At 66.5% G+C, this 56,146-nt stretch carries 50 protein-coding genes and 4 pseudogenes (1 of these 54 cut by a window edge); 32 read left to right on the plus strand and 22 right to left on the minus strand.

Annotation, left to right across the window (positions count from 1 at the left end):
* Positions 1–45: 45 nt before the first annotated feature.
* From AC5Y5Z_RS22375 to AC5Y5Z_RS22385, 3 genes are read right to left on the minus strand one after another with little or no spacing between them, the layout of a single operon-like run.
* Entirely contained in the window at positions 46–489 is a 444-nt protein-coding gene (locus AC5Y5Z_RS22375) for a DUF6262 family protein (RefSeq protein WP_499927606.1), read from the minus strand.
* A complete protein-coding gene (locus AC5Y5Z_RS22380; protein ID WP_499927608.1) occupies positions 486–2,660 on the minus strand; it encodes a tyrosine-type recombinase/integrase in 2,175 nt (724 codons plus the stop codon). Before AC5Y5Z_RS22380 ends, AC5Y5Z_RS22375 begins: the two co-directional genes overlap by 4 nt.
* Positions 2,657–3,838 carry a tyrosine-type recombinase/integrase gene (locus AC5Y5Z_RS22385; RefSeq protein ID WP_499927610.1) on the minus strand — a complete coding sequence of 394 codons (1,182 nt, stop codon included), beginning with the start codon at positions 3,836–3,838 and terminating at the stop codon, positions 2,657–2,659. The genes AC5Y5Z_RS22380 and AC5Y5Z_RS22385 overlap by 4 nt, the downstream gene beginning before the upstream one ends.
* 109 nt (positions 3,839–3,947) lie before the next feature.
* Here AC5Y5Z_RS22385 and AC5Y5Z_RS22390 point away from each other — a divergent pair.
* Positions 3,948–4,253: pseudogene (locus AC5Y5Z_RS22390) on the plus strand (ATP-binding protein); the annotation flags it as partial.
* 58 nt (positions 4,254–4,311) lie between these two features.
* On the opposite strand, the gene AC5Y5Z_RS22395 reads toward AC5Y5Z_RS22390, so the two are convergent.
* The 3 genes from AC5Y5Z_RS22395 to AC5Y5Z_RS22405 all read right to left on the minus strand — a co-directional run bounded on the left by AC5Y5Z_RS22395 (position 4,312) and on the right by AC5Y5Z_RS22405 (position 7,361).
* On the minus strand, positions 4,312–5,493 hold the full coding sequence (locus AC5Y5Z_RS22395) for a tyrosine-type recombinase/integrase (protein WP_499927612.1): 1,182 nt from the start codon (positions 5,491–5,493) through the stop codon (positions 4,312–4,314).
* Positions 5,494–5,982: 489 nt separating this feature from the next.
* Positions 5,983–6,297: a helix-turn-helix domain-containing protein gene (locus AC5Y5Z_RS22400; protein WP_499927614.1), complete on the minus strand. Its 315-nt coding sequence runs from the start codon at positions 6,295–6,297 to the stop codon at positions 5,983–5,985.
* Positions 6,294–7,361: a tyrosine-type recombinase/integrase gene (locus tag AC5Y5Z_RS22405; RefSeq protein WP_499927616.1), complete on the minus strand. Its 1,068-nt coding sequence runs from the start codon at positions 7,359–7,361 to the stop codon at positions 6,294–6,296. The genes AC5Y5Z_RS22400 and AC5Y5Z_RS22405 overlap by 4 nt, the downstream gene beginning before the upstream one ends.
* A 139-nt stretch (positions 7,362–7,500) precedes the next feature.
* Here AC5Y5Z_RS22405 and AC5Y5Z_RS22410 point away from each other — a divergent pair.
* Positions 7,501–7,662 (plus strand): annotated as a pseudogene (locus tag AC5Y5Z_RS22410) (ATP-binding protein); the annotation flags it as partial.
* A 337-nt stretch (positions 7,663–7,999) separates the two neighbouring features.
* Here AC5Y5Z_RS22410 and AC5Y5Z_RS22415 read toward each other — a convergent pair.
* The 3 genes from AC5Y5Z_RS22415 to AC5Y5Z_RS22425 form a co-directional block, all read right to left on the minus strand.
* Positions 8,000–9,451 carry an MFS transporter gene (locus AC5Y5Z_RS22415; protein WP_499927618.1) on the minus strand — a complete coding sequence of 484 codons (1,452 nt, stop codon included), beginning with the start codon at positions 9,449–9,451 and terminating at the stop codon, positions 8,000–8,002.
* A gap of 71 nt (positions 9,452–9,522) precedes the next feature.
* On the minus strand, positions 9,523–10,770 hold the full coding sequence (locus AC5Y5Z_RS22420) for a cytochrome P450 (RefSeq protein WP_499927620.1): 1,248 nt from the start codon (positions 10,768–10,770) through the stop codon (positions 9,523–9,525).
* Between the two features lie 16 nt (positions 10,771–10,786).
* Entirely contained in the window at positions 10,787–11,734 is a 948-nt protein-coding gene (locus AC5Y5Z_RS22425; protein ID WP_499927622.1) for a sterol desaturase family protein, read from the minus strand.
* Positions 11,735–11,912: 178 nt separating this feature from the next.
* Here AC5Y5Z_RS22425 and AC5Y5Z_RS22430 point away from each other — a divergent pair, with 178 nt between their 5' ends.
* On the plus strand, positions 11,913–12,518 hold the full coding sequence (locus AC5Y5Z_RS22430) for a TetR/AcrR family transcriptional regulator (protein ID WP_499927624.1): 606 nt from the start codon (positions 11,913–11,915) through the stop codon (positions 12,516–12,518).
* Positions 12,519–12,669: 151 nt separating this feature from the next.
* On the opposite strand, the gene AC5Y5Z_RS22435 is transcribed toward AC5Y5Z_RS22430, so the two are convergent.
* On the minus strand, positions 12,670–13,899 hold the full coding sequence (locus AC5Y5Z_RS22435; protein WP_499927678.1) for a PPE family protein: 1,230 nt from the start codon (positions 13,897–13,899) through the stop codon (positions 12,670–12,672).
* A gap of 113 nt (positions 13,900–14,012) precedes the next feature.
* Here AC5Y5Z_RS22435 and AC5Y5Z_RS22440 point away from each other — a divergent pair, with 113 nt between their 5' ends.
* The 3 genes from AC5Y5Z_RS22440 (at position 14,013) to AC5Y5Z_RS22450 (ending at position 16,950) form a co-directional block, all read left to right on the plus strand.
* A complete protein-coding gene (locus AC5Y5Z_RS22440) occupies positions 14,013–14,687 on the plus strand; it encodes a response regulator (RefSeq protein ID WP_499927626.1) in 675 nt (224 codons plus the stop codon).
* Positions 14,684–15,796 (plus strand): sensor histidine kinase, encoded by a 1,113-nt coding sequence (locus tag AC5Y5Z_RS22445; RefSeq protein ID WP_499927627.1) that lies wholly within the window; start codon positions 14,684–14,686, stop codon positions 15,794–15,796. Before AC5Y5Z_RS22440 ends, AC5Y5Z_RS22445 begins: the two co-directional genes overlap by 4 nt.
* 644 nt (positions 15,797–16,440) lie before the next feature.
* On the plus strand, positions 16,441–16,950 hold the full coding sequence (locus AC5Y5Z_RS22450) for a hypothetical protein (RefSeq protein WP_499927629.1): 510 nt from the start codon (positions 16,441–16,443) through the stop codon (positions 16,948–16,950).
* Between the two features lie 156 nt (positions 16,951–17,106).
* On the opposite strand, the gene AC5Y5Z_RS22455 is transcribed toward AC5Y5Z_RS22450, so the two are convergent.
* The gene (locus tag AC5Y5Z_RS22455; RefSeq protein WP_463828777.1) at positions 17,107–17,340 is read right to left on the minus strand and encodes a hypothetical protein; all 234 of its coding nucleotides are present in this window, start codon (positions 17,338–17,340) and stop codon (positions 17,107–17,109) included.
* 367 nt (positions 17,341–17,707) lie between these two features.
* On the opposite strand from AC5Y5Z_RS22455, the gene AC5Y5Z_RS22460 reads away from it, so the two are divergent.
* From AC5Y5Z_RS22460 to AC5Y5Z_RS22480, 5 genes are all read left to right on the plus strand, one after another.
* Positions 17,708–18,961: a cytochrome P450 gene (locus AC5Y5Z_RS22460; RefSeq protein WP_499927631.1), complete on the plus strand. Its 1,254-nt coding sequence runs from the start codon at positions 17,708–17,710 to the stop codon at positions 18,959–18,961.
* On the plus strand, positions 18,954–19,610 hold the full coding sequence (locus tag AC5Y5Z_RS22465) for a TetR/AcrR family transcriptional regulator (RefSeq protein ID WP_499927633.1): 657 nt from the start codon (positions 18,954–18,956) through the stop codon (positions 19,608–19,610). The genes AC5Y5Z_RS22460 and AC5Y5Z_RS22465 overlap by 8 nt, the downstream gene beginning before the upstream one ends.
* Positions 19,611–19,675: 65 nt before the next feature.
* Positions 19,676–20,464: an SDR family NAD(P)-dependent oxidoreductase gene (locus AC5Y5Z_RS22470; protein WP_499927635.1), complete on the plus strand. Its 789-nt coding sequence runs from the start codon at positions 19,676–19,678 to the stop codon at positions 20,462–20,464.
* 15 nt (positions 20,465–20,479) lie between these two features.
* Positions 20,480–20,962 carry an SRPBCC family protein gene (locus tag AC5Y5Z_RS22475; RefSeq protein WP_463828781.1) on the plus strand — a complete coding sequence of 161 codons (483 nt, stop codon included), beginning with the start codon at positions 20,480–20,482 and terminating at the stop codon, positions 20,960–20,962.
* Entirely contained in the window at positions 20,959–22,545 is a 1,587-nt protein-coding gene (locus AC5Y5Z_RS22480; RefSeq protein ID WP_499927637.1) for a phytoene desaturase family protein, read from the plus strand. The genes AC5Y5Z_RS22475 and AC5Y5Z_RS22480 overlap by 4 nt, the downstream gene beginning before the upstream one ends.
* 18 nt (positions 22,546–22,563) lie before the next feature.
* On the opposite strand, the gene AC5Y5Z_RS22485 is transcribed toward AC5Y5Z_RS22480, so the two are convergent.
* Positions 22,564–23,871 carry a PQQ-dependent sugar dehydrogenase gene (locus tag AC5Y5Z_RS22485; protein ID WP_499927680.1) on the minus strand — a complete coding sequence of 436 codons (1,308 nt, stop codon included), beginning with the start codon at positions 23,869–23,871 and terminating at the stop codon, positions 22,564–22,566.
* Positions 23,872–23,973: 102 nt separating this feature from the next.
* Between AC5Y5Z_RS22485 and AC5Y5Z_RS22490 the strand changes: the two genes are divergently transcribed.
* Genes AC5Y5Z_RS22490 through AC5Y5Z_RS22515 form a run of 6 tightly spaced genes read left to right on the plus strand, consistent with a single transcriptional unit; the run spans position 23,974 to position 28,890 of the window.
* On the plus strand, positions 23,974–24,975 hold the full coding sequence (locus AC5Y5Z_RS22490) for an AAA family ATPase (protein WP_463828783.1): 1,002 nt from the start codon (positions 23,974–23,976) through the stop codon (positions 24,973–24,975).
* A 17-nt stretch (positions 24,976–24,992) separates the two neighbouring features.
* Positions 24,993–25,859 carry a DUF58 domain-containing protein gene (locus AC5Y5Z_RS22495; protein ID WP_463828784.1) on the plus strand — a complete coding sequence of 289 codons (867 nt, stop codon included), beginning with the start codon at positions 24,993–24,995 and terminating at the stop codon, positions 25,857–25,859.
* Entirely contained in the window at positions 25,849–26,322 is a 474-nt protein-coding gene (locus tag AC5Y5Z_RS22500) for a hypothetical protein (RefSeq protein ID WP_499927640.1), read from the plus strand. The genes AC5Y5Z_RS22495 and AC5Y5Z_RS22500 overlap by 11 nt, the downstream gene beginning before the upstream one ends.
* A gap of 11 nt (positions 26,323–26,333) precedes the next feature.
* Positions 26,334–27,287 carry a hypothetical protein gene (locus tag AC5Y5Z_RS22505; RefSeq protein ID WP_499927642.1) on the plus strand — a complete coding sequence of 318 codons (954 nt, stop codon included), beginning with the start codon at positions 26,334–26,336 and terminating at the stop codon, positions 27,285–27,287.
* Positions 27,284–28,171 (plus strand): vWA domain-containing protein, encoded by an 888-nt coding sequence (locus AC5Y5Z_RS22510; protein WP_499927644.1) that lies wholly within the window; start codon positions 27,284–27,286, stop codon positions 28,169–28,171. Before AC5Y5Z_RS22505 ends, AC5Y5Z_RS22510 begins: the two co-directional genes overlap by 4 nt.
* Complete coding sequence (locus AC5Y5Z_RS22515) at positions 28,165–28,890, plus strand: hypothetical protein (protein ID WP_499927646.1); 726 nt, start codon at positions 28,165–28,167, stop codon at positions 28,888–28,890. Before AC5Y5Z_RS22510 ends, AC5Y5Z_RS22515 begins: the two co-directional genes overlap by 7 nt.
* Before the next feature lie 25 nt (positions 28,891–28,915).
* Here AC5Y5Z_RS22515 and AC5Y5Z_RS22520 read toward each other — a convergent pair whose 3' ends face one another.
* Entirely contained in the window at positions 28,916–31,465 is a 2,550-nt protein-coding gene (locus AC5Y5Z_RS22520; RefSeq protein WP_499927648.1) for an acyltransferase family protein, read from the minus strand.
* Positions 31,466–31,592: 127 nt separating this feature from the next.
* Positions 31,593–33,251: an acyl-CoA synthetase gene (locus AC5Y5Z_RS22525; RefSeq protein WP_463828790.1), complete on the minus strand. Its 1,659-nt coding sequence runs from the start codon at positions 33,249–33,251 to the stop codon at positions 31,593–31,595.
* Between the two features lie 106 nt (positions 33,252–33,357).
* Between AC5Y5Z_RS22525 and AC5Y5Z_RS22530 the strand changes: the two genes are divergently transcribed.
* The 7 genes from AC5Y5Z_RS22530 (at position 33,358) to AC5Y5Z_RS22560 (ending at position 41,376) form a co-directional block, all read left to right on the plus strand.
* Positions 33,358–34,140: a hypothetical protein gene (locus tag AC5Y5Z_RS22530; RefSeq protein WP_499927650.1), complete on the plus strand. Its 783-nt coding sequence runs from the start codon at positions 33,358–33,360 to the stop codon at positions 34,138–34,140.
* 53 nt (positions 34,141–34,193) lie between these two features.
* A complete protein-coding gene (locus AC5Y5Z_RS22535) occupies positions 34,194–35,777 on the plus strand; it encodes an esterase-like activity of phytase family protein (protein ID WP_463828792.1) in 1,584 nt (527 codons plus the stop codon).
* Positions 35,778–36,265: 488 nt separating this feature from the next.
* Positions 36,266–37,375, plus strand: a complete 1,110-nt coding sequence (locus AC5Y5Z_RS22540; protein ID WP_463828817.1) for a YncE family protein — start codon at positions 36,266–36,268, stop codon at positions 37,373–37,375.
* 96 nt (positions 37,376–37,471) lie between these two features.
* Positions 37,472–39,103 carry a long-chain fatty acid--CoA ligase gene (locus AC5Y5Z_RS22545; RefSeq protein WP_463828793.1) on the plus strand — a complete coding sequence of 544 codons (1,632 nt, stop codon included), beginning with the start codon at positions 37,472–37,474 and terminating at the stop codon, positions 39,101–39,103.
* 36 nt (positions 39,104–39,139) lie between these two features.
* Entirely contained in the window at positions 39,140–39,613 is a 474-nt protein-coding gene (locus tag AC5Y5Z_RS22550; RefSeq protein ID WP_499927651.1) for an SRPBCC family protein, read from the plus strand.
* 8 nt (positions 39,614–39,621) lie between these two features.
* Positions 39,622–40,503 (plus strand): class II glutamine amidotransferase, encoded by an 882-nt coding sequence (locus tag AC5Y5Z_RS22555; protein ID WP_499927652.1) that lies wholly within the window; start codon positions 39,622–39,624, stop codon positions 40,501–40,503.
* A 24-nt stretch (positions 40,504–40,527) separates the two neighbouring features.
* Positions 40,528–41,376, plus strand: coding sequence for a patatin-like phospholipase family protein (locus tag AC5Y5Z_RS22560; protein ID WP_499927654.1), 849 nt, complete (start codon positions 40,528–40,530; stop codon positions 41,374–41,376).
* Positions 41,377–41,385: 9 nt separating this feature from the next.
* Here AC5Y5Z_RS22560 and AC5Y5Z_RS22565 read toward each other — a convergent pair whose 3' ends face one another.
* Positions 41,386–42,411, minus strand: coding sequence for a patatin family protein (locus tag AC5Y5Z_RS22565; RefSeq protein WP_499927656.1), 1,026 nt, complete (start codon positions 42,409–42,411; stop codon positions 41,386–41,388).
* A 39-nt stretch (positions 42,412–42,450) separates the two neighbouring features.
* Positions 42,451–42,843 (minus strand): lipoprotein LpqV, encoded by a 393-nt coding sequence (locus tag AC5Y5Z_RS22570; RefSeq protein ID WP_499927658.1) that lies wholly within the window; start codon positions 42,841–42,843, stop codon positions 42,451–42,453.
* Between the two features lie 165 nt (positions 42,844–43,008).
* Between AC5Y5Z_RS22570 and AC5Y5Z_RS22575 the strand changes: the two genes are divergently transcribed.
* Together AC5Y5Z_RS22575 and AC5Y5Z_RS22580 are read left to right on the plus strand one after the other, a co-directional pair.
* Entirely contained in the window at positions 43,009–43,596 is a 588-nt protein-coding gene (locus AC5Y5Z_RS22575) for a cysteine dioxygenase (RefSeq protein WP_463828799.1), read from the plus strand.
* Positions 43,593–43,985: a rhodanese-like domain-containing protein gene (locus AC5Y5Z_RS22580; protein ID WP_499927660.1), complete on the plus strand. Its 393-nt coding sequence runs from the start codon at positions 43,593–43,595 to the stop codon at positions 43,983–43,985. The genes AC5Y5Z_RS22575 and AC5Y5Z_RS22580 overlap by 4 nt, the downstream gene beginning before the upstream one ends.
* Here the strand turns inward: AC5Y5Z_RS22580 and AC5Y5Z_RS22585 are convergent.
* Genes AC5Y5Z_RS22585 through AC5Y5Z_RS22595 form a run of 3 tightly spaced genes read right to left on the minus strand, consistent with a single transcriptional unit; the run spans position 43,982 to position 47,562 of the window.
* Positions 43,982–45,742, minus strand: coding sequence for an alpha/beta hydrolase (locus AC5Y5Z_RS22585; RefSeq protein WP_499927662.1), 1,761 nt, complete (start codon positions 45,740–45,742; stop codon positions 43,982–43,984). The genes AC5Y5Z_RS22580 and AC5Y5Z_RS22585 overlap by 4 nt on opposite strands.
* Positions 45,739–46,512 (minus strand): enoyl-CoA hydratase, encoded by a 774-nt coding sequence (locus AC5Y5Z_RS22590; protein WP_499927664.1) that lies wholly within the window; start codon positions 46,510–46,512, stop codon positions 45,739–45,741. Before AC5Y5Z_RS22590 ends, AC5Y5Z_RS22585 begins: the two co-directional genes overlap by 4 nt.
* A gap of 12 nt (positions 46,513–46,524) precedes the next feature.
* Positions 46,525–47,562, minus strand: a complete 1,038-nt coding sequence (locus tag AC5Y5Z_RS22595; RefSeq protein ID WP_463828818.1) for an enoyl-CoA hydratase/isomerase family protein — start codon at positions 47,560–47,562, stop codon at positions 46,525–46,527.
* 244 nt (positions 47,563–47,806) lie between these two features.
* Between AC5Y5Z_RS22595 and AC5Y5Z_RS22600 the strand changes: the two genes are divergently transcribed.
* Both AC5Y5Z_RS22600 and AC5Y5Z_RS22605 read left to right on the plus strand, forming a co-directional pair.
* The gene (locus AC5Y5Z_RS22600; protein WP_463828803.1) at positions 47,807–48,649 is read left to right on the plus strand and encodes a Bax inhibitor-1/YccA family protein; all 843 of its coding nucleotides are present in this window, start codon (positions 47,807–47,809) and stop codon (positions 48,647–48,649) included.
* A gap of 239 nt (positions 48,650–48,888) precedes the next feature.
* Positions 48,889–49,086, plus strand: a pseudogene (locus AC5Y5Z_RS22605) (hypothetical protein); the annotation flags it as partial.
* Positions 49,087–49,205: 119 nt separating this feature from the next.
* Here AC5Y5Z_RS22605 and AC5Y5Z_RS22610 read toward each other — a convergent pair.
* Positions 49,206–50,423 (minus strand): acetyl-CoA C-acetyltransferase, encoded by a 1,218-nt coding sequence (locus AC5Y5Z_RS22610; protein ID WP_463828804.1) that lies wholly within the window; start codon positions 50,421–50,423, stop codon positions 49,206–49,208.
* A gap of 75 nt (positions 50,424–50,498) precedes the next feature.
* Positions 50,499–51,458, minus strand: coding sequence for an SGNH/GDSL hydrolase family protein (locus AC5Y5Z_RS22615; protein WP_499927682.1), 960 nt, complete (start codon positions 51,456–51,458; stop codon positions 50,499–50,501).
* A 221-nt stretch (positions 51,459–51,679) separates the two neighbouring features.
* Between AC5Y5Z_RS22615 and AC5Y5Z_RS22620 the strand changes: the two genes are divergently transcribed.
* The 4 genes and pseudogenes from AC5Y5Z_RS22620 to AC5Y5Z_RS22635 all read left to right on the plus strand — a co-directional run bounded on the left by AC5Y5Z_RS22620 (position 51,680) and on the right by AC5Y5Z_RS22635 (position 56,010).
* Complete coding sequence (locus AC5Y5Z_RS22620) at positions 51,680–52,747, plus strand: alpha/beta hydrolase (protein ID WP_463828805.1); 1,068 nt, start codon at positions 51,680–51,682, stop codon at positions 52,745–52,747.
* A 43-nt stretch (positions 52,748–52,790) separates the two neighbouring features.
* Positions 52,791–54,185, plus strand: a complete 1,395-nt coding sequence (locus AC5Y5Z_RS22625; RefSeq protein WP_499927666.1) for a cystathionine beta-synthase — start codon at positions 52,791–52,793, stop codon at positions 54,183–54,185.
* Between the two features lie 113 nt (positions 54,186–54,298).
* Positions 54,299–54,814 (plus strand): annotated as a pseudogene (locus AC5Y5Z_RS22630) (RDD family protein); the annotation flags it as partial.
* A gap of 41 nt (positions 54,815–54,855) precedes the next feature.
* A complete protein-coding gene (locus AC5Y5Z_RS22635) occupies positions 54,856–56,010 on the plus strand; it encodes a cystathionine gamma-synthase (protein ID WP_463828807.1) in 1,155 nt (384 codons plus the stop codon).
* 79 nt (positions 56,011–56,089) lie between these two features.
* Here the strand turns inward: AC5Y5Z_RS22635 and greA are convergent, their stop codons facing one another.
* On the minus strand, positions 56,090–56,146 hold the 3' portion of the coding sequence (gene greA, locus AC5Y5Z_RS22640; RefSeq protein ID WP_463828808.1) for a transcription elongation factor GreA. The gene runs 438 nt beyond the window's last position; only the last 57 of its 495 coding nucleotides appear in the window; its start codon lies beyond the right edge, outside the window — the gene reads right to left on this strand; it ends in the stop codon at positions 56,090–56,092.

Below are 56,146 nucleotides of genomic sequence, written 5' to 3' on the forward strand. Positions count from 1 at the left end.
CCCGTTATCGCGGGTTCGAAATCCGGTTGGCCGCATTCTGCCTGTTCAAGACGTTGTTGCGATTGATGCGACGTTGGTTGAGGGGTGGTTGCCGCGGCGGGCAAGTTCACGTCGTAGGTCGAGGTTCTCGCCGTGCGCTCGTTCGAGGGCGTCACGGAGTGCTTGCAGTTGCTGGCGGTGCTGTTTCTTCAGTTCAGCGATCTGGCGAGTCAGCGTGAGGACGAGTGTGCTGTCGGTGTCGGCGGGCTGTTCGGCGGGGGCCTTGCGGCGGGTGCCACGCAGGTGCTCGATTCGTTTGCGAAGGTCGGGATGGTTGTAGAGGAAGGCGTGGGAGACGCCCGCTTCGCGTTGCACGGCTTGAAAGGTGATCGGGTCGCCGCGTTTGATCAGTCGGCGGATGGCCTGTTCGGCGTCTCGGGTTTTGTTCTGAGACTTGACTTTCGCTGCTTCGGCGAGGGCGGTGATTCGGCGTTCTCTAGAGTCGGTCATCGGGTGCTCCTGCGGTGGCGAGTGAGATCGAGAGTCAGCGGAACTGGCGCAGCACTAGGTTGATGACAGGCGGTACTCTTGCCGTGGGCCGCGGCGTCGGGCGCGTGGTTGAGGGTGGCCAGGAGCAGGCTCAGGGCGTGGTGTTCAGCCCGGCGTCGAATGAGCCATACGTTGTCCTCGGGCATGGGATGGCCGTGGCGTTGCTCGAATTCCGTTGTGGCCCGGTCGATCAGGTCGGTTGTTTCGCGGAGTTGACGTTGGAGCACGTCTCGGTGGGTGTGGTCGGTGACGAACACTGAGCAGGTCAGGCAGGCGTTGCCTTTGTCGCAGGACTGCAGCGGTGGCAGCATGCACCACCCGTTGGGCAGGAACCGGTCTGCGCGGCGGAATAGATGCAGACTGTCGTGGTCGTCACTGCAGAGTTGGATGCGGGTGCCGTCGGATCGGAGCTTGACGGTGGCCAGGAATGCCTGCTCGGCGTGCTCGTCGCGGGCGGCGATGTAATGCATGGTCATCGTCGGGGTGGCGTGCCCGGCGTAGCGCTGCAGCACGTGGACCGGCAGACCGAGTTCAGCCAGCCGGGTCAACCGGGTGTGACGGAAACGGTGCGTGTGGCTCAACCGCACGACCTGACCCTTGGCGTCGGTGATTCGAACCAGGTCGCTAAGGGTGCGCAGCACCCAGTTGTAGGTTCCTGCCGGATAGGGTTTGTCGCCGCGGCGGTTGCCCAGACGCCGAGCGAACAGGAAGCGTCTGCTGCTGTCGGGGTGCTGGGTTTTTATCCAACGATGTTGTTCGGCAATGACTTCAGTGACTTCACGGTCAACGAGGATGGTGTCTGGTGCGACGTCGATCTTGCTTTGTGCGTAGCGGAACCTGCTCAGCGTTCGATCCTCATCGTCGCCGGTTGCGGTGGTTCTCGGGGCGGCGGAGAGGCAATCGAAGTCGCAGGTGCGGATCTCGCTTGCCCGACGGCCGGTGAGGATCTGCAGCAGAATCATCCGCATCGCTTGCGGGTCATCAAGCCCACTGGCGGTGATGGTGGTGCCATCGCCGCGGGTGATGGTCATCTGCTCGGTGCGTGGCAATCCGATCAACGGCAGCGCCGCGGTGATCTGGGCGAGCGCGTGATCGTCGATGTAGTTCGCGTCGTTGAAACCGCGTTGATGCGGTACCCGAGTGACTCGGCCGAACCAGCTAGAGGCATGTGCGGCGGTCACTCGTTGCCAAGGCCCGGGCCCAAGAACGGCACGCGATTCGCCAGGGTTGCCGGCGACGAAATCCAGTAATCCTGCCACGGCTCTCAGGTCGTCATTGATACCCCGGATCGGCACCGGTCTTCCGAGGTGGCGGGTGTCGGATTCGCGGGTGACGCGGTTGGCGGCCACCGCAGTCCACCGCGCGAATGCAGCCGCCTGCTCGACCGCTGTCGTAGGGTCAGCCAGGATGTCGGTCGGGTCGTCGAGGCTGATGGTCAGCCAATTGTCGAAGCGGCGGAAGCTTCGCATCCGTTCCTGGCTGACCGTGGTCCAACGCAGCACCCCGGATTCCAGCGACGTGCCCAGGTGCCACTTCATCGCGGCCCGCAGCCAGGGCAATTGGATGTGTCCGGGTGAGCAGCCGTAGTTGGCGACCGGCTCACGGTCGGTCAGTGGGATCCGCGGATCGCAACGTGGGTGCCAGAAGTCCAGTTGCCACCACGGCCCGACGTGACAGGCGGCGATCAGCGCGTGTCGTGCGAAGCCGAACAGACCGTGAACTCGGCCGCGGCCTCGGGGTGAGGGCAGTCGTTTGCCCCGGCTGGCATAGAACCAGCTTTGCAACGCCGCGGCGGCGTTGTAATCCATCTCCCGGATCGACGCGGGGAAAGCACGGCCCTGGGCGACGGCCCGCCGAATGATGTTGGCCAGCTGCGCCATCGCCAGCACCGACACGCGGGTGCCGTCACCGGCCTGCCAGTACGCCATCCACGCCAGCTCTGCGGCAAAGGGGTCGGGTAATCCGCTCAGATCCAGTCGGGGCCAGTCATTCTCGGTAATCGATGGCCAGTTCTCGATGCCAGGCCCGAGGATCGGGCCCCGCCACTGCGCCGGCAGCCCATCCCAGAGTCGCCAGATCGGGTCGAGGTGTTCGGTTCCTCGCAGGTAAAGATGCCCACGCTCGTCGATCATTCGGCCACTCGCCAGCTGCTGGCATAGGAAGCCCAGTTGGCCGCCGCTTGCAGTGCCTCGTCATCGCGGACCCACCCGTAGAGGTCAAGAGTGGTCTGCACGTGGGCGTGACCGAGGCGCCGGGATACCACCCACTCCGGGGTCCCCGCCAGCAACAGGGCAGTCGCATGAGTGTGGCGAAACCAGTGCGGCGTCCACCCGGGTGGCCCGATGCCGCGCCGACGCAGCGCCGCGACTTTCTCCCGTACCGTCGTCTCACGCAGAGCGGCCAACAATGGTGGCCGCGCAACGTTCACCAGCAGCGGACGCGTGTCCGTCAGACCGATACCGGATTCGGCTGCCCGGCAAACAATATCGGTGAGATAGTCAGCGAACAGCCGCTCCAAATCAGCACTGACATAGACCCGCCGCGGTCGCATCATCTTCACCCGCGCCCCGTTCGGGTTATCCGAGCGCGGCACGATCTCAACATATGCAGTGCCGCCGCGGCCGAGCACGAACTCGCCGATCCGCAGGCCCAACGCCTCCCCGAGACGCATCCCGGTCTCGGCCAGCAGAGCGAACACGAACCGGTCTCGCAGGTTTCCTTGCCACGATCCGAACTCGGTATCGAAGACCGCGCAGCCATCCAAGATCGCCTGGATCTGTTCGGGTAGCAGCAAGGGAGGTCTGTCTCTGCGTCGGTCGCGTCGCACGCGCACCAATGACGATGCCGCCAGCGCCGAGCGCGCATCAAGATGGGCGAGCAAGCCTCGGGCGGGTCGGTGGCGCGGTGTTCCTCGCAGTAGCCGTCCCGCCACCGACACACCGAACACTGCCTGATGCCAGCGGTAGAACGAAATTAATGCTGCCAGGCGAACTTCCAGTGTTGCAGCGCTCGGAGCCGGGTCCGATTCAGCCAGTCGATGTTTAACCGTGCGGCCATTGCGCTGCCAGGACAGGAACGCTGTGAATGCTGGGACACCGACATCGCGCCAATCGTCGGCTTGCCCGCGTTGCTCAAGAAAGCTCCACCACTGCGCCAACGAGGTCGCATAGCCACGCACCGTGTTCGGCGACCACAGGTGCCGATGAGCTTCTATCCACTCCTCAACGGGAGCAACCGTTGCGTAGTCCTCACCCAGCACAGTCCAGGTCCGCTGCCCATCCGCAGGAGACACTGCCACCGGGTACGCCATCGTTGCCGTTCCTTCACGTCGAAGAACACCCGCCGATTAACCGGCAACAACGATGACTTGCCCAGCATCAACCCCTTTGTCGCATACATAGATTCGAGCGTGTTGCTACCTGTTGATAACGCCCGGAACCGGCAAAACCCACCTCGCCATCGGATTAGCGGTCAAGGCCGCCCAAACCGGACATCGCATCGCGTTCGCCACCGCGGTGGACTGGGTGGCCCGCCTCAAGGCTGCACACAACGCCGGGCGGCTGCCGGCCGAGCTGGTCAAACTGCGGCGCATCGGACTGCTCGTCATCGACGAGGTCGGATACATCCCCTTCGAGCAGGACGCCGCCAACCTGTTCTTTCAACTGGTCTCCAGCCGATACGAACACGCCTCGCTGATCCTGACCTCCAACCTGCCCTTCGCCAAAGCGCACTTGTTCGTGCGAACCTGTGCGGAAGTGGCGTCGAAACGTGACACGTTCGCACTTATCGGGGTTCGGCGAGCCGGTCGGGCAGTCGGCCATCGTCGAGGTGATCGGCGAGGTAGATCATCGCTCCCTCGGGTCTCATCCCGAACGCTGCCGCGACGAGTTTCGGGTCGATCGTATTGACCAGATCGGCCAGCCGGGTCGTGCGCAGCATCTTGGGTGGCAGGCCACACGGATCGAGCAGATGAGCCATATACGCCTCGGACGCCGGTCGCCGGTCGGCCTTGGTACCGCGGGTGACGATCACATGCGGGTTGTTGGTGCGCAGGGTGTCGCGGTGATCGAGACTGCGTTGCACAGCGGTCCAGCTGACCGGGTCCAGCGGCACCGGGTGTGGGCGCTTGCCGAGGCGGATCGTGCGATCACTCGCGTCGATGTGGTCGACCTCCAGCAAGCGCAGCTCACGGCTGGAGACACCGTGCAATATGGCAAGGAGCCCGAAGAGGGCCTCGTGCGGATGCGACGCGGGGCCGGCGCTCCAGCGGCGAAACAGTGTTCGTTGTTGCGTGACGGTGAGGGTGCGGCCACGAAATCCCCTGTACCGCTTGGCCGAAATTCCTCGCGTCGGGTCGACGAGCACCAGGCGGCGATTGCGGGCGAACCGGAAGAACTGGCCCAACACAGTCAGACGTCGCGCTCGGGTGTTCGGCAACTCGGCGAGGAACGCCTCAATATCGGCGACGTCCACCAGTGCCCAATCTTGCTTGCCGCGTTGGGTATCGAGGAAGCAGGCGAGGTCGCGCACAATGGCCAACGCTGACTCGATGGTTCGGTCGGCACGGGGCCGGGTGCCCGCACGCCGAGCCCGATCACGAGAGCGCAGCATGGACTCGGCGAAGACCGCGACAGCGGCGCGCATCCCGGCTGGTGCGCCGTCGATCCGCTTCTTGCGCCGTCCGGCGGCGAGCCGCTGGTCCTGGTCGGTGGCCATCGCCAGGCCGCGCTGGGTGAAGAACGTCTCGAGGGCACGTGCCAGTGACCCCATCGACCGGCCGGGTCGGCGGGCCCGCTCGAGCACGCTGTGCGGGTGGTTGGGGTGTTCGTCTTCGAGCAGCCGAGACAGCGTGGTGATCAGCACGCAGGCGCGACCGGGGCAGTGGTGGGCGGCCAGATGCGCGACGAAGTCGTCGAGCCAGTCCGGTGGTTCGGTGAGCCGGGCGGCCAGTGTCTCGCCGCGCACGAATGGCCGGTTTGGGTGGCGCTGCCAGCATCGCCCGCACATGCCGCGCCCGGCGTGGCGGCGCAACTCGCCGCAGCTCGCACAGATGCGGGGCGGATCCTTTGCCGGGCCGGGCCGGGAGCACGAGCCACACCACCCGGTCGCAGCCCGCAGATAGCCGGGCTTTCCGCAACGCGGGCACGGCGACTTCGCGTCGGCGAGCGCGGCCCGCTTCTGGCATGGGCGGCACATTGTCTTACCGCGGAATCGAATCTGCCCGCCGCATTCGCGGCAGCGGCGTGAGCACAGCACGCACCGGTCCGTCTCCGGCAGCAGCATCCGGTCTCGACCGCAGCCCGGGCATCGCGCCTTGGCCGCCTGCGCCCGTAACCGGCGGGTGCATCGGCAGCAGTGCTCGCGGCCGATGTATCCCACCGGCGCTCCGCAGTCGAGGCAGTCCCGTTGCCGTTTCCCCATCAGCCGCAACCCATTCCGAGATCTCCGTGGGGTTTACATCGGCGGCATCGACCGGCCCCGCGCGGTGGCGGTCCTCGGCTCCGAGGCGACCGGGCGCGGAGGGGCCGCGGGCTGTTCGACTGGGGTGGTGTCGACCTCGAACAGGTCGTCTGGGGTGCAGTCCAGCGCGGTACACAACGCGATCAGCGTTGAGAGCTTGATCTGGCTGGGCTCCTTGGTCAACAGCGCCGACACCGACGCCGCCGACAACTCCAGACCCGCCCGCTCAGCCAGTAGCCGCCGCAGCTCGGTGCCAGTCCACACCTCGCGCTGGGCCGCAGCCATCCGCAACCGCCATCGAATCTTCATCCCGTCCCGTCCTCTCCGCTCAACTCGGCCAGCGTCGAGGTGACCGCGCGTCGGTAGGCGTCCTCGATGAACGTCGCCGACGGCCGCACATACCGCATGGTCGAACTCACCGTCCAATGCCCCAAAAGCTGTTGAATCGCAACCAGATCCACACCACGCTCGTAGTTGTGGGTCGCGCAGGCACGGCGCAACGCATGCGGGCTGAAACGCTCCGCGACCGGTCGGCCCTCAAGCTCCATCAAATACCGCAACCGGTTGCGGATCGTGCCACGATGCAATGGGCCGCCGGACTCGTCGGCGAACAGCACCGGCGAGTCCGGGAACTTGCGGCGCACATCGGCCAGGAACCAGCGCAACAGAACATCCAGCCCGTCCAGCATCGGCACCCACCGCGGCCGGGGACCGGACATGTGGGCGGCCTTGCCGAACCGCACGTGCAACTTGCCGAACGGTCCACGTCCGAAATGCACGTCCGGAATCTCCAACAGCGCAGACTCTTCCGACCGCAGGCCAGCGTGATACAAGGTCCGGAACATCGCGTAGTCCCGCGCGGCCGGCGCGTACTTGCGCGCCGTGGCAATCCTCGACTTCAGGAACTCGAAGAACTCGCTCACCCGCTCCGGGGTCGGCGGCGCCGCAACCGCCGGCGAGTCGTCGCCCACATGCCGAGAGGCGTTGAACTCGTCCACCGGGCACACCAGCCGCGCCCCGAACGCGGCCTCGATCTCGGCCGCCTTCCGGGTCTGCAGGAACCGATGGAACCCCTTGAAGATCTGCACATACTCCCGCCGCGTGGATGCCGCCCGCCCCGCCACCGCCAGCTCACCGACCACCCGATCGATGTCCTCACTGGTGACATCCCACGCCGGCCGCCCCAGCGCCGCCAACGTCCGCTCCAACAGCCCAACATCGTTGTCGATCGTCACCAGGCTGAATCCTCGGGCATGCCACGACGCCACGAACGCATCAACGCATTCACGTTGAAACACAACAGGATCCGCGACAACAGGCTCGACCGGTACGGCACCACCGGGAATCAGCCGCAGACCCTCCACTAGCCGCACACCTTCTTCCCGCCTAACTAGTTAAGGCAGCACCTAACATATCGCGACGATGACTTGAATATCTGCAAGACACACAGACCACTCGAAAGCCCAGCTAGCAGCAGAAAACAGCCACAACGAACATGTGCCAGCTCCAGTTCGTTGGGGCGACGTGTTCGGCGATCAAGTGGTGGCCGCCGCGATGATCGACCGCATCGTGCACCACGCCGACGTCTTGACCCTCAAAGGCAGCAGCTACCGGCTCAAGGACACCGGAATCGACACTCTGCCCTCCGCCAGAGCCGACAACACGGCACAATAACCACGACCACGTGGCCTACTTTTCACCGCCGCGTCTGGCCTGGTTTTCGACCGTCGTCAACACCGGTCATGGCTCGCTACCCCTCGAGCACACTTCAGAGCGCCGCACGCGGCTCCGAAACATTCTGTTAGCCAATCTATTGCGACACTGAAAGACCGACCGTGACCGCTGACCGTTGATACCCCGGATGCCTACTTCCTCTACGCCGAGGATGACGATCACGTATTCCCCGCACACCGACAGGCTCTGAAACCTCGTTCGCCGCATCTTCTGACCGCCGATCCGATATCGACCGCGAATAGGGCGGCGTTGCATATATCGCCGTGTGGGATGTCACTCAATCGCGTTCTCTGTCGGGTCCTGGTGTGGACGGGATTACTTTATAAGCCACTGCGGCGGCGACGGTGAGTAGTGCTGCGGCGATCAGGGAGACGGTTTGGACGCCGAAGGTGAACGCGTGTTGGGCTTCTGCGCGTAAATCGGATGAGCTCGGCAACTGATGGATGGCGGTGGCCAGTGAGTCGTGGAGGGCCTCGCGGTCGTGGATGTCGAGATGTTCGGGGATGTGTAGAACTGCGCGGTAGACCATGGTGTGCAGGGTCCCTAGTACGGCGATGCCGAGGGCGACGCCCAGTTCGTAGGCGGTTTCAGAGATCGACGCGGCTGCTCCGGCGCGTTCGGTGGGCGCGGCGCTGACGACGGCGTCGGTCGAGAGGGTCATGGCGGCCCCGACTCCGAGGCCGATAATGCCCAGGGAGACACCGATACCCCAGTAGGTCGACCATCCCTGGGAGATGGCTAGGGCAGTGAGGCCGAGGGCCGAGACTGCGAGGCCGGTGGCGATGATGCGGCCTCGCCCGAAGCGGGTCAGTAGGTAGGCGACGATTCCAACGACGATGACGGTGGCGATGGCCGCGGGCAGTTCAGCCAAGCCGGCCTGGAAGGGGGTCATGCCCATGACGAGTTGGAGGTGTTGGGAGAAGAAGAACATGACGCCGATGAAGGCGAAGATGGCGATGGTGTCGGCGGCGACGGCGCCGCAGAACGCGGGCAGCCGGAACAAGCTGATATCGACCAGTGGGTGCGGCAGGGCGCGTTGGCGACGCAGGAACGCCCTTCCCGTGCCGACGCCGAGAACGACACCGACGCACACGGTCCAATCTAGGCCCGTGCCTACGACGTGTTTGATGGCGAAGACGAGCGACACGAGCGTGATGATCGACAGTGCCGCGGAGTAGAGGTCCAGGTGGGTGCCGGCGGGGTTCTTCGATTCGGGAATGAGCACGATGCCGGCGATGACCGCGATCATCATCAGCGGCACGTTGATGAGAAACACTGAACCCCACCAATAATGCTCGAGCATGAACCCGCCGACGAGGGGTCCGAGCGCGGCGCCGCCGGTGGCTCCGGAGGTCCATGCGGCGATGGCGGTAGTGCGCTGTGCGGGGTCGTCGAACAGGTTGCGCGCGATCGAGAGGGTCGAGGGCACGATGCTGGCGCCGGCGACGCCGAGTAGCAGGCGTGCGGCGACCAGTTCTTCGGGGGAGTTCGAGAATGCGGCGAGGGCGGAGGCGAGACCGAATCCGATGCTGCCGATGAGCAGGAGCCGTTTGCGGCCGATGCGGTCGGCGAGGTTGCCCATGGTGATCAGGAGCCCGGCCAGGCCGAATGAGTACACGTCCCCGATCCAAAGCATCTGGGTGGCCGTCGGGGCGATGTCGGCGGTCAGTGCCGGCACGGCAAGATAGAGCACGGTGCCGTCGATGGCCAGCAGCACGGTGGCCAGCATGAGGACAGCGAGTGCGGACCATTCGCGCAGCCCAGCTCTTACGGGTATGGCGTCCACACCAGGTGGGGCCATCACGGTTTCTTGCGCGTTCCGATGAAGGTGGCAGGTAGATGTGACATGCCGCGCAGGCTGACGTTGGGCCGGTAGGTCGGCTCGCCTGCGAGTTGAGTGTTCGGGAATCGGGCGGTGAGTGCGGTGAGTGCGGTGACTGCTTCGAGTCGGGCCAGGGGCGCGCCGAGGCAGAAATGGGCTCCGTGACCGAAGGCGAGATGGCGGAACGAGGGCCGGTCGGGGTCAAACACGTCGGGGCGGTCATATTCGGCGGGGTCGCGGTGAGCGGAGGCCAACAGCAGGACCGCGGAGTCGCCGGCGGGTACCACAGTGTCGCCGATGATCATGTCACGCGCGGCGATGCGGTCGGTGAGCTGCACTGGGGGGTCCCAGCGCAGAGTTTCCTCGATGACGGCGGGCAGTCGGCCGGGGTTCTCAGCGGCGGCGCTCCACTGGCCGGGGTGGGTGAGCATGGCCAGTGCCGCGTTGGCGATCAGGTTGACGGTGGTCTCATGGCCGGCGACGAAGAGGAGCTCGCAAGTGGCCACGATCTCGTCTTCGCTGAGGTGCTGTCCGGCTTCTTCGGCGGCGACCAGGGCTGACATCAGGTCGTCGCGGGGTGCGCTGCGTCGCTCGCGGATCAGCTCGCGCAGGTATTCATACATCCATGTGGCGGCGTCGATGCGTTGCTGGCGGCCGGCTTCGAGTTCGCCGGTGACCGGGAGGACGTCGTCGAGGCCCTGGGCGATGAGTTTGGAAGCGTGTCCGAACTGCGGTTCATCCTCGACGGGTACGCCCAGAAGGCGGCAGATCACAATGACCGGCAGCGGGTAGGCGATATCGGTGACGACATCACCGCTGTCGGCGACATTGGTGAGTAGGTCGTCGACGATCGTGGCGATCTCTGGTTGGAGGTCGCGAATCCTGCGCGGGGAGAACGCTTTTTGCACCAGTTTGCGTAAGCGGGTGTGGTCGGGCGGGTCGAGGACAAGGAAGCTGTGGGTGTCGAAGTCGGCCGGATCGGCACCGTCGGCGATGGCGTTGCGGACCAGGGTTGATTTGCGGCGGTCGTTGGCTCCGTCGGGGTGACGCAGGACCTGGTCGCAGTCGGCGTAGCTGCCGAAGACGACCATGTGGAGTTCGGGGAGCGCGAACGGCGTGGCGTGACGCGCGGCGCGGTAGGCCGGGTACGGGTTAGCGCGGATCGCGGGATCGAAGAGGGCTTCGAACCGTGACTGGGGACCTGCTGGAACTGTTGAGGACATCATGGAGTGAGCTCGCTTTCTAAATTGTCAGTACCGTGCTGGGGCTAGCAGGAATTCGGTGCCGCGACGCCGCGGCGGCCGCGACCTCGTTGCGTGTTGTTGCGGCTGAGGTGGTTTCACTCCACCCCGGCGGTTTGAGGAGATAGTTGCCGCGGCTGCGCCAGGTTCTGGCGTTCCACACATCGCGGGCGGCGCGACCTAGTTCCCAGAAGTTGACCTTGATCGGGTTGTTGGTGTCGATCTGCTTGGTTAGCCCGTAGGCGACCTGCTCCGTCTCCTCGGCGTAGGTGCCGAATACGCGGTCCCAGGTGATGAGGATGCCGCCGTAGTTCTTGTCCAAGTAGGGGTTGTTGACACCGTGGTGCACCCGGTGGTGGGACGGGGTGTTGAACACGAACTCGATCCAGCGGGGCAGCAGCCCAATGCGTTCGGTGTGGATGGGGAATTGATAAGTCAAGATGGCGGCCTGCAGCAGAAACAGCAGCCACAGCGGCAACCCGAGCAGCAGCAGCGGGACGTAGAACAGGAACGACGACAAGATGTCGGTCGGCATCAGCCAAGCCAGCCGTAACGCGGTGGTCTGATTGAAGTGCTGGCTGGAGTGGTGCACGCTGTGCCCGATCCAGAACATTCGGATTCGGTGGTGCGCACGGTGTTCCCAGTAGTAGACGAAGTCGACCAGGATCAGCGCCGGCAGCCACCAGGCGGCGGACCACTGAAACGGGGCCAGCGCGCTGGCGAGCAGCAGCACGCGCAGCTGCACTGTCTTGTTCACGACAGCGGTGAAGGCGCCGATGCCCGACATCGACAGGCTGGTCGCCGCGTCTTTGGCGCTCACGCCAACCATCGGTCGTCGCGGTGGGTGTTCGCGGTGCTTCTCCACGAAGTAGGCGAAGAACTCCACACCGATCAGCACAGCGAACGCCGGGAGCGACCACACCGAGATGTTGTCGATCAGTTCTGACACAACGTCCTTCTTTCTGACTGGCACGAGTGCTGCGGGCAGCGGTGGCGATGCCTCCATCATCGCTAGGTCAATTGCCTCGGTCAAGTGACCTAAAGTGTGATGTAGATCCCTCGCGGACTCGAGTCACCAGCGACTTCGGAGCTGCGTCGTCGCACGAAAGGTCTGGCAGACTGACGCCATGGCTGATCCGGCGGAACGCAACACGGAGCGCCGTGACACCGGCAAACGCGACGCGTTCGTTGCGGCTGCCGTGCGTGTGTTGGCGCGAGAAGGCGTGGCGGCGTTGACGACTCGACGTATCGCGCAGGAAGCCAAGTTGCCCCAAGGTATCTTCCACTACTGGTTCGCTAGTAAGGCAGATCTCCTCGAAGCGGTGCTGCATGCGGTGATGGTCGATGCAGCCACCGCGGTAGCGCCACCGGATGCAGATCCTTCCGACCCTGCACGCAACTGGAAAGCAGCCTTCCAGTCGATCCGCAAGGACGACGCCGGCCGCCAACTCGGCGCCTACGAATTGACCGCCGTGGCTATCCGCAACCCCGAACTTCGGCCGATGGCCCAGCAGCTTTACCAGACCTACCATGAGATGGCTCGCACCGACCTCATGCCTCTCGTCGAAAAGCTCAACGCCAGCGGTGCCGACCTCGACGTCGAGCTGGCCGCGTGCCTGATTGCCGCGCTCTTCGATGGCCTGACATTCTCCTGGCTCGCCAACCCCGACGGACCACCTCCCGAGGACGTGCTCGACCTCGCCTTTCGCCTGCTGCGCAACACGTCTCACTGAGTGGCGCTGTGTACGCGGCAATCCTGCAGGCGTTGTCATATCCGCATGTCGTTACCCTGGCGAACAATGCCTGATGCCGCCCTCGGTGGTGCCGACCGGCGCTCCGTTCCCTTCCGCCGTGCTGCTGGGCGAAGTATGGCTGGCAAGGGATCTATCCTGCTGCCGGCGTTCGAGGTATTGAGTACGGCCGCGGTGCGACCTGCAGGACGCCGCTTACTCCGTTGCGGTCTGCGGCGGTCGCCATACCTAGCAGTGGAGTTCCGCTTGAAAATTGCGGTGTGCCTGTATCCGGGACGAGTGGGCTACTTACCGGTGCAGGAATGGCGGAAGGGATGACCGGCTGACTGGCCTGAGCCCAGGTAGGAGGGACCGACAAGTATCCGACCGAGTCCGATCCGGCGAGATTGGCGCTTACAGATTTGCTGGAAAGCGTTGTAGCGGTTGATTTTTCGTCTGTTGGAGCGTTCTTGAGGCTTTCGTTCATGATCTCCGACGATGACTCAGGATCGCCGGATCCTTGTCCGCCTTGACCGGCTAACGTGGGGATCACTGCGCTAGCGATCATCGCGGTATCGGAGACGCGCAGGCTGGCCGTGCTTATCCATTCGTTCATCGACGGCAGTTGTAGGGGCAGTTCGGCTGCGGCCTGCGTGGGTGCGGCGCCCTGCCCGAGTGGCCCAGAAATCTTCGAGATCGATTGATGTATGGCAGCGGCGTCAGCGGCTCGCGAGACGGCCGTCCCCTGTCGTGCCAGCCCGTGTTCGTCGACGATCCCCGGCGCCGGTTCGAGTTTCGGCAGGCCCGCCGTCGCTTGGGCGCAGGTGCTGGCGTAGCCGTACATGGCGGCGGCGTCCTGGGCCCACATCTCGCAGTAGGCGGCCTCCGTAGCTGCGATCTGGGCGGTGTTTTGACCAAGGATGTTGGTCGCGATCAACATCGCGAGTTGGGCTCGGTTCTCGGCGATGACTGGCGGCGGCACGATCATTGCATGTGCCGTCTCGTAGGCTGCCACGGCTGTCCGGGCGTGTTGGGCAGTGGACGCTACGTGCTCTGCGGTGAGATCGAGCCAGGCCGCGTAGGGGAAAGCCGCGGTAGCCATTGCGGCGACTGACGAACCGAGCCACGGCCCGGCCGTCAGCCCCAAGATCACTGCCCGAAACGATTGTGCCGCGTAGTCCAGTTCTTCGGAGAGGCTGCGCCAGGTGCCGGCTGCTGTCTGCATCGAAGTGGCCCCTGGGCCGCTATACATCCTTGCGGAGTTGATCTCTGGCGGTAGCGAACCAAAATCCATATCTTTAAGACTCGTCGGATCCAGGTTGCCCCGATATCCGCCATCCGGGCAATTCGCCCATCCACCCGGCCAGAAACCTCGATCCGCCATCTGGCTGGTTCGATCATCCACCTGTCCGAATCCTGGCCAGTCCGTTTCGCGGCACCAGCGGGGAGCGCTACGGTCGGCACACGTACCTCACTGTCCATCCAATACAAGCAACGGTGTCGATCCAGGGAGAACATGTGCCGCGCGTGGTCATCGTCGATGACGAAGCCCTGATTCGGTCTGGCTTCGAGCTCATCTTGTCCGCTGCGCCCGACGTCGAGGTTGTGGCTACTGCTGACGGCGTGCAGGCTGTGGAGGTCGTCAAAATGCTTGCGCCCGATGTGGTGCTGTTGGACATCCGGATGCCGGGCAAAGATGGCCTGGCCGTACTTGCAGAGTTGCAACAGCTGTCCACTCCACCAGTAGTGGCAATGCTGACCACTTTCAACGCCGACGAATACATCGCTTCGGCACTTCGATCCGGAGCCGCGGGGTTCTTGCTCAAAGACACTGATCCCAAACAACTTCCACACATCATTCGCACGCTGGCCGACGGCGGGCTCGTGCTTTCTCCCAAAGTTAGCCCCAAGGTTGTCTCCCGCTTTTTGGATGACCGCGTTGACCACGCCGCCAAAACCGTCATGGCATCCCTCAGCGATCGAGAAACTCAAGTGCTTCGGCTCCTATCGCAGGGGCATTCCAATGCTGAGATCGCGGCTACCGTGTATTCCAGTGTGGGAACGGTCAAGGATCAGGTCAGTTCGATTCTGGCGAAATTGTCGGTCAGGACACGCGTAGAAGCCGCCATCATCGCCCAACGTGCCGGGATCCTTGATACCGGGCCGACATGATCGGTCCTGCTCTGCGCGGCATCCGTACCGGCCTCGTTGATCTGACGGTCATTATCGTGGCGGGTGCCGACGCCGCGCTACTCATCGCCGACCAAGTCCGCCTACGACCGTTTGCCGTCATCTCGGCAGTGGTAGCGGTGGGAGCGCTGCGCCTACGCCGGCGCACACCCTATCTGGTATTCATCGCTACTCTGCCTGCGCTGGCGCTTTCTGTGGCAGGGCTGGCGGTCTTGGTGGCGCTTTACACGATTGCCGAGCGCAGGACCTCCCGCATGGCGCTATTAGTCTGTGCCAGCATCGTTTTCGCCTGTAATTTTGTTCTTTGGGATGTCAAACCGACAAGTGCCAGCATTCTGCTGAGCATCTTGTACTCGCTGTTATTCGCCGGGGCGCCAGTAGTTTTGGGCCTGCTGGTGCGGGCGCGCGCTGAACTGTCAACCCAGCTAACGCAAATTGAACGCGCCCGCCGGACTGAGCAACAGCTACTGGTCGATAAGGCCCTGGCTCGTGAACGCGCCGATCTGGCCCGCGAAATGCATGACGTGGTATCGCACCAGGTCAGTCTCATCGCCGTTCAGGCGGGCGCGTGGGAAGTCACTGCTGAAGACGAGACCAGCAGGCAGACAGCCTGCACCATCAGAAATTTGAGCGTGAAGACATTGGACGAACTACGGGAAATGGTGGGGGTGTTGCGCGCATCAGGCAGCACCGCCGGCACCCTCGCACCGCAACCCGGAATCGATGACGTGCCAGCCCTGATCGCAGCATCGGGGATAACAGTCACCTCCGTCACCGACCGAGTCGAGACAGCCAACCCGAGTGCAGCAGTGCAACGCGCCATCTACCGAACCGTCCAAGAAGGTCTGACTAACATCGCCAAGCACGCCCCCGGCGCTGCTGCCACTCTCGAGTTGGCCATCGACAACCGACACGTCCAGCTGACGTTGACCAACACCAGGCCAACCCGATCCCCAGAGGCTTTACCGAGTGACCGTAACGGGCTCCGCGGCCTGCAAGAACGCGCCGAACTGCTCGGCGGATCGGTAGTAACGTCACACCTGGACAACGGTGGCTATCGACTTTCTATCCGGTTGCCGCTCAACGGATAGCAGATAGGGCGCTCGGCTGATAGCCGATCGATTGCGGCTTGTAGTGCATCGAATTCATCGCTACCAGCCGACCCGCCCCGCGGGCACGGCACTGATGAAATCCTATGGCGTGCAGGCGAACTTGTTACCTGCAAACACCGGACGTGCGCGCGTCCCGAACGTGCCGAAGCGAGGCTCGGACGTGTTGGCCCCTTCGCGCGCTTCCCGTTTGAGGAGTGGCGACGCAAGCGTGGCCGATCCGGTGAGCACGTCGTTGAGCTGACAATCCCGCATGCAGTACCAGATATCGCCACCTTCGTGCGAAAGGCTGTTCTGAGGCACTCTGTCTTGCAGGAACTCTCATCAGAAGACCGACTACACGACGTCCTGCACCTTCAACCGCCCGCAGCGGGGGTCTCTGCCGACCCGGACCTGTGTCGGGTCAACCGCGTCTTTATCGCCGTGAACGCGGCAGCAGCTTGGCACAACACACCTTAACCAACCTCGTCGCGCCGATGCTAGGTTCGATGCGACATTCGCGCGCGCCCTCGCCAAGGAGCCCGAAGATCGTTCCGTCCGATGGTAGGACTGCACAACGGGTTTACGACGCTGGACGTTGCCAACCGTGGGACGTCCCCGACAGCACTAACTCAAGAGGCCCCTCAATGACTGAATCGGCGCCCCAGAGGCGATCGCAGGTACTGCTGGCGCTGGCCGCCGCGCTGGTGTTCGGGTTACTGGTCGGAAGTGCGGCCTTCTGGCGACCATGGACTGACCACCATGACGTGAAGGCCCGTCCAAGCGTCGCGTCGACTGTTCCTGCGGCCGCGTCGACGGCGCCGACGCTGAGTTCCCTGCGCGCAGCGCCCCCTAGAACAGAGGGGCAGCAGGGTGATTGGCGCGAACACCAGACCTGGGTGTGTGACACAGCGACGGGAGAGGTCTGCGGCAACTGGAGTCCTGACGCGGTCACGTTCGCCTGCAAAGCAGTTGCGAGCGGGGCCGACTACACCGCAGGGCTGAAGAATATGCTGATGAGCCGCTACGGGATGAGCGAAATGGACGCCTTTTTCCTCGGCAAGGAGGCGATGTACAGCGTCAGCAGTGGCGGCCACATCAGCACCGGAGGCAATGCCGACGGCCCACATCCGTTGTGCAACGGCATCGTTCCCTGACAGGTCAAATTTGTTGGTCCGCCCCCGGGAGCCGAGCAATCGGTCACTACCACGACGGCATCGCCACGTGTCGCGAACGACGCGGCAACCCGATATGCGTTGTCAGAGAAAGCGACTCAAGCCGCTGATGTACCAGCGTGCGGTTCGTACCTGCTGCTAACCCATCGTCAGGATCGCGATCACGGCGACCGCGATCACCGTCGTGAGCGCTATCAAGATCACCGTGATCGACGCGCGCAAGATCTCTTCTTCGTCGACTTGCCAACGCGCCCGTGTCTCGGCGGTTTCCCTTCCGCCGGCGAAAGCGTTGAGTCTGGCGACCGCCAAGGCGACATCGTCGGGTACGTGTGCTGCATGACCTGCGACTGGATCAGCGAATGCGGTACTCATGTCAGCCCCCTAGGCCCTACACGTGGCGATCGGCGTTGGTTGAGGTGAAAAGCCGGATCTCTCGTTAACCCACGATAGGAACGCGCAATCACAATTGCGGTAACGATCATTAACGGTCACAGCACAGTTGCGCCATCAACAGTCGCCGGTGGTCGGCTGCAGAGGCTGCACCCGGACAGTGGTCCTCAGCGGGCTTCGTAAGCGCTGCACCGACGCCGGGACGTTCATCCAATGGGTGTATGACCATGTGCTCGATACAGGGCCAATGACGAGCGAAAGGTTGACTGTTCCCCGGCGATGGTCATACATTGCAGGTATAAACGTCTGTACCTGATCCCGTCTGGGCAGCCCACGGAAGTTGAGACTCATGAACGCGCACCGCCCCACGCCCAACGTCTTCGACGCCGGTCTCCCGCGGTTCGACTACAGCCTCACCGCGACTCCGCACGACATTCTCGAGGATGTCCGAGCGGCGCAGTCGCGTGCTCCGATCGCGATCGGCCCCCTCGGCCCAGAAATTCTGTCCTACGATCTCGCCCGGGAAATATTGCGCGACAACAGATTCCGCCTGCCACCGGGTATCACGTTGGCGGCCCAGGGCATCACGTCGGGCCCGTTGTACGACAAGATGGCGAACAGCCTGCTCGGCCTCAACGGCCCACCGCATGTGCGGTTGCGCAAGCTGGTCGCCAAGGCGTTCACGCCGCGCGCGACATCGCGTCTGCAGGACACGATCCACGAAGTCGTGAACGGGCTCATCGACCAGGTGATGGACGCCGGACGCTGCGACGTCGTGACCGACATTGCGTATCGGTACCCCACTCCGATCATGTGTGCGCTGCTCGGCGCCCCACGCGAGGACTGGCAGTTGTTCGCGGACTGGACCGAGGAGGTCTTCAAAGCCCTCAACTTCCAGCCCGATGCCAACTTCGACGAGTCCGCGATCATGCGCGCCTGGAGCGAACTGGACGCCTACGTCGACGACATGGTGGCCACCCGCCGAAACAACCTCACCGAGGACCTGCTCTCCGAACTCATCCGAGCCGAAAGCGACGGCGACCGGCTCAACCTCGACGAGCTCCGCATGCTGGTGTCCGGCTTCCTGATGGCGGGAACGGACACGACACGAAACCAGCTGGCGGCGTCGGTCCAGGTGCTCTGCGAACATCCCGACCAGTGGGCGAAGCTGCGCGATCACCCGGAACTTGCCATGCAGGCGGTCGAAGAGAGCATGCGCCACTCTCCGGCGGCCTGCATCGTGCCCCGAGCCGCCGTTGACGATGTCGAGTTCGCCGGCTACCTGTTCCCGGCCGGAACCTTCGTACTCGCCAATACCTTTGCAGCCAACCGGGATCCAGCGATCTACGCCGATGCCGACCGCTTCGACATCACACGCAAGGACGTTCCCGCCATCCTGACCTTCGGCGGCGGCGCGCACTACTGCCTCGGGGCCAACCTCGCACGCCGGGAACTGGCCGAAGCGCTCATCGTCCTCACCCGTCGGCAGCCCGCCCCCCATCGCGCCGGTCCGGCGCCGTGGAAATCCGTGCTCGGGATGACCGGTCCGACGACCCTTCCGATCGAGTTCACCAGCGACAGGCTGGTAGCCGCCGATGCGTAGTCGGGGCTGGGCGGGTTCGACCCCGTCGTCGGACGACGAGGCGATCTCGCGAATTCTGACGGCGGTCGACGCCGAGGTTGCCGAGCACGGACCGGGGATACGCCTTGCCGACGTCGCCCGCAGGCTCGGAGTCACCCGCCAGACCGTGTACCGCTACTTTCCCAACGCCGACGCGCTGCTCATCGCCAGCTCGATGCGTGCGGTCAACGGCTTCATCGACCAGGTGGTAGCACACGCCCGCGGAATCGAGGACCCGGCCACCGCTGTTGTGGAGTGCGTCTCGTTCGGAGTGGAGAATCTCTCCGGTGATCCGCAGCTGGAGACCCTGCTGACCCGGAAACACGAGGGGGAGTCCGTCACCTCGCTGACCTCCGACACGGCGATCGCCTTCTGCTTGTCGGTGTTCGACCGCCTCGACGTCGACTGGAAGCTGCACGGCTTCGACGCCGCCGCACGCGGGGAACTGGCCGAAATGACCTTGCGCACAGTGCAATCCCTGCTGATCGACCCCAGGCAGGGGCGGTCGGAAGCCGCCTCCCTCCGCAGCTTCGTCGCGCGGTGGCTTGGTCCGGCGATCCTGTATCCGCGCATGGCGTCGCTGACGCGCTACGAACAACACGCATCGCCGCGCCCGCCCCTCCCGGTATAGGGCTGACGCAACCTCCGACCGACGTCGGAGCGTTTGGTCGGCCCGCCGCCGGGTAGCCCGGCTGCATGACAGCACAGCTGGCCCTGGTGACCGGCGCCTCCAGCGGCATCGGCCGCGAGCTGGCGAAGCTCCTCGCCCGCGACGGGTACGACCTCGTTCTGGCTGCTGACGACGACGGGATTCACGACACCGCCGCAGAATTGAGCGACAAGGGCGTCGACGTGCGGGCGGTCCGCGTCGATCTCCGCCAACCGGACGAAGTCGAACAGCTGTACCGCGACGCGACCGAAGACGGCCGTCACCTTGATGTTGTTGCGCTCAACGCCGGCACCGGCGACTCCGGACCTTTCGTCGACACCGACCTGAGCCGGGACATGAACGTGATCGACCTCAACGTCCGCTCGACGGTCCAGCTGGCCAAGCTGGCGCTGCGCGGAATGGCCACGCGCGGCGCAGGCAAGATGCTGCTCACCTCGTCGGTGGTGGCGATGATGCCCGGATCGCATCAGACGATGTACAACGCGTCGAAGTCGTTCATCCAGTCCTTCGCCGAAGCGCTGCACGACGAGTTCCGCAACACCGGCGTGACGGTGACCGCGCTGATGCCGGGGCCCACCGACACGAATTTTTTCCGCAGGGTGGGAATGCTCGACACCGTGCTCGGGCGGTTCATCCCGAAAGACGATCCGGCCCGCGTCGCCGAGCAGGGTTACCGGGCGCTGATGGCGGGCAAGCAGAAGGTCGTGGCGGCATCTCTGTCGTCGAAGGCGATGGGCGCAGCCGGTATGGTGCTGCCCGATTCGTGGAAGGCGGCAGCCAACCGGCTGATCGTCAGCCCTCTCGGAGGACATTGAAGGAGTGATCGGTCGATGAAAGAACCTGCCGAAATTGACAGCGCGCTCACCGTACGGCGCGAGACCACTGCGTCGCGCCGCCAGGTGTGGGACGTGATGGCCGACGGATGGACGTATTCGCAGTGGGTCGTGGGCAACAGCCGGATGCGTGCCGTCGACCCGAACTGGCCTTCGCCGGGCAGCCTCATTCACCACACCATCGGGGTGTGGCCGGTGGCGTTGAACGACGAGACCGAAGTCGAAGTCTGCGTACCGGTCACCGAACTCGTGCTGTTGGCCAAGGGGCGCCCCTTCGGTGGCGCGCGAATCACGTTGCGCCTGTCCGACACCGACAGCGGCGGTTGTCTGATCGAGATGGCCGAGGTGCCGCTGGGCGGTCCGCTGCGGCTGATCCCGCGGCGGTTGGCCCTGGCCGCCGCGTGGCCGCGCAACCGCGAGTGCCTGGCGCGATTGTCCGCGCTTGCCGAACGACGTTCTGAGCCTGAGCAAGGTCAATGACCGTCGCGGACGCCGTGGTGATCGGCGCCGGGCACAACGGATTGGTGGCTGCCGCGGTCCTGGCCGACGCGGGCTGGGACGTGGTGGTGCTGGAGGCTCAGCAGGAGCCGGGCGGCGCGGTCAAGAGCGCCGAATTGTTCCCGGGTTATGTCAGCGATCTGTACAGCGCCTTTTATCCGCTCTCGGTTGCCTCGCCGGGGCTGCGTGACCTCAATCTGGAGGACCACGGGTTGCGGTGGTCACACGCCCCAGCCGTGGTTGGCCATCCGAGCTCGGCAGCCGACGACGACGCGCCCCTGATCTATCGCGATATCGACCGCACCGCTGCCGAACTCGACCGCCGTACCCCCGGGGACGGCGCCCGATGGTGTGAACTCTTCGCCCAGTGGCAGCGCATCAAGGAACCGTTCCTCGGCGCGCTGCTGGCGCCGTTTCCCCCGGTTCGTCCGGCGGTGGGGTTGCTGCGCACCCTGGGGACGGCGAAGGCGCTGCAGTTCGTTCATCAACTGCTGCTGCCTGCCGGCGTCCTGGTGGAGCAGTTGTTCGAGGGAGAGGCCGCACGACTGTTGTTTCTGGGCAACGCCATGCACGCCGATGTGCCTATCGACGCCCCGGCCAGCGGCCTGATGGGCTACATGCTGGTGATGCTGGCCCAGGACGGCGGGTATCCGGTGCCCGTCGGGGGAGCAGGTCAGCTGACCGCCGCGCTCGTCGCACGCGCGTGTGCTGCCGGGGCCCAGATCCGTTGTGGACGAACGGTTGACGCCATCGAGGTGCGGGGCGGTCGCGCGACAGCGGTGCGCAGTACCGACGGCAGTACGGTGCGCTCGCGGCGCGCGGTGATCGCCGATACGTCCGCCCCGATGCTGTTCGACGAGCTGCTGCCCGAAGACTCGGTACCGAGCGCGGTGGCAGCGGCGATGTCGCGGTTCGTCTGGGACACACCGGTGCTGAAAGTCAACTACGCCCTCGACGCGCCGATCCCGTGGCGATCGAAGAGCCTCAACGAGGCGGGCACCGTGCACGTCGGGGCGGATCGCGACGGTCTCGTTCGATGGATGGCCGATCTGAACACCAGGACGGTGCCGCGGAATCCGTTCATGCTGTTCGGTCAGATGACCACGTCCGATCCGAGTCGGTCACCGGCCGGGACCGAAAGCGCCTGGGCCTACACGCATCTACCGCGCGCCCGCGCCGATGACGCATCCGCCGACCAGCTGGCCGAATCCGTGGACCGCGTTCTCGAAGAGTATGCGCCGGGTTTCGCCGCCCGCGTGGTCGGTAAGACCGTTCAACGTCCGTCCGACCTGGAAGCCGGCGATGCGAACCTGCACACCGGCGCTGTCAACGGTGGTACCTCACAATTGTTCCAGCAATTGGTGTTTCGGCCCGCACCCGGATTCGGCGGGCCGCACACGCCGGTGCAGAACGTATTTCTGGGCAGTGCCGGCACGCACCCGGGTGGCGGCGTGCACGGGATGTGCGGCTACAACGCGGCCAAGGCCGCCCTGGCCGGCGACAGCGCGCTGAACTGGCCGCGGCGCCGGCTCAAACAGGCGGCCCTGGCGTTGCTGACCCGCTGATTGCCTGGCCCCCAACACTTATCGGCCCGGCGGAGCCACGCGGTAGACGGCGCCGGCGGCGTCGTCGGTGACGTACACTGCGCCGTCCGGTCCGACTACCGCGGCCACCGGGCGGCCCCACCGCGATCCGTCGCCGCTCTGGAAGCCCCCGACCAGCGTCTGTTGATTGCCGAGAGTGCCGTTGTGCCAAGGGAAGAATGACACCTCCGGCGCTCGCGGAGGCTGCCGGTTCCACGAACCGTGGATACCGACCAGCGCGCCGTCGGCATATGGTTGCGGCAGCACGCCGGCGGTGAAGGCCAGACCCAGCGGAGCCGAGTGCGCGCCCATGCTCTGCTCGACCGGAGGCAGTGCGGCGCAGTCCAATCGGGATCCGTCTGTATTAGTCGTCAAGTCACGGATGAACGGCACGTTGGCCGGGCCGCCGTCGGGATTGCAGAACGGCCAGCCCAACTCGCGGCCCGACGTCAGGCGGGCCAGCGACTCAGGCGGATGGTCGTTGACGTACCCGGCGTCGACATGGCCCGCCGGGTCGGGTGCATTGTCGCGGTTGTTGACCGCCGTCCAGACGGCACCGTCCGGGGCGACGGCCAGGCCGGTTCCGTTGCGCACGCCGGTCGCGAACGGCTGTGCCGGGCCGCCGCCGGGCGCAACGCGCATGATCGTCGCCCTGGGCGGGGTGGCCGCGCGATCCTGCGGTGAGATGTTGGCGGTCGAGCCGATCGAGAAGTAGACCGCACCGTCGGGTCCCACGGCCACGCTCTTCAACGCATGCGCGTAGGCCCCCTGCAAATCGGGGCTGCGCGCGTCGGGAAGGCCGCCCGCGACGACCCGGGCGTGGACTGCCCGCCCGTCGACATAGTCGTAGACAGCGATCCGGTCGCTCTCGGCGACATACAACGCCGAGCCGGCGAACGCCATGCCGTGCGGCTGGTGCAGCCCATCCAAGAACGTCGATTGGTGCGGCGCCGCCCCGGGTTTCGGGGTCAGCTTGACGATCTGCCCGCTCGCCGGAACCGACACCAGCAGCGCGCCGTCCGGAGTCCAGGTCTCCAGCCGCGCCTTCGGTACCCGCGCCCACACCGACATCGTCCAGCCGTCGGGAACCAGCGCCTGCCGCGGTTGGTCCAGCGGTGCCTGCGCCAGCGCGGCGGGCACGCCCACCGGTGTGGACACCAGCGTGCCGGCAGCCGCAGCAGGGGGCGCAGACCCGACAGCAGGATGCGGAGGATCAGCCGAACACCCTGCCGACAGCAGCACCGCGAACAGGACCCGCCCGAACGGCCCGAGTCGGCTGCCGGCCGGTTGCTGGTGCGTGCCGATCATCACGTCGGCACGCATACCCGAGGGTGTGGTGCTCAACCCGAACTGCGGAGAGCGAGGCGACTCACGTGTGAACACCAGGCGCCCGGGTATAAATGCGAGCGTATGACTACAGCACGGACGCAACCGGATCAACGCGAAATCGACAGCATCCGGCCAATCGTCGATGCCGTCTCACAGGCGTTCGACGCCAAAATCGTCGGGCAGCGCAACCTGCGGGAATCGCTGCTGATCGGCCTGCTCGCCGGTGGCCACATCCTGCTGGAGAGCGTGCCCGGCCTGGCCAAGACCACCGCCGCCAAGGTGCTCGCCGATTCGGTCCAAGGGCGGTTCCGGCGCATCCAGTGCACCCCTGACCTGTTGCCGAGCGACATCATCGGCACCCAGATCTACGATTCGTCGACCAGCTCGTTCGTCACCCAACTGGGTCCGGTGCACGCCAACTTCCTGCTGCTCGACGAGATCAACCGGTCGAGCGCGAAGACCCAGAGCGCGATGCTGGAGGCGATGGAGGAGCGGCAGACCACGATCGGCGGGCAGGTGCACCCCATCAGCGAGCCGTTCCTGGTGATCGCCACCCAGAACCCCGTCGACCAGGAGGGCACCTATCCGCTGTCCGAGGCGCAGACCGACCGGTTTCTGCTCAAAGAGATCGTGCGCTACCCGTCTCCGGAGGAAGAGGTGGAGATGATGGCGCGGATCGACGCCGGTCTCTACGACAAGCGGCGGCCCGCCCAGCCGGTGGTCAATCTGGAGGATGTGCTGCGCCTGCAGGACGTGGTGCGCCGCGTGCACATGGACCGTGCGCTGATGCTCTACGCCAGCCAGCTGGTGGATGTCACCCGTCACCCGGCGCAGACGCTGCCCAAGCAGATCGCGCGCCTCGTCGAGTACGGTGCCAGCCCGCGCGCCACCATCGCGTTCTGCAAGGCGGCGCGGGCGCGGGCGGTACTGGCCGGGCGGGCGCACGTGCTGCCCGAGGACATCGCCAAGCTCGCCCACCGGGTGTTGCGGCACCGGCTCATCCTCGGCTTCGAAGCGGCCAGCAACAACGTCACTGCCGAGTCCGTGATCGACGCCGCGATGCGGACCGTCCGGGTCCCCTGAGCTGCCGGCGGTTCATCGTGGGCAAGCATCTCAACCAGGCCAAGGCGCACTTCGGCACTGACACCCGCGGCCTACTCGAAGGCGGCCGCTACACCCTGTTGCACACGCGCAGCATGGAATTCGACGACCTGCGCCCGTATGTCCCCGGCGACGACGTCCGGGACATCGACTGGAAAGCCTCGGCACGTTCGGGCAGCGTGCTGATCAAACGGTTCGTCTCGGAGAAACACCATAAGATCCTGCTCGTCGCCGACGCCGGCCGCAACATGACCGCACTCGCTCCGAGTGGGGAGTACAAGCGCGACGTGGCCGCGCACACCATGGGTGCGGTGGGACTGATCGGCCTGCGTCGCTCCGATCAGATCGGCATGGTCTACGGCGACCGGCGCGGCTCGGTGAACATCCCCCAGCGGCGCGGCGAGCCGCACATCGAAGGACTGCTGCACCGGTGGTATCAGCACACCATGACCGACCCCGGCGCCAGCCGCATCACCGCCCAACTCGACTATGTCGCAACGCATTACCGACACAGCATGCTGATCATCGTGGTGTCTGACGAACCCGAGGTCGACGATCAGCTCGATAGCCTGCTGGCCGAGCTGAGCGCGCGGCACGACATCATGTGGGCGATGGTGGCGGACATGCCCGCCGTCGGTCCGGACAACACCGACGGATTCGATGTCGCCACCGGACGATTCGTGCTGAACGGCGCCGACCTCGGCCCGCGGGTGGTCGCCGCCTACCGCCGTGCCGAGCAAACTCGCCGGGACCGCCTCGATGCGTTCCTCACCGGTCACGCGATCGCGCACGCGACGATCGCCGGCAGCGACAACATCCGGCGCGAACTCGTCGCCCTGTCCGAGACGGCCGCCCGTGCCGGATGACCTGTTACGCCACGTCTTTGGCCCGCAGCCCTACTCATCGTGGTGGCTGTGCTGGGCCGTGTTGCTGATCCTGGCCGTAATAGGTTGGTATCTGGGCATCTTCGTGTGGACGCTGCCTGCGGAGCGGCTGCGGCGGATCCCGTTCGTGCGCGAGGTGCATGCGCGGCTGATCCGTCACCGGTTCGCCCGACGGGTGCGGGGCATCGGTGACAGGCACGTTGCCGGGCGGCTGCCCGCCGCGGCGGCATGTGCGGCGATCAGCCGGACCGTCCGCAGCTTCCTGCACCAAGCGACCGGCGACCGGGCCCAGTACCTGCACGTCGACGCCATCGCCGCCGGCGAGCTGGCACCGGCGGCGCCGTTGCTGATCCGGCTCGGTGATGCGCAGTTCAACGCCGAGTCCCAGATCGACGTCGCCGAGGTGAGCGCCCAGGCGCAGGAGTTGATCCGCTCGTGGACGTGAGGTGGTGGCCGGTGGCCGCTGTCGGCCTGGCCGGTTTGATCGCCGCAGTGGTGCTGGCGGCGCTGCTGCCGATGACCGCTGCCCGCGGCCGGCTGCGTCCACTGGCCAACGTCGCACGACTGACCCGGCTGCCCGAGTACGCGAAGGTGGCCCGGCTGCGTTCGCTGTCGACCGTTCTGACGTTGCTGCTGCTGACCATCATGTTCGGCGCCGCCACCTGGACATCGGCCCGTCCGACCGGAGCGGGACAGGGTTCCGACGCCGCTCATCCCAAGGACATCATGGTGTGTGTCGGCCAACCCGTCCCCGACGCGGCGACGGCCGAACTGCTCGATAACTTCGCCCGGCAGATCTCGACGTATCAGACTCAACGCATCGGACTGACCTCGATCAACCGTCGCCTGGTGCCGCTGACACGCGACTACGCCTACGCCGCCGAGCGGTTCGCGGAGTTCACCCGCACGCGTCAGGCGTCGTTCACGGCACCAGTGCCCTACATCGATTACGCCCCCAGTATGGAAGATGTTCTGGCGCTGTGTATCTCGGGCTTCCCGACGCTCGAGGAACGCGGCCTGCGGCGACGGTCGGTGATCTACCTCGGCCCCTCCGATCTGCGGGCCGCGGGCGAACCGCGCGCCGCCCTGTTCACCGCCGACGGGGTGCGCGGTCTGGTGGAGCGGGCGGGCATCCAGCTCAACGTGATCGACACGGCGCCGTCGCGCTCGAGCGGTTCGCTGCTCGCGCTCACCCAGCAGACCGGGGGCCGTTACCTCGTGCCGGGACCGGGCTCGGTGAGCGAGATTCCCAAGGTGCTCAACCAGATTCGGTCCAACACCCCGCCGGCGCGGCTGGCCGACGGCACGGTGGTGACCGGAGACTTTCCGGACGCACCGGTCGTGCCGCTGGTGATCGCCATGGTGTCGGCGGCCGCACTCTCGGTGGCGTTGTTGGTGTTGCGCCGATGACGTTTCAGCCGGTGCTGCCGTGGGCGATCCTCGCCGTCGTGATCGCGGCGCTCGTTCTGGCCCGCGCGGTGGCACTCCGGTTGGTGCTGAGCGTGAGCTATGGAACCCGTCGATTCGCAATGTTGCGCTGGAGCGCTGTGACGTTGGCCGTACTGCTGATCCTTGCGGCGACCACCCGCCCGGGAATCCGCGGCGAGGAGACGCACCGCGGTCCGGGCGCGGCCGGCGCGAATCTCAACGTGTTCCTGGTCGTCGACCGGTCCGTGGACTCCAGCGTCACAGGGATGCACAACGACATGGCGGCGCTGATCGATCAATATCCTGCGGCACGGTACGCGCTGATCACCTTCAGTTCCCGGGCCTCGCTCGATTGGCCACTGTCGCAGGATGTGTGGAGCCTGCGTCCGACGATCGCGGCGCTGGGTTCCGTGCCGACACCGGACGGGCAGGGCGTAGCCGCCGGTGCGGCCCGAAATGTGCTGCGGTATCAGCTGTTGCAGGCGGCGCAGCAGTATCCCGGTTCCCGGAACGTGGTGTTGTATTTCGGTTCTGGCGGAACACCCGCGGCACAGGCCGACTTCGACCTCGCCCGCGGGTTGGTGGACGGCGGGCTGGTGCTGGGCTACGGCCGCAGCGCCGCGATCGACGAAACAAAGCTGCGGCAACTCGCTGCGCAGCTCGGCGTGCTGTATGAACACCGGGAACCCGGTCAGCCCTTCCGGCCCACCCTGCCGCAGACCGGCATCCGGCCGGCGGCCGTCGACCGGATCGAACTGTACTGGCTGCTGACGATGCTGGCAGCGGTGCTGCTGCTGGGCGAGATCTATCTATCGGTCCGCGACTTTCGGCGCAGCCGCATCGCCCGACGGGATGTGTCATGGTGAGGCCGGCCCGGCTGCGGCTGCGGCGACGGTTGCTGATCTGTTCGGCACCGCTGACCTTGCTGGCGCTGCTGATCGCCGTCAAGCTGATATCGGTTGTCGTGCTGGGTAATTCGGCTGTGTCGGATTACGCGAGCCGGAACGGGAATGCGGTGCGCACCGATGCGGAGGTGCTCGGCGTGGCCAACATCGTGGAACCGGCCAAGGCGCCGTTTGCCGCGGGCGCCGCCGCCGTGCTCGCCGGCCGTCTCGAGGACGCCGACCGCCACTTCAGCGCCGCCCTGTCCCGCGCCGATGCCGACGATTCCTGCCCGGTGCGGGTGAACCTCGAACTGGTCCGCGAGACGCAGGGTGATCGGGCCGCGGCGGCGGGGGACCGGGCCCGCGCCGAAGAACGCTATGCGAGCGCGTTGACCATCGTCGACGGTGCGCCCCAGGGTTGCTTTGCCGGGAACAGCGACGTGAACCTGCAGCGGCAGGCCATCCGCCACGACGCTGCGAGCCGGCTGGCCGCGAAGCAGGCTGCATTGAACGCCCCGCCGCCGGCGGCACCGCCGGCCCCGCCACCGCCGCCGCTACTGCCCCTGCCGCCGCCGCTCGCGCCCCTCGCGGTACCCGACAGTCGCGACACCCCGGCACGTCGGCTCAATCCGACCGAGGGAGATCCACTCAACAAGTTGCAGCAGGTGTTGCAGGACGCTGCGGGTGTCGCGTCCCCGTAGCCGCTGCTCGGGCTAGGGCCGCGAATTACGCACGCCCACAGCCAAACCCGCGAGCGTGAAGACTGTGGTGAGCACCGACGCGGCGCGTACCCAGCCGGCGTCTTTGCCGTCCCGGCCGGCCAGCAACCCCGACGCGGTGTCCAGGCCGTCGCACACGACTCCCATGCACAGCGCGGTATGTTGCGCCGGTCCGGTCACGGTCGCGGCGCCGATCACCATGTCGCGGGCGCCGAAAAGTCGGGTGACATACCGACTGTCGGTGCAGGCGCCTGCCCCGGTGATCTTGCCGTGTCTGGCGAAGGCCGTCGGCCAGAAGTAAGCGGCCGCGCCGCCGGCAGCCCGGCATACTCCGATCACGGCGATGATGGTCCGGGTAGACATCCTCACTCCTGTCCGGGTGGTGTGCGGTGGTTACGAACTCTGACGTACGAACCGGCGTGGTATCCGCCGTCGCACGGGGTGGTGAGCGCGCTCGCGTCGGCGGCGCGAACAGTGCGTCCGACGCAGCGGCACGGTCGTCGCCCGCCACGGCCAGCTGGACACGCCAGGTGCCGACAGCGGCACGGACGGCGACCAGGATCGGGATGGCGAGCACCATGGCCAGCGCCACCAGCGTGAGGAGCAGTTGCTCGCTGTGATCGGGGGTGCGCGATGCCGGGGTGGGCGTCGGCGGGGCCGGTGCCCGGCCAACCGGCGGGACCACCGGATCCAGGGCGGCCGCGGACGCTGCGGGCGGAGCCGGCTTCTCGCTCATGGCCGCGATCACCGTCTGCGCGTAGAAGTCGGCGCCGGCACCCGGCTGCGGATGGACGTGGTCGGCGTAGAGCAGGTCTTCGTGTCCGCTGACGGCGCTCTGCCAGTCGATCAGGCGGACATTGGCGCGGTGCGCGAGCGCCACCTCGGTCAAGGTCTGATTGACCTCGTCGGTCCACGGTCTGTCCTGCAGATACAGGTTGACCAGGAACAGTTTCCGCTCCGGGCCGAGCTCGTCGACGATACCCTCGAGCAGGTCGCGCGGGAACGACCCGTTGCTGCCCAGACCCAGCAACACCACCGGGCGCAGCGCACCGCCGGCATCGAGCGCGCTGAGGATGCCGGGCGCCGCCTGCATGCTGCGGTTGGTCACCGCGTCGATCCGGATGCCGGGTAGCCGGTCGCGCAGCGCAAACGACGACGCCAGCATCACCGAGTCGCCCACCGCGCTGATCTGGTCGCCGGGCGGCGGCCCGACCGACTCAGTTGCCGCCGGGGACGCAGGTGGGGCGTCGACGACGGGCGCCGGCGGTCGCGCACCCGGCGCGGCAACGGCCGCTGCTTGTTGCGCGGCGAGCGCCTCGGCCAATTGCTTGTCGAGCCCCGTCAACGGCGGTGCAGGTGCGAACACCAGCGCACCCAGGACCAACACACCGCCCGCAGCCGTCGCACCTGCCACCCAGATTCGTCCCGTGCGGCCGCCGCGCACCGCGCACCAGCCGGCCTGCCACGCGCGGCGGTAGCCGAGCCGCAGGACCGGCTTCTCGATCCATCGGTACGAGGCCGCGGCGAGCAACACGGCAGCGGCGATCTCGACGCCGGCGACCAGCAGCGTCCGGCGCCCCAGCAGGCGATCACCCAGCACCAGAACCGGCCAGTGCCACAGGTACAGGCCGTAGGACCGGGCGCCGAGCCAGCACAGCGAGGGTCGCGACAGCAGCCGCTCGACGGAATTGCGGCCGAGGCCAAGGCCGCTGATGAGCAACGCGCAGGCCGCCGAGACGGCGAGGATGCCACCCCGATAGGTGGCGGACCCGTCCTCGTCCAGCAGCCAGTAGCCGATGGCGATCCCGGCCAGGCCCGCGCCGGCCAGCACGCCGCTGCCGAAAGACGAACCCACGCGCGCCGCGACGGCCGGCCACACCACGGCCAGCACCGCACCGCCGAAAAGGCCGGCGCTGTGGGTCGCGGTGCTGTAGTAGATCGGCGACGGATCGGTGCCGGGTTGATAGAGCACGGCCATGGCCGCGGCAGCGGCGAGCGCACCGGCACCCGCGACGATCGCGACCGCGGTGTTGCGGCCCCACCAGCACAGCACCGCGATGACGAGCACGGGCCACACCAGGTAGAACTGCTCCTCCACCGCCAGCGACCACAGGTGCTGCAGCAACGAGGGTGGCCCGAATCTGGTGAAGTAGGACTGGTGTTCGCTGATCTGCACCCAGTTGCTGGTGAACGTCACCGCGCCCAGCACTTCGTTGCGCAGCGCATGCAACATCGTCCGGTCCACGAGCGCGGTGACCGCCACGGTCGCGAACAGCATCGGCAGCAGCGGCGACAAGATGCGCCGGGCCCGACGAATCCAGAACTGCCGCAAGCTGATCCGACCCGAGCCCGCGCGTTCGGCGATCAGTAGCCGGGTGATGAGGAATCCGCTGATCACGAAAAACACGTCGACGCCGAGGTAGCCGCCGGGCAGCCACGCCGGGTTGACGTGATATAGCACCACCGCGCTCACCGCGAGCGCGCGTATCCCGTCGATTCCCGGGAGTCTGCCCAGCCGAGCGCGTGTCGACGCGGGCGTGCAAGAACTGGCTCGCACCCCCGTCGAGCTCGTGATCGTTGCCAAAGCTGGTCGGCTCCCCGCTGCCGCTTACCAATCCGAAGTTGTCGTCGAGTCAGCTACGCTAACCGATCCAACGCGCCGGGGACAGACGATTTGTCGTGTGTCAGCTCGACGGTTCGATGTCCATCTCGGCCAGGACCCGACGTAGCAGCTTGCCGGTGGCATTGCGCGGTAGTTCGGTGACAAACACCACATCGCGCGGCACCTTGTGGCGCGCCAAATTGTCCTTCACGTACTGCTTGATCTCGGCGGCATCCTGGGCGGCACCGGGTTCGGAAACGATGTAGGCGCGCAACCGCTTTCCGAACTCCACGTCGTCGACACCGACTACCGCCACTTCGTCGACATCCGGGCGCTCCTCGAGCAGGTTCTCCACTTCCTGCGGGAAGACGTTCTCCCCGCCGGAGACGATCATGTCGTCGTCGCGGCCGTCGACGAACAGCAGGCCGTTCTCATCGAAGTGACCCATGTCACCGCTGGACATGAAGCCGTCCAGGATCTGCTTGTTGCGACCGTCGGTGTAGCCGGAGAACGGCGCCCCGTTACGGACGAAAATCCGGCCGCGACGGTTCGCGCCCTCGAGACGTCGGTCGTGCTCGTCGTACAGGACCACCTCGCAGGTCAGCGGGGCCCGGCCGGCGGTGCCGGGCGCCTGGCGCAGTTCGGCGGGGGTGGCGACGCTCGCAATCGCGCACTCGGTCGACCCGTACATGTTGTAGAGGACGTCACCGAAGGTGTCCTGCACCCGGTTGGACAGTTCCGGACTCAGCGCCGATCCGGCAATCAGGATCACCTTCAACGACGAGGTGTCGTACTTGGCGATGACGTCGGGTGCGAGTTCGACGATCCGGTGCAGCATGGTCGGCACCGCCACCAGCATGTCGGCGCGGTGCTCGGCGATCAGTTTCAAGGTGGCTTCCGGCTTGAACCGCCGGGCGGTCACCACCTTGTTGCCCAGGGCGGCGCCCACGGTGTACGTGGCCCACCCGGTGCTGTGGAAGATCGGCGAGACGATCACCATGGTTCCCTTGCGGGGGAACGGGATCCGGTCGACGATCTGCGCGGTCGCCAGCGGCGACACGGTGTCGCGCGGCGCGCCCTTGGGGAGCCCGGTGGTGCCGCTGGTCAGGATGACCGACCCACCGGCTTTGCTCGGCGGAGGTAGCGGCTCGGTGGAGTTGGCCGCGACGATGTCGTCCAGCGTGTGCGCCCCCGCGGGCACTTCCGCGTCGTCGTCGACCCAGACCAGCACCCGCGGCAGGTCGGCGGGCAGCGCGTCGAGCAGGCCGAGGAACTCGCTGTCGTGCAGCACCACCTTGACGTTCTCACGCTTGCAGACCTCGGCGAACTGCGGTTTGGCGAACCCGGTGTTCATCAGCACGAGGCGGGCGCCGAGCTTGCCGCAGGCGGCCATCGCGATGACCAGTCCCCGATGGTCGCGGCACAGCAGCCCGACGACAGAGCCCGCGTTGACGCCGAAGGATTGCAGGCCGTGCGCCAGCGCCCAGGACTGGTCGTCGACCTGCCGGTAGGTCAGAGTGCCGCGCTCGTCGACGATCGCGGGCAACGCCGCATACCTGCGGCCGCCCAGGATCGTCATCGTGGCCTGCGGTCCGTAGACGCGGGTGAGCTTGCCGGCCTGCACCGTCGAATTGAGGTCCCGCAGGTCGATGATGCCGGTGTCGGCGAGGCGCTTGACCGCGCGTCCCGCTTCGGTGATGTGCTGCAGCTTCTGCTGAATGCCGTTCAATGCACTGGCCATCGGGGCTCCTCGACGTCGAGTTTGCGTGGTCACGGTAGCAGTCGTCGTCGCGTGCAGTGCCGCCCCCGCCGCCACGGCATCCGGCCCAGCCATACACTGACCCCTCGTGGGCATGCTTTTTGGCTTTGCGCCGTGGATCGTCTACTGGATCCTGGTCGGTAACGTCCCATTCATCACCGCCGTGTCGGTCGCGCTGCTGATGGCGGTCGCGGTGTTCGCGGTCGGGCGGGCCTCCGGCAAATCCGGGCAGACGCTCGAAATCGGTGCTGTCACAATCTTTGTGGCGCTCACGGTGTTGACCCTGGCGGTCAGCGACGCGTTCATGACGCGCTGGATCCAGCCGCTGAGCAACGCCGGGATCTTCCTGGTGGCGCTGACCGGTGTGCTGATCGGGAAACCGTTCGTGCGCGAGTTCGCCGCCGCCGAGCAGCCCCCCGACGTCGTCAACACCGAGCTGTTCCGGCGCATCACCGGCATCCTGACCTGGGTCTGGGTCGCTGCCTTCGCCGGCATGACGGTGTCATCGGCGATCCCGCCGATCGTGGAGGGTGACGCGACGATCCTGGACACCAGGACCCCGCTGTCGTTCGTCTTCTACTGGGTGATCCCGTTCTCGCTGCTGGGGTTGGCCGCCTTGATCTCGCGCTTCCTGCCGGAACGGATGCTCGCCGGGATCGACGACGTCGCCCGGGAGACGTCGTTCGTGGCGTATGACGAAGCCACCATCGACGAGCTCTACTTCCTGGCCCAGGAGCACGCCAACCGGGAGGTCGGTCCGGGTAAGGAGGCCTACGCCGTCAAGGTCGGCGGCATGGGCACCCCGCTGACCGGCGACGAATCCCGAAAGTCGTGGCCCTCGACCTACAAGGTGCGGGACAAGAGGGGCTAGCGGCGCCGGCCTGCGTACACCGCGGCGTCAACTTGGCTTGCTATGCACAGCGAATGGCAGACAGCGTGAGAACGTCGATCGTGCTCGCGACGGTGCTGGCCACCGTCGTGGCCTGTTCCTCGCATGGGTCACCGTCGACCGCCAAATCCGAATTCCGCACGGCCGCGGGACAGCCGCTGACCATCGCACCGGGCCGCATGCTGGCGGCTACCGGCGGCGCCACGCCCGTCGCGTTCGGTAAACCCGCCCACGGCAAGATCAGCTACGGCGACAACGGGAGCATGGTGTACGCGCCGGATCGCGGCTTCACCGGGACCGACCACCTCGATGTCACCGTCAGCCGCGCGGTGCAGGTCTACGCCGAAGATCAACTGCCGCTGGCCACGATGGGCGGCGTGACGATCAAGGCCAGTGCGCACGGGTCCAGCATCGCCGCGGTGCCGGGCAGCGCCGACGAGATCTACGGACTCACCGACCGCGGACCCAACGTCGACGGGCGTGGCCCCGGCGAGAAGGTGTTGCCGCTGCCCGACTATCACCCCCAGATCGTCAGGCTCAAGCTTTCCGCCGGCGTCGCGACGGTCCAGCGGACCATCCCGCTGCAGGCCTCGGACGGTGTCCCGCTGGTGGGGCTGATCGACCCGCACGCGAGCACCGGCGAGTCGCTGGTGGACCTCGACGGAGTGCCACTGCCGCCGTCGGACTACGGCGTGGATCCCGAAGGGTTGGCCGTCACCCGCGACGGCACCTTCTGGGTGTCCGAGGAATACGGCCCCTACATCATTCATTTCGACGCCAACGGCAAAGAGCTGGAACGTCTTTCGCCGTTCGACGACACCCTGCCGCGGGAGCTGTCCCTGCGCACGCCGAATCAGGGGCTCGAGGGGCTCACCCTCACCCCGGACGGCAACACGTTGGTGGGGGTCATGCAGTCGGCGATCCAGACACCGGGGCTGTCGGGTTCGGCCAGGGACGTCCCGGTGACCCGCATCGTGACGGTCAACCTCGTCGACCGCAGCATCGTGCACGAGTATCTGTATCCGCTGGCCAATCCGCGGGAGTCGAAGGTCGGGGTGTCGGAGATCACCGCGCTGAGCGCCACCACCTTCCTGATCGACGAAGGTGACTCCAAACCCGCCCCGAAAGCCAGCAAGAAGATCTATTTCGTCGACGTGGCCACCGCCACCGACGTCGGGCCCCGCGCCACGGTGCCCGGCGCCGCGTACCAGGCCGACGCGGGCGGCTTGTTGATCGACCGGGTGCCGATCGAGACCCTGATCGGTGCCGGCACCGACACCGACGCCGTCGCCAAACTCAAGTCCGTCGGAATCGCCGTTGCCACAAAGACTCTCAAGCTCGATCTCGGTGCGCTGGTGCGCTCGCTGTCCGGTGACGGTGACTTCTTCGGTCACAGCAAGGTCGAAGGCCTGTTCACCCGCGACGGGGGGAACACGTTGGTCATCGCCAACGACAGCGACTTCGGGTTGGCCGGCATCGCCTCGGACGCTCCGCCGTTTCGGCTCAAACCCAAGGTGTTGCCCAACGGCACCCAGGACAGCGGCGAATTCCTGATCGTCGACACCACCAAGCCGACGGCCACGACGGAGACGGTGCAGGTCTCGTTCCGGGTCGGTTGAACCGCCGCAGGCCTCTGGCGCCGTGGCAAGCCGGCACCGAAGCGGAACCACCCGACGCAGTCGGGTGCGCCCGGGCGGGCGACAACACGGCCACCGGCGCTGTGATATGCGCCTCTTTTTGCTGACGCTTAAATAAGGATATTCTTATTTAACGGTTACCACACATAATGGTAAAAACTTAGCCGCTGCGCGTAAAACCGTGCGTGAACACGGCAAAACGATTTGCTGAGCAGCGAATTTCCGAGTCGGCGAATTTGCGAACCTGAGGGCAAGCTGAGTGCGCGACGTGACGTGGGTAACACCAATAGTTTTACATTCTATTTACCCGGAATTATGCGACTAAAATTGTCGGTTAAACGCACGGAATGGCTGTGGTGCGTGTGAGCCGGTTACCAATGTCGTGCAACGTCGCGCGGGGTACATCCGGGAGATCCGACGATCGACATTGAAGGCGGTGCCAGGTGAGCCTCGTGATTTTCGACAGCAAGATGAACGGCCCCGATCTACGGGATGTGGAGACCGCTCCCGAGCCAGTGGCTGTCCAGATTCCGGTCAGCGACGGACCCATCAGCGACATCGCCGTCAGCCCCGACGGCAGCCGGCTGCTGGTCACCAACCACGGCGGCGACAGTGTCTCGGTCATCGACACCGCCGCCTACCGGGTGGTGCAGACCATCGCCGGTCTTGAGGAACCTTTCGTCATCGCCACCGATGCGACCGACCGGGCCTACCTGAGCACGGTGTCGAATGCTTACGACGCGATCCAGGTCCTCGACACGACCACCGGCGCCGTCATCGAGACACACCCCGTTGCGCTCAGCGTCAGCGACCTCGCGGTCAGCGCAGACGGCAAGCACGTGTACATCGGCCGCAACGGCGTCCGCAACGCCGATATCGCCGTGCTGGACACCGCGACCGGCGGCATCCAGGTGGTCGACATCGCCACCGACCCCGGCACCACCACCGACTGCGTCCGGCTCAGTCCCGACGGCACCCGCTTGTATGTCGGGGTCAACGGACCGGCCGGGGGGCAGTTGGTGGTCGTGGACACCGGCGTGCCGGAAGAAACCGGACGCCGTTCGCGCTGGCGTCGCAGGAACGCCCACCCGCACGCGCCGGCCGTGATCGCGACGATCGGCACCGGCCTGCCCGTGCGCGACGTCGCGATCAGTCCCAATGGGTCACTGGCATACGTCGCCAGCACCGGCCCGGACTTCGCGGTGATCGACGTCGTCGACACCCGCACCACCAAGATCACCGGCACCCGCAAGATCACCGAGGTCACCGGCATCCTGACCCGGCTCACCCTCAGTGGCGACGGCGACCGGGCCTACCTGGTCAGCGATGACAGCGTCACGATCCTCTGCACCCTCACCCAAGACGTCATCGACTCGGTAAACGTCGCGGCCGAGCCGTCCTGCGTGGCCGAAAGCCGGGACGGGCGCTACCTCTACATCGCCGACTACTCCGGTGTGGTCCTGGTGACGCCGCTGGCGGCGAGCCTGCACTCCGACGTCGAGCCGGCGGCCCTGGAAAGCAAGCGGTCGGTGGATCTGTTCGTCCCCGACGTGCTGCAGTACGACCCGGCGCTGGTGTAGCCCCGCCCGGGGCGGGCGTTCCTCGTCGCACGGTTCGGCGCTAGCATCGCGCAGGAGGCCATGATGCTCAGCCGCGACGCGTGAGGCGGTACATCGATGTACAGCACGATGCAGGACTTTCCGCTGACGATCACCGCGATCATGCGGCACGGCTGCGGTGTGCACGGACTGCGGGAGGTCGTCACCGCAACCGGTGACGGCTATCGCAGCACCACTTATCGCGAGGTAGGCCAGCAGGCTGCCCAGTTGGCAAATGCGTTGCGCCGCATCGGTATCACCGGTGACGAGCGGGTGGCCACCTTCATGTGGAACAACGCCGAACATCTGACCGCCTATCTCGCGGTGCCGTCGATGGGCGCGGTGCTGCACACGCTGAACATTCGACTGTTCGCCGAACAACTCAGCTACGTCGCCAACGAGGCCGAGGACCGCGTGGTGCTGGTTGATGTGTCTCTGATCAAGCAGCTCGCCCCGGTACTGGGCGATCTCGAGACCGTGCACACCGTGATCGCGGTCGGTGAGGGCGACATCGCGCCGCTGGAAGAATCCGGCAAGACGGTGCTGCGCTATCGCGACGTGATCGACGGCGAATCAGCCGAATTCGACTGGCCGCGACTCGACGAAAACTCCGCGGCCGCCATGTGCTACACCAGCGGCACCACTGGCCATCCCAAAGGTGTTGTGTACAGCCATCGTTCGAGCTTCCTGCACACGATGGCCGCATGTACCAGCAACGGGATCGGGGTGGGTGCCAGCGACCGGCTGCTGCCCATCGTGCCGATGTTCCACGCCAACGCCTGGGGCCTGCCGTACGCGGCGCTGGCTGCCGGCGCCGATCTGCTGCTGCCCGACCGGCACCTGGACGCGCCGTCGTTGATTCATCTCGTGGAGACCCTGCGACCCACCCTGGCCGGGGCGGTGCCGACGATCTGGAATGACGTCATGCATTACCTGGAACGCGAACCCGACCATGACGTGTCCTCGCTGCGGCGGGTGGCGTGCGGTGGATCGGCGGTGCCGGAGTCGTTGATGCGCACCTTCGAGGACAAACACAACGTGCAGATCCGCCAATTGTGGGGCATGACCGAGACCTCGCCGTTGGCGTCCATGGCCTGGCCGCCGCCCAAGACCCCCGACGATCAGCACTGGGCCTTCCGCGTGACCCAGGGTCAACCGGTCTGCGGCGTGGAGACCCGCATCGTCGACGATGAAGGCAACGCGCTGCCGCACGATGGTGAAGCGGTGGGAGAGTTGGAAGTTCGCGGTCCGTGGATCACCGGCTCGTACTACCGGGGGCAGGACGAGTCCAAGTTCGATTCTGGTTGGCTGCGCACCGGCGACGTCGGGCGCATCGACGAACAGGGCTTCATCACGTTGACTGACCGAGCCAAGGACGTCATCAAATCCGGTGGCGAGTGGATCTCCTCGGTCGACTTGGAGAACTGCCTCATTGCGCATCCCGATGTGGTGGAGGCCGCCGTCGTCGGAGTGCCCGACGAGCGTTGGCAGGAACGGCCGCTGGCCGTCGTCGTCGCCCGGGACGGGGCCGACGTCAGTGCCGACGGGCTGCGAAAGTATCTGGCGGACAAGGTCGTTCGCTGGTGGTTGCCGGAACGGTGGACGTTCGTCGAGGAGGTTCCGCGCACCAGCGTGGGCAAGTACGACAAAAAGACCATCCGGTCGCGCTACGCCGACGGCGAGTATGACGTCACCGAAGTGCACAGCTAGGACTCCGCGAGCGCTCGCCGTCGGGAAGAGAGAGATATGGCCAGGTCCGTGACCGTCGAACAGTCGCGCGCAATACCCGTCTCCGTCGAGGATGCGTTCGCGCAGACGATGCCGATATCGCTGCCGAAGACGATGTCGCAGTGGTACGGCGTGATCCCGCCGATCAGAGAAGTGCGGGATCAAACGGGCGCCTGGGACGCGCCCGGCCAGACCCGCACCATTCTGATGGTGGGCGGCGGTCGGGTACGCGAGCAGCTGACCGCGGTGGACCCGCCGCACTCGTTCGCCTACACCCTCTCCCAGCTCACCGGCCCGCTCTCGGCGCTGGTCAGCTCGATCGACGGTGAGTGGTCGTTCACGCCGGCGGGCACCGGGACGCGGGTGAGCTGGCAGTGGACGCTGCACCCCAAGTCTGCGACGGCGGCGTCGCTGCTGCCGGTCTTCGCCAAGATGTGGAAGGGCTACGCGCGGGTGGTGCTGGAGAAGCTGTCCGCTGAGCTGGTGGGCTGAGTCCCGCCATGTGTCGACTTTTCGGGTTGCACGCCGGGACGGAAGTTGTCACCGCCACGTTCTGGTTGCTCGACGCGCCCGACAGCCTCGCTGCGCAGAGCCGCAAGAACCCGGACGGCACCGGCCTCGGGCTGTTCGACGAGCGCGGCCGGCCGCACCTGCACAAGGAGCCGATCGCGGCCTGGCAGGACGCGACGTTCGCCACCGAGGCGCATGAGCTGACCGGCACCGCGTTCATCGCGCATGTCCGGTACGCGACGACGGGGTCCCTCGACGTGCGCAATACCCACCCGTTCCTGCAGGACGGCAGGATTTTCGCGCACAACGGCATGATCGAAGGTCTGGACATCCTCGACGACCGGCTGCGCGAACTCGGCACCTATGACCTGGTGCTGGGCCAGACCGATTCCGAGCGGGTGTTCGCCTTGATCACCGCTGCCATCCGGGCCCGAAAAGGGGATGTGACAACGGGTTTGGTCGATGCGGTGAGCTGGTTGGCCGCCAACGTGCCGATCTATGCCGTCAACATCCTGCTCTGCATGGGCACCCAGATGTGGGCACTGCGGTACCCGCAGACGCATCAGTTGTTCATGCTGGATCGTCGTCGCGACGGTGAACCCGACTTCGACATGTCCACCAGCAGGATCCACGCCCGATCCGAGACGCTGACCGACAGCTCGGCGGTGGTGTTCGCGACCGAACCGATGGACGACGATCCCCGCTGGCTGCTGCTCGACCCGGGCGAACTCGTCTACGTCGACGCCGACCTGCAGATCAGCCGCTCGGTGGTGCTGCCCGACCCGCCCAAGAACCTGGTGCGCCGAGACGATCTGAGTCAGCCGGTCTTCCGTGCCCAGCACGCCCTGCCGGGCACGCGGCACCTCCCATAGCGGCGACTGGCAGAGTAGTCAGCTATGCGTGCACTTGTCCTGGCTGGTGGTGGAGTAGCGGGAATCGCTTGGGAGACAGGCATTCTGCGTGGGATTGCCGACGAGTCGCCGGATGCGGCGCGGCTGCTGCTGGAATCCGACGTGCTGGTCGGCACCTCCGCCGGCTCGACGGTGGCCGCGCAGCTCAGCAGTGGTTGCACCCTGGACACGTTGTTCGAACGGCAGACGGGTGAGGCGTCGGCCGAGATCGACCCCGGCGTCGACATCGAATCCATCACCGAACTGTTCCTGGACGCCCTGCGCGAGCCGGGCATTCCGAAGCGGGAACGCCTGCAGCGGATCGGTTCGGTGGCGCTGGGCACCCACACCGTGCCCGAGGACGTGCGACGCGGCGTCATCGCCCAGCGCCTGCCGTCGCACGAGTGGCCGGACCGCGCGCTGCGGATCACCGCAATCGACACCGCCACCGGGGAATTGGTGGTCTTCGACCGCGCGTCCGGTGTCGGCCTGGTCGATGCAGTGGCATCCAGCTGCGCGGTGCCGGGGGCGTGGCCGCCGGTGACCATCGGTGGGCGACGCTACATGGACGGCGGGGTGAACAGCTCGGTCAACGTCGATGTCGCCGCCGACTGCGACGAGGTGGTGGTGCTGGTGCCCGCCGCCGCGGATGCCCCGTCGCCGTTCGGTGCCGGGCCGGCCGCCGAGATCGCGGCGTTCGCGGGCACGACGTTCAGTGTGTTCGCCGACGAGGGATCGCTGGCGGCGTTCGGGGCCAACCCGCTGGATCCGCGCTGCCGGGTCGGGTCGGCGACGGCGGGCCGAGCGCAGGGGCGCCGCGAGGCGCGGGCGGTCGCGCGCTTCCTGAGTCGTTGAGCAGGGGCCCTACTCGTCGTCGCCGCTGTCCTCGAAGTCGTCCAGTGCCCGGTCGGCCAGCGCGCGTCCCGCGTCGATCACCTCCACGGCCCGGTGGAATTCCAGACTGCGGCAGGTGCTGCGCGGCACCTCGATCAGCACGTCCGGCGGATAGGCCGCCAGAATGTGCCGGGCCAGTGCGGACTGCGCGATGTCTATCGTCCGATTCATCACGTCGAAGCCGCCGAGCTTGGGCAGCTCGGGCAGCTCCCCGTCTTCTTCGGCGCCGGAGTCCGACCCCGACTCCTGCTCCTGCTCCTGCTCCGGGACGGTCGCGCCGAAGCGTCCGAGGACCGCGCGGGCCGTGGGCCGGTCCAGCAGGGCCTTGGCGGCACTGATGTCGAACAACGCGGTGGTACTGCGCACCATGCGGTTCATCCATTCGGTCGTCATCCCCGGTTCCGCGTCGCGGGTGGCGCCCGGCTCACTTCCGTTGAGGCTGACCGCGATCGTCAGGTCGGCGTTGATCGCTGCGATCGGTGCCATCGGCAGCGGGTCGAGGATGCCGCCGTCGGCGAGCAGGCGGCCGTCGAGCTCGTGCGGTGCGATCACCCCCGGAATGGCGATCGATGCGCGGATGGCTTCGTCGACGGGACCGCGCTGAAACCACACCGACTTACCGGTCAGCAGATCGGTGGCCACCGCGGTGAAGGGGACGTCCAGTTCCTCGATGGTGACCGGGCCGAGGATGTCGCGTACCGCATCCAGAATCTTCTCGGCCCGCAACACCCCCGCCGCCGTCAACGACGGGTCGAGCAGCCGCAGAATGGTGCGCTGGGTCAGCGACTTGGCCCAGTCGGCGAGTTCGTCGAGCCGCCCGGCGGCCTGCACGCCGCCGACCAGGGCGCCCATCGAGGAACCGGCGATCCCGGCGATCTCATAGCCACGTTCCTGCAGCGCCTGGATCACTCCGATGTGGGCGTAGCCGCGGGCGCCGCCGCTGCCCAGTGCCAACGCGACGCGGGCACGCGGGCGAACAGCTGAGGGACCGGCCATAGTTTTTTGCACCCCTGATCGCAATTGGTAAGGCTGCCGTCAGCCGCACTCGCCGCGGGCGGCCGCCTGCGCCGCGACGATCACGGCGGCCTGGCGAGCAGGGCCCAACTCGCTCCACCGCTTGTTGAAGCTGCCGGCAACCCCGGCCGCAGCCGTCTGAACCATCTGCAGATACGGCTCGACGGCCGCCTCACCGGTGGTCGACCGCTCATCCATCCACACCTTGGCGGCATGGCAGGCCTGGAAATACTCTTCCTCAGTCGATTCGGCGGGAGCGTCCACGCGGGTCGTCACACCGGCCGGGGAGACGCCGATCGCGCCGGGTGCCAGCGAACCCGTCGCCGCCGACGACTGCGCCGACGTGGACGCGGGGTGGCCGCCGTGGTCACCGGACGAGCAGCCGGCCAGCACCGGCAGAATTGCCGCAATCATGACCGTTCGGCAGGTCGCGTCCGGCCGGGGCAGCTGAGATCGGGATCGGCGCACGCCACCTAATCTATGCAACACTTTCCCCGTGCTGGAGCGGTTCGGATTTTGCGAGTGTTGTCGGCCCTGACGCCGCCGCTTGCCCTGACCGTTTCGACTCCGGAGTTCCTCATGGCTCACCCTGTTCTGCAGCCCCTGTCCCGGCCCTATCCGACGCTGACTGCCCCCTACCCGGGGCCCACCCGGTTGCGCGTGCCCGATCTGTTGCACGCCACCGATCAGGCCGCCGACGACGTGCTGAGCGGACGCTGCGACCACCTGCTGCCCGACGGCGGGGTGCCCGAGCAGCAGCGCTGGTTCGCCCGCATCCACGGTGACGAGGAACTCGACATCTGGTTGATCAGCTGGGTTCCCGGGCACGCCACCGAACTGCACGACCACGGCGGTTCGCTCGGTGCGCTGACGGTGCTCTCCGGTGCGCTCAGCGAGTTCCGTTGGGACGGAAGGAAATTGCGTCGCCGTCGGCTCGAGGCCGGCGACCAGGCGGGATTTCCGCTGGGCTGGGTGCACGACGTGGTGTGGGCGCCCAGGTCGGTGGAGGGACCGGTCGACATCGGCACCGGTGCGTCGGCTCCGACCCTGAGCGTGCACGCCTACTCGCCGCCGCTGACGGCGATGTCCTACTACGAGGTGACCGAGCGAAACACGCTGCGCCGCAATCGAACCGAGTTGACCGACCAGCCGGAAGGCCCGGGATGAGCCGGATCGACGCCGTGCTGGACGCGGCCCGGGACCGATACCGCCGGTTGCCTGCCGAACACGTGCCCGCGGCGGTTCGCGGCGGCGCGTTGCTCGTCGACATCCGGCCGCAGGCTCAGCGTGCCCGGGAAGGCGAGGTGCCCGGTGCGCTGGTGATCGAACGCAATGTGCTGGAGTGGCGCCTGGACCCGACCAGCGACGCCCGGCTCCCCGCAGCCGTCGACGACGACGTGCAGTGGGTGATCCTGTGTTCGGAGGGCTACACCTCGAGCCTGGCCGCGGCCGCGCTGCTGGACCTGGGCCTGCACCGCGCGACCGACGTGATCGGCGGCTATCACGCGCTGAGCGCCGCCGGCGTGCTGGGCGACCTGGAACCGGTCAGACGCTAACCGGTGGCGTCCTGATCGTCGCCCGAGCCCAGCGGCATCGCGTTGGCGTTCAGCATCGGCCGTAGCCGTTCGGTCTTTTCCGGCGTCCACCCCGGCGGCGACAGCACCGCGGCCCAGCCGTCGGCGCAGTTGGCCACGTAACGGTGGCCGTGGCCGTCGGGAACGTCGACCGCAACCGCCATGTCCGCCGACACCTGCAGGAACGTCACCAGCGGGATCCACCGCGTCTCGGGTAACACGTCGTAGCCACGCTTCTCGCGCAGCCAGTCCGGTTTGTTGAACAGCAGGTCCGGTGTCCACCAGGCGATCGGGTCGGAGGCGTGCTGCAGATACACCACCCGGGGTCTGCTCCACTCCCGGCTGGGACGGTTCAAGTCCTCCGGGCGCGCGACGAAGCGGACGTTGTGACCGCCGTCGAAGATCGGCAACCACTCCGGCGAACCGCGGTCCCGCGTCGCGGTCAGCTGCGTCCAGATGGTGTTGTTGAACGTCGGCCCGCTGAACAGGGCGCCGTCGGTACGGGCCAGCACGTTGTTGAGGCTCATGAACGGCGCCTCGCCGCCGAACGAGCCCAGGCTCTCGCCGAAGACGACGAGCTTGGGACGCTTGAATTCCGGCATCTGCCGGATCAGCTTGTCGACGGCCTCGAACAACGCCTGCCCGGCGTGCCGGGCGTTCTCCTTGTCCACCAGGAACGACAGCCAGCTCGGCAGGAACGAGTACTGCATGCTGACGATCGCGGTGTTGCCGTTGTACATGTATTCCAGTGCCGAGGCCTCCGCCTCGTTGATCCACCCGGTGCCGGTGGTGGTGCCCACTGCGACGACGGCGCGCTGCAGGCCTCCGGTCCGCAGCAGTTCCTGGGCCGCCAGTTGGGCGGTCGCGTCGATGTCTGCCGCGGATTTCAGGCCGGCGTACGCCCGGATCGGCTGAAGCGCCGCAACGCCATTGAATGCGGTCAGCTTCTTTACCGACGGTCCACCCCGGACGAAGATCCGGCCCTGATGGCCCAGTGACTCCCACGACACCAGCGACTCCGGACCGCCGGAGCGCAGCCTGGTCTTCGGCGGTGCACTGTCGGGGTCCATCTCGTTGTTGAGCGAGGCGAACGAGCCGTTCATGGACCGCATCGCGAACTTGAGCACCACGCCGTTGAGCACAGTGATCGTCAGCGCGGTGAGCGCGATCACCACGATGGCCGCCGAAACGCGGAACGGGGCGACCCGATCCACCTGTGCCACCAGGCGAGTGACGATCCAGCGGATGAACTTGCCGATTTCGACAAAGGTGAACAACACGACCATCGACAGCGCGCCGGTCAGCGGGTAGTCGTACCACTGCAGGTGCTCGACGCCCATCATGTCGCGCACGTCGTCCTGCCAGACATGGAATCGGATCGCCATCACCACCACGCCGATCGCGCCGACCACGATCAGCGGCGGCCACGCCCACGGCGGCGCGGGGGGAGTGGTGTTCTGCGAACGCATGTAGCGGACCAGCCACACGGTGAACACACCCAACCCGTATCCGGTTGCGCCCGAAGACCCGCTGACCACTCCCTGGAACAGCGGCCCGCGGGGCAGCAGCGACGGGGTCAGCGACAACCACACGAAAATCAGGCCCAGCATGGTCCCGGTGTAGGTGTAATTTCGCACCCACCAACGGCCGTGGACCAGGGGTGGGGCCAGATCCTTGTCGTCAGGGCGCGGCTCGTCGGCCGATTCCTCGTCGGTGGTCAGGGCCGCCGAACCGCTCATCGGTGGGTGAAGTCAGGCGGGCGCTTCTCCACGAAGGCAGCCATGCCTTCGGATTGGTCGTCGGTGGCAAAGGTCGAGTGAAACAGCCTGCGCTCGTAGAGAAGTCCCTCGGCCAGGGTGGACTCGAAGGCGCGGTTGACGGCTTCCTTGGCCATCCGGGTGGCCGACAGCGACAGCTGCGAGATGGTGCTCGCGACGGCTTTGGCTTCAGTCAGCAGGTCGTCGGCGGGAACCACCCGCGACACCAGTCCGCTGCGTTCGGCCTCGGCCGCATCGATGGTGCGTCCGGTCAAGATGAGGTCCATCGCCTTGGCTTTGCCGATCGCCCGGGTCAGCCGTTGCGAGCCACCCATACCGGGGATCACGCCCAGCTTGATCTCCGGCTGACCGAATTTCGCGGTGTCGGCAGCGATCAGCAGATCGCACATCATCGCCAGCTCACAGCCGCCGCCGAGCGCGTAGCCGGCCACCGCCGCGATCGTCGGGGTGCGCACCGCGGCCAACTTGCCCCAGGTGACGAAGAAGTCGGCGCCGAACGCGTCGGCGAAGGACAGTCCGGCCATCTCCTTGATGTCGGCGCCCGCGGCGAACGCCTTGGCCGAACCGGTGATGATGATCGCCCCGATGCCGTCGTCGGAATCCAGTTCTGTTGCGGCATCAGTGACTTCGTGCATTACCTGGCTGTTCAGCGCATTGAGGGCCTTGGGCCGGTTCAGGGTGATGATGCCAACTCGTTCATCACGCTCGACCAGGATGGTTTCGTAGGACATGCGATTGCCTCCCTAGAACGTCAGATCGTCGTCCACTGGTGCGAAATATGCGTCGACGTCGGCTGCGGTGACTTCGTCCAGTTGCGCCGGGGACCACTTCGGGTTGCGGTCCTTATCGACCAGTTGGGCGCGGATGCCTTCGACGAAGTCGTGCGAGCGCAGCGACGCCGACGACACCCGATAATCCTGCACCAGAACATCTTCCAGCGTTTCCAGCTCGGCGGCACGGCGTACCGCCTCGAAGGTCACCGACAGTGCGATGGGGGAGCGGGTGGCGATCAGGTCCGCGGCGTCGTGGGCCGGCTCCGCGTCGTGTGCGCGCAACGCGGCGATGATGTCCGCGACGGTGTCGCCCGAGTAGCAGTCGTCGATCCATTCACGTTGCGCCGCAAGCTTACTCGGTGGCGGTTCGACGGCGTAGTGCGCGAGCGCGCCTTCGACGCCCTCGGTGGCGACCGCGGCGGTGAAAGCATCGAGTTCGCTGTGCGGCACGTAGTGGTCGGCGAACCCCAGCGCGATGGCGTCCGCACCGTCGAACGGTGCACCGGTCAGCGCGGCGTGCAGGCCGAGCTTGCCGGGCGCCCGCGACAACAGGTAGGTCCCGCCGACGTCGGGGATGAAGCCGATCCCGACCTCGGGCATCGCGACCTTGGAGGTGTCGGTGGCCACCCGGGTGTTCGCGTGGGCGCTGACGCCGACCCCGCCGCCCATCACGATGCCGTCCATCACCGCGACGTAGGGCTTGTCGTAGCGGCCGATCTTTCCGTTGAGCAGATACTCGTCGCGCCAGAACCGCCGCGCCTCGGCGCCGTCGCTGCGGGCGGAGTGATACAGCGCCACCACGTCACCGCCGGCGCACAACCCGCGCTCGCCGGCGCCGGTGAGCACCACCGCACGCACCGCGTCGTCGCGCTCCCACCGGGTCAGGACCGTGCTCAGCAGGTCGATCATCGTCTGGCTGAGCGAGTTGATCGCCTTCGGGCGGTTCAGTGTGACGTAGCCGACGTTGTGGTCCACGCGGGTCAGGACCTCGTCGGATTCCCCAGTCACGGCGCCAGTCACGCGCACGTCTCCCCTCGTCGTGAAGCACCCCTGGCCGCTGTGACCATGAGTTTGACCAGCAATCTAGATCGTTACTCGCTCGGCGGTGCCCGCGGGTCTAAGGTTTATGGTTATCCGGACCTTCATCCGGACCAGGTCGATAAGCAGCTCCGCGGGAACCCGCGCGGACCGCCAAACGTTGAGTAACTGTTTGCACAGCTCGAAACCACAGCATTTCAGAGAGGATCCGACGGTGCGGGAGACAAGCAACCCGGTATTCCGCTCGCTGCCGAAGCAGCAGGGCGGATACGCGCAGTTCGGCCCCGGCGTCGCGCCGGGCTACCAGGGCGACCCATACGCCCCCTACCAGCCGTCCCAGCCTTACCAGCCGCAGGCGGGGACTTCTCGTCCGGTGACCATCGACGATGTCGTCACCAAGACCGGCCTGACGCTGGCCACGCTGTCGGCGACCGCGGTCGTCTCCTACTTCCTGGTCGCGGCGAACAACAGCCTGGCGATGCCGCTGGCCATGGTCGGCGGGATCGGTGGTCTGGTAATGGTGCTGATTGCGACGTTCGGTCGCAAGCAGGACAACCCGGCGATCGTGCTGAGCTACGCCGTCCTCGAGGGTTTGTTCCTGGGCGCCATCTCGTTCCTGCTGGCGCACTTCACTGTGGGCTCGGCCAACGCGGGTTCGCTCATCGGCCAGGCCATCCTGGGGACTCTCGGCGTGTTCTTCGGAATGTTGGTCGTCTACAAGACCGGTGCTATTCGGGTCACGCCGAAGTTCGTTCGGATGATGACCGCTGCGATCTTCGGTGTGTTCTTCCTGATGCTGGGCAACCTCGTGCTGAGTTTCTTCACCCACTCGGCGGGCCCGCTGCGGGGTGGCGGCACCATCGCGATCATCTTCTCGCTGGTCTGCATCGGCATCGCGGCCTTCAGCTTCTTGATCGACTTCGACGCCGCCGACCAGATGATTCGCGCAGGGGCGCCGGAGAAGGCCGCGTGGGGCATCGCGCTCGGCCTGACCGTGACCCTGGTCTGGCTGTACATCGAGATCCTGCGTCTGCTGAGCTATCTGCAGAACGATTGATCCCTGGACGGGCAAAGCCGGCACGCCATGGCGTGCCGGCTTTCTCTTTTGTGTGCGCCCTCTTTCGTGTGGCGCCGCGCGGGTGGCGCCGCGGGTGTGCGGCGTTGACGCTGCGCTGGCGGCGCGGTGGGTGGCTTCCCCGGGCGTGACTCTGCGCTGGTGGCGGGGGGTCCTCGCAGTTTTGCGCCCTGGACGCAGAGTGAATTGCGGTGTCGGTGCCGGCTGCCACCATGCGGGGTATGTGGTACGCACAGCAGCCCTTTATCGGCAGCGAGGCACTCACCGACGGCCGACTCAGCCGGCACGAGCTGCGCGCTTACTACGGCCCGATCATGCCGAATGTCTACCTGGACAAGCGTGTGGACCCGTCATTGCGCGACCGCACCGTCGCCGCGTGGTTGTGGTCGCACCGCGAAGGTGTTCTGTCCGGTGCCGCCGTTGACTTTGCGCTGAGGGCGCTGCGCTCTCGCACTCTGTCGCCCTGGACGCAGAGTGACCGGGTGGGCCGACGCAGAGTGAACGGCGGGAGGGGCGGCGCAGCGCCGACGAAGCGCAGCTACGACAGCCGCTCGACCACCATCGCCATACCCTGCCCACCGCCGACGCACATGGTCTCCACGCCGAACGTCTTGTCGTGCGTCTGCAGATTGTTGAGCAGCGTCGCGGTGATGCGGGCGCCGGTCATGCCGAACGGGTGACCCAACGCGATAGCGCCGCCCGACACGTTCAGCTTGTCCTCGTCGATACCCAGCTCGCGCGCCGACCCCAGCACCTGCACCGCAAACGCCTCGTTGATTTCGAAGAGGTCGATGTCGGTGACCGACATGCCGGCGCGGGCCAGCGCCTTCTTGACCGCCTCGATCGGGCCCAGCCCCATGATCTCCGGGGAGAGCCCACTGACGCCGGTGGACACGATGCGCGCCAACGGCGTCAGGCCCAGCTCCTTGGCCTTGGTGTCGCTGGTGATGATCACCGCAGCCGCGCCGTCGTTCAACGGGCAGGCATTGCCCGCGGTGACGGTGCCGTTGGGCCGGAACACCGGCTTGAGCTCGCTGATCTTCTCGTAGGTGGTGCCGGCGCGCGGGCCGTCGTCGGTGTCGACGGTGCTGCCGTCGGGCAGGGTGACCGCAGAGATCTCGCGGGCGAAGAACCCGTTCTTGATCGCTTCTTCAGCGCGGTTCTGGCTGCGCACACCCCAGTGGTCCTGGTCTTCGCGGCTGATGCCCGTCATCGCAGCGACGTTCTCGGCGGTCTGCCCCATCGCGATGTAGATGTCAGGCACATTCCCGTCGGCGCGCGGGTCGTGCCATTCGTCGGCGCCGGCCGCCGCCGCGGCGGTGCGCTGTTGCCCCTCGTCGAACAGCGGGTTCTTGGTGTCCGGCCACGAGTCGGCGCTGCCCTTGGCGAAGCGGGACACCGTCTCCACACCGGCGGAGATGAAAGCGTCACCCTCACCGGCCTTGATCGCGTGAAACGCCATGCGGGTGGTCTGCAGCGACGACGAGCAGTACCGGTTGACGGTGGTGCCGGGCAGGAAGTCGTAGCCGAGTTGGACGGCGACGACCCGCGCCATGTTGAAGCCGGACTCACCGGCGGGCTGTCCGCATCCCAGCATCAGGTCGTCGATCTGATGTGGGTTCAGCTCCGGCACCTTGTCGAGTGCGGCGCGCACCATCTGGCTGGCCAGGTCGTCGGGCCGCATGCCGACCAGCGACCCTTTCATGGCACGGCCGATCGGTGAGCGGGCAGTTGAGACGATGACGGCTTCGGGCATGTCGGCTCCTCCGGTGGGCGGTGGCCATTCGAATCTGGCAGGCCGAGCCTAGTCCCGCGGCCCAACGCGCCGGAGTCAAGGTAGGGCGACGGCTTCACCTTCGGCCGCACGCGCAGCCGACGGGCGCGGCCAGAACCGGGACACCAGTGCGCGTCGGGTGGCACTGACCTCCGGGGTGACGATCTCGGCTGAAACCGGCGGCGGAACCGGCGGCAGGTCCAGCTTGTCACTGAGCGCGCTGCGCAACGCCGCCAGCAACTGCTCGGCCGCGACGGCATACCCGGCCGCCGAGGGGTGGAACTGGTCGGCGGAGAACATCAGCTCCGGCATCTCCCGGAATTTGGGCGCCACCAGATGCGCGATCGACACTGGCACACCCCCGGCCGCGCGCACCGCGGCGGCTTGTGCGCGGGCCAGTTGCAGACCCCGGGTGCGCGCCAGCGAACGCAACGGCTGGGGGATTGCCGTGATGACCCCCAGGTCTGGACAGGTCCCCACCACCACGACGGCGCCGCGGTCATGCAGCCGGCGCACCGAGGAGCCGAGTCGCTGGGCCGACGGGCTGACCCCGTTGAGCGCGGTGATGTCGTTCGCGCCGAGCATGATGACCGCGGCGTCGGGTGGCGGTCCGGCGACGAACATCGCATCGACCTGACCCCAGAGGCCTTTCGACGTGGCTCCGACAATGGCCTTGGTGCTCAGGCGGATTCGCAACCCGGACTGCTCGGCCAGCCCGCGGGCGATCACCACCCCGGGAACATCCTCTGCGGTCACGCACCCGTACCCGGCCGCCGTCGAGTCGCCGAAAATCATCAGGTGCAGGTCCACGGGCATGCCGCGCTGCCAGCGTTGCACGGGACCGCCGCCGCGGGTGTAGACGCCGTCGGCGCGGGGCGGGATGTCCCACGACTTGGGGATCACCGTGCGCGCATGCATGGCCTGGCCGACCAGCAGGTTGCGTGCGCCCAGATAGGCCGAGCCTGTCGAGGCGAGTGCACCCGCGGTGGCCAGAGCGATCGTCGAACGACGTGGCACGCGCATGCTCACGGCAATCAGTTTAGGACGGTTGTGCTGATTTCGTGGGTAGCTGAAGAACAAAGCGATTACGGTGTGAACCAGAAGTGATATCGAACTGAATAATCGAGTGCCGAGTGGGTAAACGGCTGCCAAGCTAAGTTGGCGAGGTTGGCTGGAGTCACTGCTCAGCGTCTTCGTCGCATGCTATCGGACTACAACGGCGTAGGAAGTAGTGAGCAATGACCGCTCCCAGTAAAGTATCTGGTTCCCCCCGGGTTCACATTCGGCCGCGCGATGTGCTGAAGTCTCGTAGACTTGAAGCCCGCAGGTTTGCGATCAGTGACGGTGCCCCCGTTCAGGTGGTCGAGTCTGGTCCAAGTGTCTCTGCGCGAATAGCTACGCTTGCTTCGCGTGTCACGATCCGTCCGTTTCTGGCGGTCGGCAGCTACGTTCCACAGTTTCCCTGGCCGTGGGCTCTGATCGACCACGCCGCCCGCGTGCTGCTGCCGGCCACCAACACCGTCCGGGCCGAAGTCGACTTGCCCAATGCCTCAGCGCAATTGGTGCGGGCCACCGGCGTCTTGCCGGCCGACGGTACCCGGCGCGTGATTCTGTATCTGCACGGCGGAGCCTTTCTCACCTGCGGAGCAAACTCGCACGGTCGCCTGGTCGAGACGCTGTCGAAGTTTGCTGACGCCCCAGTTCTGGTCGTCAACTACCGGCTGATGCCCAAGCATTCGATCGGGATGGCGCTCGATGACTGCTACGACGGCTACCGGTGGTTGCGGCTGCTCGGGTACGAACCCGAGCAGATTGTGCTTGCCGGCGACTCGGCCGGCGGCTACCTCGCGCTGTCCCTGGCGCAACGTCTGCTGCGGGAGGACGAGGAGCCCGCGGCCCTGGTGGCGATCTCGCCGCTGCTGCAGCTGGCAAAGGAAGAGAAGCAGGCCCACCCGAACATCAAGTGCGACGCGATGTTCCCGCCGCGAGCATTTGACGCGCTCGGCGAATTGGTTGCTAGCTGCGCCGCCAAGAACAAGAAGAACGGTGCGCCCGAGGAGATCTACGAGCCGTTGGAGCACATCGAGCCCGGCTTGCCGCGGACGCTGATCCACGTTTCCGGCTCCGAGGTGCTGTTGCACGACGCCCAGCTGGCCGCGCAGCGGCTGGCGGCGGTGGGGGTGCCCGCCGAGGTGCGGGTCTGGCCGGGCCAGGTGCACGACTTCCAGGTGGCCGGACCGATCTTGCCGGAGGCCGAGCGTTCGTTGCGGCAGATCGGCGAGTACATCCGCGAGGCCACCGGCTAGACACCCGAGTGCACCGCGCGGGACCGCCTGAGACCATAGGCGTATGCGAATCGCGCAGCACATCAGTGATCTCATCGGCGGCACTCCGCTGGTTCGGCTGAACTCCGTCGTCCCCGAGGGTTCGGGCATCGTGGCCGCGAAGGTCGAATACCTCAACCCGGGCGGCAGCTCCAAGGACCGGATCGCCGAGCGGATGATCGACGCGGCCGAGGCCAGCGGCGCGCTGCGGCCGGGCGGCACCATCGTCGAACCCACGTCGGGCAACACCGGTGTCGGCCTGGCGTTGGTGGCCCAGCGCCGCGGTTACAAATGCGTATTCGTGTGCCCCGACAAAGTCGGGGAGGACAAGCGAAATGTGTTGCGCGCGTACGGTGCCGAGGTGGTCGTCTGCCCGACGGCGGTGCCCCCGGAGGACCCGGACAGCTACTACAGCGTGTCCGACCGGTTGGTGCGGGAAACCGAAGGTGCCTGGAAGCCCGACCAATACTCCAACCCCGAGGGCCCGGCCAGCCACTACGCCAGCACGGGTCCGGAGATCTGGGCCGACACCGACGGCAAGATCACGCACTTCGTCGCCGGCATCGGCACCGGCGGCACGATCACCGGCGCCGGTCGCTACCTCAAGGAGGTGTCCAACGGGCGGGTGCGGATCATCGGCGCCGACCCGGAGGGTTCGGTGTACTCCGGCGGCACCGGCCGGCCGTATCTGGTCGAGGGAGTGGGCGAGGACTTCTGGCCGGCGGCCTACGACCCTTCGGTGCCCGACGAGATCGTCGCGGTCTCCGACTCCGATTCCTTCGACATGACCCGGCGCCTAGCCCGCGAGGAAGCCATGCTGGTCGGCGGCTCCTGCGGGATGGCCGTTGTCGCGGCGCTCAAGGTGGCCGAGCAGGCCGGGCCCGACGCGCTGGTCGTCGTGCTGCTGCCCGACGGTGGGCGCGGCTACATGGCGAAAATCTTCAACGACGCGTGGATGTCGTCCTACGGGTTCCTGCGCAGCAGGCTCGACGGGTCATCGGCGGAGTCCACCGTCGGAGATGTGCTGCGGCGCAAGTCCGGTGCGTTGCCCGACCTGGTGCACACCCACCCGTCGGAAACGGTGCGCGACGCGATCGGGATTCTGCGCGAATACGGGGTGTCGCAGATGCCGGTCGTGGGCGCCGAGCCGCCGGTGATGGCCGGCGAAGTCGCCGGCAGTGTCTCCGAGCGCGAACTCCTTTCGGCGGTGTTCGAGGGCCGCGCCAAGCTGGCCGACGCGGTGTCGGAGCACATGAGCCCCCCGTTGCGACTGATCGGGGCCGGCGAGCTGGTCAGCGTGGCCGGCAAGGAGCTGCGCGACTGGGACGCGTTGATGGTGGTGGAGGAGGGCAAGCCGGTCGGGGTGATCACCCGCTACGACCTGCTGGGCTTCCTGTCCGAAGGAACGCGACGACGCTAGCGGGGTCCCGCTGGTTCCGGCGCTCCGGTACTCTAACCGGCTAGTTCAGCAAACTCCGTATCGGAAGGTTGTCCATGACCGATCAGCCGCCCGGTGGGCCCTATCCGTCCGCGCCCCCGCCCCCGCCGCCCGGTGGCTACCCGCCGCCACCCCCGCCGGCCGGCGCGGTCGCGCCGCCGCCGCCGGGACCGGCCGTGCGCCAGTTGTCGACGGAGTCCTACACACCGTGGGTCTCCCGCGCGCTCGCATTCCTCATCGACTACGTCCCGGTGCTGATCATCGTCGGTATCACCACGGCCCTGTTGATCGCCGTCCCGGACGACTCGATGGCCGGCACTTTCCTGAACATGCTGGGAAATGGGTTGGTCGCGGCCTACGTCGTGTGGAACTACGGCTACAAGCAGGGCACCACCGGATCGAGCATCGGTAAGTCGATCCTGAAGTTCAAAGTGGTGAGCGAGGTCTCCGGCGCTCCGTTGGGATTCGCCATGTCACTGGTGCGTCAACTCGCGCACTTCGTCGACGCGATCATCTGCTACATCGGATTCTTATTCCCGTTGTGGGACAAGAAGCGCCAGACCCTGGCGGACAAGATCATGACGACGGTCTGTCTGCCGCTGCAAAGCTGAGGAGCGAGCCCACCGGGTAGGAACGATTAGGCTGGCCGTCGATGAACCACGACCACAGATTCACCGGCCAGGCCACCAAAGCGATCCACGCGGGCTACCGCCCCGATCCGGCGACCGGCGCCGTCAACGCCCCGATCTACGCCAGCAGCACCTTCGCCCAGGACGGGGTCGGTGGGTTGCGCGGCGGCTTCGAGTACGCCCGCACCGGCAACCCGACCCGGGCCGCGCTGGAAGCCTCCCTGGCGGCGATCGAGGAGGGTGCGTTCGGGCGCGCGTTCAGTTCCGGGATGGCCGCCAGCGATTGTGTGCTACGTGCCGTCCTGCGCCCCGGCGACCATGTCGTCATTCCCGACGACGCCTACGGCGGCACCTTCCGGCTGATCGACAAGGTCTTCACCCAATGGGGCGTCCGGTACACGCCGGTGCCGTTGTCCGATCTGGACGCGGTGCGCGCGGCGATCACCCCGCAGACCCGGTTGATCTGGGTGGAGACGCCCACCAACCCGCTGCTGTCGGTCGCCGACATTGCCGGCATCGGCCAGCTGGGTGCCGATGTCAAGGCAAAAGTATTGGTGGACAACACGTTTGCCTCGCCGGCGTTGCAGCAACCGCTGACGCTGGGTGCCGATATCGTGCTGCACTCGACCACCAAATACATCGGCGGCCACTCCGACGTCGTCGGCGGCGCGGTGGTCACCAACGACGAAGAACTGGATCAGGCGTTCGCCTTCCTGCAGAACGGCGCGGGTGCGGTACCGGGGCCGTTCGATGCGTACCTGACCATCCGCGGCATCAAGACGCTGGTACTGCGGATGCAGCGGCACAGCGAAAACGCCGCTGCCGTAGCGCATTTCCTGGCCGAGCTGCCGGCGGTGAGTGCCGTGCTCTACCCGGGTCTGCCCACCCATCCCGGCCATGCGGTTGCCGCGCGCCAGATGCGCGGCTTCGGCGGCATGGTGTCGCTGCGGATGCGCGGGGGACGGCAGGCGGCCGAGAAGTTGTGCGCCAGGACCGAAGTCTTCATTCTGGCCGAGTCACTGGGCGGGGTGGAGTCACTGATCGAACACCCCAGCGCGATGACGCACGCATCGACGGCCGGCTCACAGCTGGAAGTGCCCGACGACCTGGTGCGGCTGTCGGTGGGCATCGAGGACGTCGCCGACCTGATCGCCGACCTTGAGCAGGCGCTGGGCTGACCCACCGGCCTGACGCCGACTGTGCGTCTCACGACGCGACACGCCGCAGATACGTCGTGCCGTGCACACTGGGCAGGAACTACGAGTGGTACGGCTCCGCGCTGACCAGCGTCACCTCGACGGTGTTACCGCTGGG

It is taken from the genome of Mycobacterium sp. NGS29, assembly GCF_059812965.1.

Excerpts from the sequence above, each read along its gene's own strand:
- AC5Y5Z_RS22375 (WP_499927606.1), bottom strand. The coding sequence starts at position 489 with ATGACCGACTCTAGAGAACGCCGAATCACCGCCCTCGCCGAAGCAGCG.
- AC5Y5Z_RS22380 (WP_499927608.1), bottom strand. The coding sequence starts at position 2,660 with ATGATCGACGAGCGTGGGCATCTTTACCTGCGAGGAACCGAACACCTC.
- AC5Y5Z_RS22385 (WP_499927610.1), bottom strand. The coding sequence starts at position 3,838 with ATGGCGTACCCGGTGGCAGTGTCTCCTGCGGATGGGCAGCGGACCTGG.
- AC5Y5Z_RS22400 (WP_499927614.1), bottom strand. The coding sequence starts at position 6,297 with ATGAAGATTCGATGGCGGTTGCGGATGGCTGCGGCCCAGCGCGAGGTG.
- AC5Y5Z_RS22415 (WP_499927618.1), bottom strand. The coding sequence starts at position 9,451 with ATGCTGGCCACCGTGCTGCTGGCCATCGACGGCACCGTGCTCTATCTT.
- AC5Y5Z_RS22420 (WP_499927620.1), bottom strand. The coding sequence starts at position 10,770 with ATGATGTCCTCAACAGTTCCAGCAGGTCCCCAGTCACGGTTCGAAGCC.
- AC5Y5Z_RS22430 (WP_499927624.1), top strand. The coding sequence starts at position 11,913 with ATGGCTGATCCGGCGGAACGCAACACGGAGCGCCGTGACACCGGCAAA.
- AC5Y5Z_RS22435 (WP_499927678.1), bottom strand. The coding sequence starts at position 13,899 with ATGGCGGATCGAGGTTTCTGGCCGGGTGGATGGGCGAATTGCCCGGAT.
- AC5Y5Z_RS22445 (WP_499927627.1), top strand. The coding sequence starts at position 14,684 with ATGATCGGTCCTGCTCTGCGCGGCATCCGTACCGGCCTCGTTGATCTG.
- AC5Y5Z_RS22450 (WP_499927629.1), top strand. The coding sequence starts at position 16,441 with ATGACTGAATCGGCGCCCCAGAGGCGATCGCAGGTACTGCTGGCGCTG.
- AC5Y5Z_RS22455 (WP_463828777.1), bottom strand. The coding sequence starts at position 17,340 with ATGAGTACCGCATTCGCTGATCCAGTCGCAGGTCATGCAGCACACGTA.
- AC5Y5Z_RS22460 (WP_499927631.1), top strand. The coding sequence starts at position 17,708 with ATGAACGCGCACCGCCCCACGCCCAACGTCTTCGACGCCGGTCTCCCG.
- AC5Y5Z_RS22465 (WP_499927633.1), top strand. The coding sequence starts at position 18,954 with ATGCGTAGTCGGGGCTGGGCGGGTTCGACCCCGTCGTCGGACGACGAG.
- AC5Y5Z_RS22470 (WP_499927635.1), top strand. The coding sequence starts at position 19,676 with ATGACAGCACAGCTGGCCCTGGTGACCGGCGCCTCCAGCGGCATCGGC.
- AC5Y5Z_RS22475 (WP_463828781.1), top strand. The coding sequence starts at position 20,480 with ATGAAAGAACCTGCCGAAATTGACAGCGCGCTCACCGTACGGCGCGAG.
- AC5Y5Z_RS22480 (WP_499927637.1), top strand. The coding sequence starts at position 20,959 with ATGACCGTCGCGGACGCCGTGGTGATCGGCGCCGGGCACAACGGATTG.
- AC5Y5Z_RS22485 (WP_499927680.1), bottom strand. The coding sequence starts at position 23,871 with ATGATCGGCACGCACCAGCAACCGGCCGGCAGCCGACTCGGGCCGTTC.
- AC5Y5Z_RS22490 (WP_463828783.1), top strand. The coding sequence starts at position 23,974 with ATGACTACAGCACGGACGCAACCGGATCAACGCGAAATCGACAGCATC.
- AC5Y5Z_RS22510 (WP_499927644.1), top strand. The coding sequence starts at position 27,284 with ATGACGTTTCAGCCGGTGCTGCCGTGGGCGATCCTCGCCGTCGTGATC.
- AC5Y5Z_RS22515 (WP_499927646.1), top strand. The coding sequence starts at position 28,165 with ATGGTGAGGCCGGCCCGGCTGCGGCTGCGGCGACGGTTGCTGATCTGT.
- AC5Y5Z_RS22525 (WP_463828790.1), bottom strand. The coding sequence starts at position 33,251 with ATGGCCAGTGCATTGAACGGCATTCAGCAGAAGCTGCAGCACATCACC.
- AC5Y5Z_RS22535 (WP_463828792.1), top strand. The coding sequence starts at position 34,194 with ATGGCAGACAGCGTGAGAACGTCGATCGTGCTCGCGACGGTGCTGGCC.
- AC5Y5Z_RS22540 (WP_463828817.1), top strand. The coding sequence starts at position 36,266 with ATGAACGGCCCCGATCTACGGGATGTGGAGACCGCTCCCGAGCCAGTG.
- AC5Y5Z_RS22545 (WP_463828793.1), top strand. The coding sequence starts at position 37,472 with ATGTACAGCACGATGCAGGACTTTCCGCTGACGATCACCGCGATCATG.
- AC5Y5Z_RS22550 (WP_499927651.1), top strand. The coding sequence starts at position 39,140 with ATGGCCAGGTCCGTGACCGTCGAACAGTCGCGCGCAATACCCGTCTCC.
- AC5Y5Z_RS22555 (WP_499927652.1), top strand. The coding sequence starts at position 39,622 with ATGTGTCGACTTTTCGGGTTGCACGCCGGGACGGAAGTTGTCACCGCC.
- AC5Y5Z_RS22560 (WP_499927654.1), top strand. The coding sequence starts at position 40,528 with ATGCGTGCACTTGTCCTGGCTGGTGGTGGAGTAGCGGGAATCGCTTGG.
- AC5Y5Z_RS22565 (WP_499927656.1), bottom strand. The coding sequence starts at position 42,411 with ATGGCCGGTCCCTCAGCTGTTCGCCCGCGTGCCCGCGTCGCGTTGGCA.
- AC5Y5Z_RS22570 (WP_499927658.1), bottom strand. The coding sequence starts at position 42,843 with ATGATTGCGGCAATTCTGCCGGTGCTGGCCGGCTGCTCGTCCGGTGAC.
- AC5Y5Z_RS22575 (WP_463828799.1), top strand. The coding sequence starts at position 43,009 with ATGGCTCACCCTGTTCTGCAGCCCCTGTCCCGGCCCTATCCGACGCTG.
- AC5Y5Z_RS22580 (WP_499927660.1), top strand. The coding sequence starts at position 43,593 with ATGAGCCGGATCGACGCCGTGCTGGACGCGGCCCGGGACCGATACCGC.
- AC5Y5Z_RS22585 (WP_499927662.1), bottom strand. The coding sequence starts at position 45,742 with ATGAGCGGTTCGGCGGCCCTGACCACCGACGAGGAATCGGCCGACGAG.
- AC5Y5Z_RS22590 (WP_499927664.1), bottom strand. The coding sequence starts at position 46,512 with ATGTCCTACGAAACCATCCTGGTCGAGCGTGATGAACGAGTTGGCATC.
- AC5Y5Z_RS22610 (WP_463828804.1), bottom strand. The coding sequence starts at position 50,423 with ATGCCCGAAGCCGTCATCGTCTCAACTGCCCGCTCACCGATCGGCCGT.
- AC5Y5Z_RS22620 (WP_463828805.1), top strand. The coding sequence starts at position 51,680 with ATGACCGCTCCCAGTAAAGTATCTGGTTCCCCCCGGGTTCACATTCGG.
- AC5Y5Z_RS22625 (WP_499927666.1), top strand. The coding sequence starts at position 52,791 with ATGCGAATCGCGCAGCACATCAGTGATCTCATCGGCGGCACTCCGCTG.
- AC5Y5Z_RS22635 (WP_463828807.1), top strand. The coding sequence starts at position 54,856 with ATGAACCACGACCACAGATTCACCGGCCAGGCCACCAAAGCGATCCAC.